Source organism: Cyclobacteriaceae bacterium (genome assembly GCA_030584025.1).
In the GTDB taxonomy this organism is placed as follows: Bacteria; Bacteroidota; Bacteroidia; order Cytophagales; family Cyclobacteriaceae; genus UBA2336.
The window spans coordinates 1,095,757-1,153,427 of sequence record CP129487.1 but is presented as its reverse complement, the minus strand read 5'-3'; the positions used below and the strand labels follow the sequence as shown (position 1 = coordinate 1,153,427).

47 protein-coding genes and 1 tRNA gene (1 of these 48 running past the window's edge) are annotated in these 57,671 nt (G+C 40.9%); 21 read left to right on the top strand and 27 right to left on the bottom strand.

The features are described 5' to 3' along the window. Positions 1 to 46 precede the first annotated feature (46 nt). Both QY309_05555 and QY309_05550 read left to right on the top strand, forming a co-directional pair. The gene (locus QY309_05555) at positions 47 to 958 is read left to right on the top strand and encodes an outer membrane beta-barrel protein (GenBank protein WKZ60947.1); all 912 of its coding nucleotides are present in this window, start codon (positions 47 to 49) and stop codon (positions 956 to 958) included. Then, on the top strand, positions 958 to 1,638 hold the full coding sequence (locus QY309_05550) for an SDR family NAD(P)-dependent oxidoreductase (GenBank protein ID WKZ60946.1): 681 nt from the start codon (positions 958 to 960) through the stop codon (positions 1,636 to 1,638). Before QY309_05555 ends, QY309_05550 begins: the two co-directional genes overlap by 1 nt. Positions 1,639 to 1,645: 7 nt before the next feature. On the opposite strand, the gene QY309_05545 is transcribed toward QY309_05550, so the two are convergent. From QY309_05545 to QY309_05480, 14 genes are all read right to left on the bottom strand, one after another. Further along, entirely contained in the window at positions 1,646 to 3,139 is a 1,494-nt protein-coding gene (locus tag QY309_05545; GenBank protein ID WKZ60945.1) for a PAS domain-containing sensor histidine kinase, read from the bottom strand. Positions 3,140 to 3,684: 545 nt separating this feature from the next. Continuing rightward, positions 3,685 to 4,488, bottom strand: a complete 804-nt coding sequence (locus QY309_05540) for a hypothetical protein (GenBank protein WKZ60944.1) — start codon at positions 4,486 to 4,488, stop codon at positions 3,685 to 3,687. Between the two features lie 72 nt (positions 4,489 to 4,560). Beyond that, on the bottom strand, positions 4,561 to 5,565 hold the full coding sequence (locus QY309_05535; protein WKZ60943.1) for a GRP family sugar transporter: 1,005 nt from the start codon (positions 5,563 to 5,565) through the stop codon (positions 4,561 to 4,563). A gap of 12 nt (positions 5,566 to 5,577) precedes the next feature. Next, positions 5,578 to 7,134: an alpha/beta hydrolase-fold protein gene (locus QY309_05530; GenBank protein ID WKZ60942.1), complete on the bottom strand. Its 1,557-nt coding sequence runs from the start codon at positions 7,132 to 7,134 to the stop codon at positions 5,578 to 5,580. A 14-nt stretch (positions 7,135 to 7,148) separates the two neighbouring features. Then, entirely contained in the window at positions 7,149 to 8,708 is a 1,560-nt protein-coding gene (locus tag QY309_05525; GenBank protein ID WKZ60941.1) for an alpha/beta hydrolase-fold protein, read from the bottom strand. 34 nt (positions 8,709 to 8,742) lie between these two features. Then, positions 8,743 to 10,311, bottom strand: coding sequence for an ADP-ribosylglycohydrolase family protein (locus tag QY309_05520; protein WKZ60940.1), 1,569 nt, complete (start codon positions 10,309 to 10,311; stop codon positions 8,743 to 8,745). 1 nt (position 10,312) lies between these two features. After that, positions 10,313 to 11,977, bottom strand: a complete 1,665-nt coding sequence (locus QY309_05515; protein ID WKZ60939.1) for an ADP-ribosylglycohydrolase family protein — start codon at positions 11,975 to 11,977, stop codon at positions 10,313 to 10,315. A gap of 9 nt (positions 11,978 to 11,986) precedes the next feature. After that, positions 11,987 to 13,987 carry an ADP-ribosylglycohydrolase family protein gene (locus QY309_05510; protein WKZ60938.1) on the bottom strand — a complete coding sequence of 667 codons (2,001 nt, stop codon included), beginning with the start codon at positions 13,985 to 13,987 and terminating at the stop codon, positions 11,987 to 11,989. Further along, entirely contained in the window at positions 13,987 to 15,498 is a 1,512-nt protein-coding gene (locus QY309_05505; protein WKZ60937.1) for a RagB/SusD family nutrient uptake outer membrane protein, read from the bottom strand. The genes QY309_05510 and QY309_05505 overlap by 1 nt, the downstream gene beginning before the upstream one ends. Before the next feature lie 18 nt (positions 15,499 to 15,516). Beyond that, a complete protein-coding gene (locus QY309_05500; protein WKZ60936.1) occupies positions 15,517 to 18,480 on the bottom strand; it encodes a SusC/RagA family TonB-linked outer membrane protein in 2,964 nt (987 codons plus the stop codon). Positions 18,481 to 18,492: 12 nt separating this feature from the next. Further along, positions 18,493 to 19,422, bottom strand: a complete 930-nt coding sequence (gene rbsK / locus QY309_05495) for a ribokinase (GenBank protein WKZ60935.1) — start codon at positions 19,420 to 19,422, stop codon at positions 18,493 to 18,495. Between the two features lie 297 nt (positions 19,423 to 19,719). Continuing rightward, positions 19,720 to 21,300, bottom strand: a complete 1,581-nt coding sequence (gene citF / locus QY309_05490) for a citrate lyase subunit alpha (GenBank protein WKZ60934.1) — start codon at positions 21,298 to 21,300, stop codon at positions 19,720 to 19,722. Then, a complete protein-coding gene (locus tag QY309_05485; GenBank protein ID WKZ60933.1) occupies positions 21,297 to 22,505 on the bottom strand; it encodes an aldolase/citrate lyase family protein in 1,209 nt (402 codons plus the stop codon). The genes citF and QY309_05485 overlap by 4 nt, the downstream gene beginning before the upstream one ends. Positions 22,506 to 22,529: 24 nt before the next feature. Continuing rightward, positions 22,530 to 24,116: an SLC13 family permease gene (locus QY309_05480; protein ID WKZ60932.1), complete on the bottom strand. Its 1,587-nt coding sequence runs from the start codon at positions 24,114 to 24,116 to the stop codon at positions 22,530 to 22,532. Positions 24,117 to 24,259: 143 nt separating this feature from the next. Between QY309_05480 and QY309_05475 the strand changes: the two genes are divergently transcribed. Further along, a complete protein-coding gene (locus tag QY309_05475) occupies positions 24,260 to 25,783 on the top strand; it encodes a hypothetical protein (GenBank protein WKZ60931.1) in 1,524 nt (507 codons plus the stop codon). A gap of 125 nt (positions 25,784 to 25,908) precedes the next feature. Here QY309_05475 and QY309_05470 read toward each other — a convergent pair whose 3' ends face one another. The 5 genes from QY309_05470 to QY309_05450 all read right to left on the bottom strand — a co-directional run bounded on the left by QY309_05470 (position 25,909) and on the right by QY309_05450 (position 29,451). Further along, the gene (locus tag QY309_05470; protein WKZ61682.1) at positions 25,909 to 26,022 is read right to left on the bottom strand and encodes a LuxR C-terminal-related transcriptional regulator; all 114 of its coding nucleotides are present in this window, start codon (positions 26,020 to 26,022) and stop codon (positions 25,909 to 25,911) included. Between the two features lie 35 nt (positions 26,023 to 26,057). After that, positions 26,058 to 26,870: a hypothetical protein gene (locus QY309_05465; protein ID WKZ60930.1), complete on the bottom strand. Its 813-nt coding sequence runs from the start codon at positions 26,868 to 26,870 to the stop codon at positions 26,058 to 26,060. Positions 26,871 to 26,919: 49 nt separating this feature from the next. After that, positions 26,920 to 27,897: a site-specific integrase gene (locus QY309_05460; protein WKZ60929.1), complete on the bottom strand. Its 978-nt coding sequence runs from the start codon at positions 27,895 to 27,897 to the stop codon at positions 26,920 to 26,922. 247 nt (positions 27,898 to 28,144) lie between these two features. Next, positions 28,145 to 28,216: transfer RNA gene (locus QY309_05455), tRNA-Glu, on the bottom strand. Between the two features lie 80 nt (positions 28,217 to 28,296). Then, positions 28,297 to 29,451: a dipeptidase gene (locus tag QY309_05450; GenBank protein ID WKZ60928.1), complete on the bottom strand. Its 1,155-nt coding sequence runs from the start codon at positions 29,449 to 29,451 to the stop codon at positions 28,297 to 28,299. A gap of 136 nt (positions 29,452 to 29,587) precedes the next feature. Between QY309_05450 and gap the strand changes: the two genes are divergently transcribed. The 6 genes from gap (at position 29,588) to QY309_05420 (ending at position 35,546) form a co-directional block, all read left to right on the top strand. Next, positions 29,588 to 30,589, top strand: a complete 1,002-nt coding sequence (gap, locus tag QY309_05445; protein ID WKZ60927.1) for a type I glyceraldehyde-3-phosphate dehydrogenase — start codon at positions 29,588 to 29,590, stop codon at positions 30,587 to 30,589. A 113-nt stretch (positions 30,590 to 30,702) separates the two neighbouring features. After that, on the top strand, positions 30,703 to 31,893 hold the full coding sequence (locus tag QY309_05440; GenBank protein ID WKZ60926.1) for a DnaJ domain-containing protein: 1,191 nt from the start codon (positions 30,703 to 30,705) through the stop codon (positions 31,891 to 31,893). An 11-nt stretch (positions 31,894 to 31,904) separates the two neighbouring features. Next, positions 31,905 to 32,345, top strand: a complete 441-nt coding sequence (locus tag QY309_05435) for a hypothetical protein (GenBank protein WKZ60925.1) — start codon at positions 31,905 to 31,907, stop codon at positions 32,343 to 32,345. 257 nt (positions 32,346 to 32,602) lie between these two features. Then, on the top strand, positions 32,603 to 32,923 hold the full coding sequence (locus QY309_05430; GenBank protein ID WKZ60924.1) for a hypothetical protein: 321 nt from the start codon (positions 32,603 to 32,605) through the stop codon (positions 32,921 to 32,923). A 366-nt stretch (positions 32,924 to 33,289) separates the two neighbouring features. Then, positions 33,290 to 34,492 (top strand): aspartate aminotransferase family protein, encoded by a 1,203-nt coding sequence (locus QY309_05425; GenBank protein WKZ60923.1) that lies wholly within the window; start codon positions 33,290 to 33,292, stop codon positions 34,490 to 34,492. Then, complete coding sequence (locus QY309_05420; GenBank protein WKZ60922.1) at positions 34,476 to 35,546, top strand: AI-2E family transporter; 1,071 nt, start codon at positions 34,476 to 34,478, stop codon at positions 35,544 to 35,546. The genes QY309_05425 and QY309_05420 overlap by 17 nt, the downstream gene beginning before the upstream one ends. Here QY309_05420 and hslV read toward each other — a convergent pair. The 4 genes from hslV to QY309_05400 all read right to left on the bottom strand — a co-directional run bounded on the left by hslV (position 35,541) and on the right by QY309_05400 (position 41,403). Next, the gene (gene hslV / locus QY309_05415; GenBank protein ID WKZ60921.1) at positions 35,541 to 36,077 is read right to left on the bottom strand and encodes an ATP-dependent protease subunit HslV; all 537 of its coding nucleotides are present in this window, start codon (positions 36,075 to 36,077) and stop codon (positions 35,541 to 35,543) included. The genes QY309_05420 and hslV overlap by 6 nt on opposite strands. A gap of 11 nt (positions 36,078 to 36,088) precedes the next feature. Next, positions 36,089 to 36,679, bottom strand: coding sequence for a Uma2 family endonuclease (locus QY309_05410; protein ID WKZ60920.1), 591 nt, complete (start codon positions 36,677 to 36,679; stop codon positions 36,089 to 36,091). Between the two features lie 13 nt (positions 36,680 to 36,692). Further along, positions 36,693 to 38,315 carry a pyruvate dehydrogenase complex dihydrolipoamide acetyltransferase gene (locus QY309_05405; GenBank protein WKZ60919.1) on the bottom strand — a complete coding sequence of 541 codons (1,623 nt, stop codon included), beginning with the start codon at positions 38,313 to 38,315 and terminating at the stop codon, positions 36,693 to 36,695. A gap of 85 nt (positions 38,316 to 38,400) precedes the next feature. After that, positions 38,401 to 41,403, bottom strand: coding sequence for a hypothetical protein (locus tag QY309_05400; protein ID WKZ60918.1), 3,003 nt, complete (start codon positions 41,401 to 41,403; stop codon positions 38,401 to 38,403). A gap of 90 nt (positions 41,404 to 41,493) precedes the next feature. On the opposite strand from QY309_05400, the gene QY309_05395 reads away from it, so the two are divergent. Then, on the top strand, positions 41,494 to 41,616 hold the full coding sequence (locus QY309_05395; GenBank protein WKZ60917.1) for a hypothetical protein: 123 nt from the start codon (positions 41,494 to 41,496) through the stop codon (positions 41,614 to 41,616). Here QY309_05395 and QY309_05390 read toward each other — a convergent pair whose 3' ends face one another. Continuing rightward, complete coding sequence (locus tag QY309_05390; protein ID WKZ60916.1) at positions 41,617 to 42,495, bottom strand: bestrophin family protein; 879 nt, start codon at positions 42,493 to 42,495, stop codon at positions 41,617 to 41,619. It abuts the gene before it with no gap. 128 nt (positions 42,496 to 42,623) lie between these two features. Between QY309_05390 and QY309_05385 the strand changes: the two genes are divergently transcribed. The 5 genes from QY309_05385 (at position 42,624) to QY309_05365 (ending at position 45,378) form a co-directional block, all read left to right on the top strand. Next, positions 42,624 to 43,475 carry an SPFH domain-containing protein gene (locus tag QY309_05385; protein WKZ60915.1) on the top strand — a complete coding sequence of 284 codons (852 nt, stop codon included), beginning with the start codon at positions 42,624 to 42,626 and terminating at the stop codon, positions 43,473 to 43,475. A 7-nt stretch (positions 43,476 to 43,482) separates the two neighbouring features. Beyond that, positions 43,483 to 43,971 carry a hypothetical protein gene (locus QY309_05380; GenBank protein WKZ60914.1) on the top strand — a complete coding sequence of 163 codons (489 nt, stop codon included), beginning with the start codon at positions 43,483 to 43,485 and terminating at the stop codon, positions 43,969 to 43,971. A 2-nt stretch (positions 43,972 to 43,973) separates the two neighbouring features. Continuing rightward, positions 43,974 to 44,129, top strand: a complete 156-nt coding sequence (locus QY309_05375) for an Arc family DNA binding domain-containing protein (protein WKZ60913.1) — start codon at positions 43,974 to 43,976, stop codon at positions 44,127 to 44,129. 69 nt (positions 44,130 to 44,198) lie between these two features. Further along, positions 44,199 to 44,987 carry a hypothetical protein gene (locus QY309_05370; GenBank protein ID WKZ60912.1) on the top strand — a complete coding sequence of 263 codons (789 nt, stop codon included), beginning with the start codon at positions 44,199 to 44,201 and terminating at the stop codon, positions 44,985 to 44,987. Continuing rightward, the gene (locus tag QY309_05365) at positions 44,977 to 45,378 is read left to right on the top strand and encodes a hypothetical protein (protein WKZ60911.1); all 402 of its coding nucleotides are present in this window, start codon (positions 44,977 to 44,979) and stop codon (positions 45,376 to 45,378) included. Before QY309_05370 ends, QY309_05365 begins: the two co-directional genes overlap by 11 nt. Here the strand turns inward: QY309_05365 and QY309_05360 are convergent. Then, positions 45,365 to 45,754 carry a DoxX family protein gene (locus QY309_05360; GenBank protein WKZ60910.1) on the bottom strand — a complete coding sequence of 130 codons (390 nt, stop codon included), beginning with the start codon at positions 45,752 to 45,754 and terminating at the stop codon, positions 45,365 to 45,367. The two genes, QY309_05365 and QY309_05360, sit on opposite strands and share 14 nt — an antisense overlap. Before the next feature lie 103 nt (positions 45,755 to 45,857). Between QY309_05360 and QY309_05355 the strand changes: the two genes are divergently transcribed. From QY309_05355 to QY309_05345, 3 genes are read left to right on the top strand one after another with little or no spacing between them, the layout of a single operon-like run. Continuing rightward, entirely contained in the window at positions 45,858 to 46,940 is a 1,083-nt protein-coding gene (locus tag QY309_05355) for an aromatic ring-hydroxylating dioxygenase subunit alpha (GenBank protein WKZ60909.1), read from the top strand. Positions 46,941 to 46,996: 56 nt separating this feature from the next. Further along, on the top strand, positions 46,997 to 47,767 hold the full coding sequence (locus QY309_05350) for a TIGR00730 family Rossman fold protein (GenBank protein WKZ60908.1): 771 nt from the start codon (positions 46,997 to 46,999) through the stop codon (positions 47,765 to 47,767). Positions 47,768 to 47,810: 43 nt separating this feature from the next. After that, positions 47,811 to 48,293 (top strand): hypothetical protein, encoded by a 483-nt coding sequence (locus QY309_05345; GenBank protein ID WKZ60907.1) that lies wholly within the window; start codon positions 47,811 to 47,813, stop codon positions 48,291 to 48,293. On the opposite strand, the gene QY309_05340 is transcribed toward QY309_05345, so the two are convergent. Then, positions 48,280 to 49,359 carry an o-succinylbenzoate synthase gene (locus QY309_05340; protein ID WKZ60906.1) on the bottom strand — a complete coding sequence of 360 codons (1,080 nt, stop codon included), beginning with the start codon at positions 49,357 to 49,359 and terminating at the stop codon, positions 48,280 to 48,282. The two genes, QY309_05345 and QY309_05340, sit on opposite strands and share 14 nt — an antisense overlap. 56 nt (positions 49,360 to 49,415) lie before the next feature. Between QY309_05340 and QY309_05335 the strand changes: the two genes are divergently transcribed. Then, on the top strand, positions 49,416 to 50,612 hold the full coding sequence (locus QY309_05335; GenBank protein ID WKZ60905.1) for an S-adenosylmethionine:tRNA ribosyltransferase-isomerase: 1,197 nt from the start codon (positions 49,416 to 49,418) through the stop codon (positions 50,610 to 50,612). 54 nt (positions 50,613 to 50,666) lie between these two features. Here the strand turns inward: QY309_05335 and QY309_05330 are convergent, their stop codons facing one another. Continuing rightward, positions 50,667 to 52,982, bottom strand: a complete 2,316-nt coding sequence (locus tag QY309_05330; protein ID WKZ60904.1) for an OmpA family protein — start codon at positions 52,980 to 52,982, stop codon at positions 50,667 to 50,669. Positions 52,983 to 53,326: 344 nt separating this feature from the next. On the opposite strand from QY309_05330, the gene QY309_05325 reads away from it, so the two are divergent. After that, positions 53,327 to 56,527 carry a HEAT repeat domain-containing protein gene (locus QY309_05325; GenBank protein ID WKZ60903.1) on the top strand — a complete coding sequence of 1,067 codons (3,201 nt, stop codon included), beginning with the start codon at positions 53,327 to 53,329 and terminating at the stop codon, positions 56,525 to 56,527. Between the two features lie 33 nt (positions 56,528 to 56,560). Continuing rightward, positions 56,561 to 57,671, top strand: partial view of a hypothetical protein gene (locus tag QY309_05320; GenBank protein ID WKZ60902.1) — the 5' portion only. The gene runs 329 nt beyond the window's last position; 1,111 of the gene's 1,440 nt are visible here — the first part of the coding sequence; it begins with the start codon at positions 56,561 to 56,563; its stop codon lies beyond the right edge, outside the window.

The following is a 57,671-nucleotide window of genomic DNA, read 5'->3' as shown; positions in this document are numbered from 1 at the left end:
ATTGCTATTTTGCCTTGATAATTGCGTTTATCAAATGACCCCTGCCATGCTTAAACCATACATCCTGCTCATCACGCTATTTGCAGGCTTCTATGGTGCTGATGCTCAGGAGGTTCACTCATTAGGTGTTTTCACAGGTTTCACCATTCCGTATACGTGGGATGAAGGCTTCAACAAAGATCCACGCTACCGGCTTAAGTACAATGTAAAATTCGCTCCAATTGGAGTTCACTATGGCGTTGACCGACCCGGTTTTGGTTTTACATTCGATCCAAGCATTTTTAAAGCAGGGCAACACTTTAACGTAATCAACATTGCCGGTGGTGATGTGGGGGAACGAAATATCAACCTCACCTACTTTCATGCACCAATTGGTTTTAAATTACACCTGATTGATATGTCCTTCTTCAAGGTAAGCTTTGTTGCTTCTGCCAGTGTGGCTTACCTGATTGGTGGAGAAGAAACTATAACCCATACCGATAGTAAACTGCGCTTCTCACCTGCTGTAATTCCAAATTTACCGGCTGAATACATTGTGGAATATGATGGTGTCATCGTACCAAACCTGAGTAATCAGGTTCTGTTGGAGAAAAAAGATTTTAACAGCCTTCAGTTTTATGGTGCCATTGGTTTTATGTCCGATTGGGATATTGGTGAAAACTACCGTGTTTCATTTGACCTGCGTGGATACTATGGAATATTTGATACCCGTAAACAGGATTATATCGATCAAATCAATAACAACACAGCCATTTACGATTTACCGGGTCAGCGTAGGGAAATGTTTGCATACCTCACCATAGGGTTTTCGCGAATCGTGGAGATCGACATCCGCGAAAGGCGAAAGAAAAATCAGAAAAATACCGGCTCACAAACGGGCCCCGTTCAATCCAAGTATCAACACCTGCATGGCGGAAAGTCGAAGAAAAAACACAGTCCGCCTAAAAAGAAAAATTGATGCCGCAGAAAAACGTGATCATTACCGGAGCAACCGGCAACCTGGGTAAGGTAGTTACACAAAAATTTCTTCATGCAGGTTATACGGTTATTGCAACCACATCTCACCGATCCACAATTCACGCGGAAACAAAAAATCTTACCTATTACAACATTGATCTTTCCAGCGAAGAAGAATCAAATTCATTTTTTAAGAAAGCAATCGCTGCACATGGACCAATTCATGCGGCCTTGCTTTTGGCCGGAGGGTTTGCGCCAGGAAAACTTCATAAAACATCGGGTGAGGATGTAACCAAGATGTTTACACTCAATTTTAAAACTGCCTTTCATATTGCGCAACCCGCCTGGGCACACATGAAGGAGCGGCAAGAAGGGCGCATTATCCTTATCGGGGCAAAACCTGTATTGAATGCCGGTGAAGCTAAAAACTCCGTTGCCTACTCGCTCTCTAAGTCGCTAATTTTTAAACTTGCTGAAATTTTAAATGCAGAAGGGAAAGATCACAACCTCACGGCAAGCGTACTTGTTCCCGGCACGATTGATACCCCTGATAATCGAAGGGCCATGCCCAATGCCGACTTCAGTAAGTGGATTTCACCGGATGCAATGGCCGATGTGATGTTGCGCATTTGTGCAGATGGTGAATACGCCAGCCAAAATCCGGTTATCAGCATGTTTTAAGCATCTGCTATTGTAATGCCTTTTGATTCGGAAGGGCTATTCGGAAAGTTGTGCCTACTCCCAACTGCGACTCAACTTGAATTGTTCCATGAAGTTTCTCAACTGCAGCTTTAACAATGTAAAGCCCCAGACCTGACCCTTTACTATCAGCTGATGCACGGAAAAACATTTTGAAAATTTTGTCGAGGTAGTGATCAGCAATTCCTATTCCATTATCGGTAAATTCCATTTGAGCCTCGTGCTCTCCAACATTAATTTTTATTTTGATGTATGAATCAGCCTTCCATGGATCGCGGTACCGTACCGCGTTGGACAGTAAGTTATTCATAATAATCTGTATCCGGCTTCTATCAGAATAGAAAGAAGAAGTTACCGTGATTTCCTTTATTGATTTCACCAGATTAGCATCGTCCATATAACGCAACGAGCTAAGCGATTCCTCCAGCAAAGCTTCAAACTCGATTGGCGCAGGTAACAACTCCATCCGGGAGTTTCGCGAATAGTGAATTATGTCGGTAATGAAATTGTCCAGTTTCAGAATGCTTCGATCTACCAGGTTCAGGTAATTGGTTGTTGGCTCCGATTGGTTTTCAAGTCTGATTAAATTGATAAGCCCTTTAATCGACATTAAAGGAGCCCGCAAATCATGTGAGGCACTATACACAAACCGGTCCAGCTCCGCATTAATCCTAGAAAGCTCTTCATTTTGTGCCGTCAACTTGTCTTCAGCTTGCTTAAAGGCAGTAATATCCCGCGAGTAAACGGTTAAACCGGAAACTACACTATCTTCAACAATCGGATAAGTTTTGATTTCAAACACGCGCCACTCTCCATCGATCAGGTAGGTGTCCACATTCCGGCCGGGCCGTCCGCGCAGGCCTTGCATGTATCGGTCTGTCCACGTTCTCCGAAGCTCAAGATTTTCTTCAGGAAGTAGTTCGATTATATTTTTTCCTTTTTCCAATCGAACTCCAAACGCCTTTTTGTATTGTTTGTAAAATTCTTTGTTAAAATCAATGAGTTCAAATTGGGTATTAATTAACCAAATGCTGTTGTCGACTGTATTGATGATAGATCGAAGATTGGCTTCGTTCTCCAGCAGCCTGCGCTGGTAAGCCTTACGCACGGTGATGTCGCGACTAAACACAGAAATGTAGACCTGATCGTGCAACGGAATGGCCTTGTAATACACCTCCCAATAAAAGGTTCGTCCATCGAGTTCAAACGTATCCTCCACACGAAAGGGAGTGCTTGTTTTTGCCAATGCACAACGTGATCGCCATTCTTCAGCCAGTGCTGAATTGACGGAGGTCATGGCATTGACGATGTTGCAACCCGGTTTTAAATCGAGCCCATAATTTTCCAGGAATATCCAGTAAAATCCATTGTTGATGGAAACTACTTCAAGCTGATTATTTACAATTAAAACATTGGCATCAGCATCCTCAATTATACTATTGAACATCTCCTGCAGGATGTTCGGCTCCAACTGCTCAATCATGTACGAAGGGAAATAAACCTGTGGCTTACTACGAAATGCACTTGGCTTAGTACGGGGTTTACCGTAAAAAGTTTAGGAACCGTCAGCGAAATGACAATTTTTTAAGGAAGGGCTTTGGTGCGGATGGGCAAGAAACAAAAAATGCAACCACCTTATTCATAAGCAGTTGCATTTTATTTCGTAGCCCGTACGGCTCCGGAACCGTTATTGTATTTCGCTCATTGTGAATATGTTACAGGATTCACATTTTTTGACAAACCGAAATGCCGGATTTTTAAATCCTGCCACCGATATCAAAACACAGCATGTTAATGAACTATTTTCTTAAATCAAATATAATTAAAATTCTTTAAATTCTATTCAACCGATTAAAATCTCCAGGTGAAAATCCCTACCCGCGAAGGGCTGCTAGAGTAGGGCCCTAAAAGTAACAACGATCATTAAAGCCAAGAATATAGACTTACAATAAAAAAAGCTAAAGAGGACGCGAGTCCTCAATAGCCTTTTACCAAACTAACCTGTTTCTTAATAAAATCTAGAAATTACTAGTCTTCATAATATGTATATGACCAAGACTCAGAAAAGGGACCCCCACTGCTTGTTCCATTTTTGGTTTGAGTTGCTACTCTATTTTTGGTATCAAAAGTATATTCGAAATCTGCACGATAATTAGATGTAGGATCAGCAGTAATATGGCGGACATAAGAATCAACAAGTTTTTTGCTTTGCTTACCGAAAGTACCACCAACATTTTTCCATTCGGAATCAATTTGATATATCTGGTGAATTCCGCTCACATTATCACCAATAGTATACGCAAACTCTCTGTCTTCGGTAACTGATACCCCGTCATCTCCGTAACGTATTCTGTTGGTAACATTGCCATTCAAAATGGTCAAATCATATTTTAAATGGCTAGTACCATCATAAAATTCGAACACTTTAATCATTTGTCCATCACTATTATACTGATATGATTCATACTCAGTTTGTTCTTCATTCCAGAATTCTTTAGTCACTCTGTTTTCTGAATCAATTTCATATACTGTTTCATTACCACTTTTTGTTATTGTAAGTTTACCAGCAACTGAATAGTCATATAGGATAACATCATCTAAATCTCCATTCCAAAAGTTGTTAATGCTCGTAACACGATCATTATCGTCATAGATAAATTCCCACATTTCAACTTCATCCCCGCTTCCTCCAGAGTAATCAATTGAAATTGACTTGATCAAGGAGGCTTCAACTTCCGGTGCACCACCACCTTCATCATCACTACATGCGCTTATCAATACCATGCTTAACGTAAGCACAGCCATACTTAAAAACATCAGATACTTTTTCATAGTTGACTTGTTTAGTTATTGTTTCGTTTTTTTTGATCAGATTAAAATTTATTCTTTATCCATAGTAAAAATTTAATTATTCCCAGCAGTGATGATTAAAATCAACCCTGAAATAAAAAGCAGGAACATTGCTATTAAAAGAAGATTAACCATTTTGCTACCACCTTTAAATTCTTTCCAAATAAATACTCCCCACAAAGCAGCTACTAGTGTTGCACCTTGACCTAAACCATACGAAATTGCTGCACCTGCCTTCCCAGCCGCCAGGAAACTCAAAATTGTTCCTAAGCCCCAAATCGCACCGCCGGTTATACCTACAAAATGAGTTGATATACTTCCATTAAAATATTGCCCGTATGTAACAGGTATTCCCACAAAAGGCTTCTTCATAATAATGGTGTTGAATAAGAAATTACTTAGGAATACGCCCAATGCAAAGAGGAAAAATGCAGTATACGGTGTTGCCATCCCAACTGTTGGTGATTCGAAATTATTAACATCCATGGCTGCAGCTACGAAACGGTAAAAGAAAGACATCAAAACCCCAGCGATTAACGCAAGCCTAATACCCTTTGATGAAGCGTTCTTTTCACCTTTGTTCATTTTTCCGGAGGCAATACCATTAAAAATAATCGCTACCATTACCAATGAAACTCCAAGAAACAGAATGATAGGATCACCTTTTGGTTCGCTGATATAGTTAACTACAACACCCAACACCAATGCAATTCCGACACCTAACGGAAATGCTACTGCCATACCCGCTATTGAAATAGACGCTGACAATAAAATATTTGACGCATTGAAAATAATACCACCGAGTATAGCACTTCCAATATTAGCTGCACTGATTTGTACTAAATCATCAACAAACCCTCTACCCTCCTCACCTGTAGACCCTAAAGTTAACCCGATAAGAACCGAAAGTAGTAGAATACCAATTACGTAGTCCCAATAGAATAATTCAAAGCGCCAAGTTTTGGCAGCCAATTTTTGCGTGTTTCCCCACGAACCCCAACATAACATGGTGATTACCGTGAATAAAATTGCCAGTGAGTAACTATTTACTATATACATATTTGTTTTTTGTTATCGGTGAATTTTTTTTTGGGTGAAATCGAGAAATTCAGAAAGGTTTTTCAACCAGTAACTTTTATCAATTACACTTTCTTGAACGCGATATTCATGATAGATATCTTTTTCCCTTAATAGGGTATGCGCCTTACCATTTGAAAAATAGTTAGGACTCTTATCAGTGGTGGTAAAGTATAACCAGGTACGTGAGAAAACATCTTTATTCTTTTCAATTGATATTTGAAGTGCATCAAAATTAATATCACTGTCAATCGCTACACATGAGGTGAATTTTTGAGGTACAGATGCTAATGCCAATGCATTCCTCCCGCCATCATGAAGTCCAATCAAAGAACGAAAGCGATATCCATCACGGATTCGATATTCTTTTTCCACTTTCAAAATTGAACTGTTTAACAAATCAACACTGTCGTCCTTCAAGAAAACTAAAATGGAGGTTGGAAATTTATCAGTATGGATAGCATTTTTTACATAGTTTGATATTTCATTTTGTGACTTTTCTTCTAAGATTCCGAGAAAATAAATAACAGGATATGAGCGATTTGTTTGTGCATACTCCTCTGGAAGCACAACAGTATATGCATCGTGTTTGACAAACTTTTTAGATCCGGTACTAGCGACTTCATTAAATTGATTTGTTATTATATCTCCTCTGTATAGTTTTCCTTCAAAGGCATCACTAATAAACCGAAATCCATTTGGCATTGCTGCTCTCCAATAAGAAAATTCATGACCGCCATTCCGTATTCTAAATTCATGCGGAAAGTTTCTATCACGTAACAGGATATGTAATTCTTCATTGCTTTTAGCAAGGGTATACTCATCATCACCATTATCAATATATAATTTGAGGTTTTTGTATTTCGAAAGATCACTTTGTCTGAAAATGTGAAATGGAGAATGTTGTTTGTAATATTCAGTGATTCGTTCTTCACCAGATTTCCCAACACCACCAAATAACCGACCCCACTGTTCATTCCACTTGTCACTACGCTCGGTTTCGTATTGATCATCTGTTCGAACAGAAATACTTAAGGGCACGCTAATCGTAAATACATCAGGATTTTTGAGTGGTAATACTAAAGCACCAAACCCACCCATTGAATATCCCATGGTTGCACGATGATCTTTATCAGGGATGGTTCTATACTGCTTATCAATAAATGGTATTAGTTCTTTGATGAACATATCTTCATACAGAAATTTTCCGGCGTAATCATTCACATAATATGTTCTAAAACCCTCTGGCATTACAAAAATCATCGGAACGATGTCACCATTCTTTATTGCACCATCTGTAAATTGATTCACCCGGCCATATTCCAGCCATGAAGACTCATTGTCACCCAAACCATGCAAAAGATAAACGACTGGATATTTACTTGTTTTAGAAGTATAATAGTCTTCGGGAAGAATAATAGAGTATTTAACTTCTTGACTCAGAATTTTACTCTCTATTGAAAGCCCTTCTATAATTCGTAACGGTACTTGTTGAGCATGAACAGTCATCTCAAAAAGCAGTAGTGCCGATATGATTATACTTCTCTTCATTTATTCTTTATACCTTATTCTTGCGTAAGTCGTACCTTTAAAATTGGAAGTGATTCATATAAACCATTCAAAAATGATTGATATGTTTCCGTACCTTGTCTTACTCTATATTCGTATCCAATTTCTTGTTCTCTTAGTTTCATGTACAAATTGTGATAACCTCTATATCCAATTGCATCATCTGTAGTATCCAGGTAATAGAAAAGCTCACCTGGATTCTGTGCTTCGTCAGCTAGTTGTGCTCCTATTAGGAAACATGAGCTAAATAACTCTGAATCTTCAGAAACTATTTCCGTAACAATTTTCCCACTCAATCCATTACCTATAATGGTTCGGCTTAAATGGCTGGGTTTTGCCCTATATTTTGACTCAACCCCTTCTATAATTTGAACCAGCTTATCATAATCCACTACCTCTGATACTTTGATTTCAACTACGATTGCATTGGGAATTTTAGATGCAGTCATTGCATTTCTGAATATGGAAAAAACATCGATCAGATTCGCTTGTGAATTTTCATCGTCATGAATAAAATAAATGGTTGGATACTCACTCAGGGTTGAAGCATACCCAACAGGTTCTAATATGCGAAGTGATTCGTCCGATATATCAATGGATTCAAAGTCGCTGCTGATAATGCGTGTACCAATCTCTACTGGAGTAGCTTCTGTTGGATGAGGTATTCCCTGAACACCATTGCTAATAAATCTCAACGCTTCGACAAGTGATTTTTTCCAGTAGTCGGTTGTATGTGCGCCATTTCTGACACGATATTCATGAGGAATCTTGCGATCGCGCATCAATACATGTAAATTATCATTTGTATTGGAAAGAGATTCCTCATCATCCCCACAATCCAAAAGAATTTTTAAATTACTAAATTGACTTTGTGCTGTTGGTGAATCAAAGAAATGAAAGGGACTGTGTTCTTTGAAATGATCAGTAAGTCGAGCTTCTCCACTAAGTCCTTTTCCTCCAAATATTGGAGCCCATTGATAATCGAATACACCTTGTGGTTCTTCTTGATATTGTTCGTCTGTTCGGAAGGACATGCTAAGCGGAACACTAATTGTAAAAACATCAGGATTCAAAGCTGGTAAGATTAGGGAACCATAACCACCCATTGAATACCCCATGACTGCACGCGCTGATTGATTCGCCTTTGTTCTGAATAACTGGTCGACAGTGGGTACTAACTCCGTTGTGATCATATCCATATAGGGATAATTTCCCGTGTAACGATTTGCCCAATAGGTGTTATAACCGATGGGCATAACATAAATCATCGGAGTAATCTCACCTTCAAATAAATCAACATAGTACTGAATATTTAGACTTGAGTACCAAGCTTTTTCATTGTCACCAAATCCATGAAGGAGGTATACTACCGGATACTCCTCAGTTGAGTCATCATATCCTTTCGGTAACAAAACTGCGTAGTTTATATCCACCTTAAATATTTGACTTCTCATTTTCTGATTCTCTAACAAACGAACAAATGGCTCCTCTACGGGAGAAATATTCTCCTCACATCCTGATAGTATACAAAGCATAATAACAGCGCTAAACAGCATTATTCGTCGATATCGTCTTTCTTGTCTCAAACTGCTATTGTATTAATGCAAGCGATTTTCCGGGGGCATCACTATAGATCACTATAGACTTCATGTATATACTGAAGTCAGGATTTCTATTCACCCACTTAATCTCCACATGATGCTTTCCCTGTTCCAATAAATACTTGTGAAAGATGTCGTATTTTCTTACGATATAATCATATGGCATTTTAACTTGCTCTACTTTTTCACCATCGATGTAAACATCCAATATCGCTACGTAATCACTCGTTGGAACTGAACAAATACTATTTACATTTCCTAAAACAACAATCCCATTTCCATCGAAATCAATATTGATATTCTTATCCGTATAATGTTGACGCAAATAACGTTCTTCAGTTGGAAACATCCCTTCAAAAGACTGTTCCAAGCGTACTGCTTTAGGTTGTTGTACTTTTATGGTTACACTATCTTCCCCTATTTGACCACCATTTTGTTCAATCAATTGAAGTGCATGCTTAAATGTCAAATCATACACTTCGTTTAAGGTGATCTCCATATATGGAAATTTTAATCCTTCTGATTCTTCAAGTGCAGGTTTCCAAAATGAAGGAATGTTTTCATAGCCAAGCATTACACCCAATATACCTGCAGCTGTTGCTGGATTACAATCTGAGTCTTGTCCACTACGTGTTGAGATATCCATTGTTTTATAAAAATCCTTTTCACCATACAATAACCCAATCACAACATAAGCGGCGTTGAGCCGCGCATCGATATTAAAGGAATTGAAAACTCCTTCCGGGCATCCTTTTTCAGAAGTATGTTTCTTTTCTATTTCAAACCAAGTTTCCTTCCAATCATTTGGGTATTGCTTGTGCCATCCAATTACATCAGCAATTGTTTGATAAAACAAACTCTCCTTCGGTATTGTCTTGAGTGCTTCTTCCACAACAAACTGAATATCATCTGAAGTGTATGCCAGGGTATACATGGCGGACATATAAACTCCACCATACCAGCCATCACCATAATTCATGATATGGCCGATCCGATCACAGAATTCAGATGCCGTATTAACCATTCCCGGAGCCATCATTCCGGCAAAGTCTGCTTCTATTTGAAAGTCAATATCGTCAGCATGTGGATTGTTCATCCAATGCCCAGATGCAGGAGGCATAATTCCATTTAAGATATTATACCGAGCAGCCTGGTTTGCATGCCAAAGTTTGTAATCTTCATTTGCAAATTCAATTGCAAAAGAATCGGCAGGAGCATTGAGCCCAACCTTCTCTAAAATGTTCACAAATGTTAGGTCGAGGTATACATCATCATAAAGTCCCGGATCCAATTCAAAAGTTTCCTTTATATAATGATCATGCCAAACCATATTTTGATAATCCTGAATCATGGTTCCTTTAAATCGAAATTCTGTTGGCCCACCAAATGTTACCCCAATGGTTTGACCCGCCCATCCACCACGGATTTTATCTTTTAACGTTGCTTTTGAAATTCGCAATTCACTGGAATATTTCCGGGGATTTAATTTTTGCTCATCGCAGCCGATGCTTACGATTAATAAAATTACCAAGACACATTTCGATCTATATATTTTCATATTATTTACCTTCTTGCGGAATATTACTTTTTGGTTCGTTTTCAGAAAAAACAATCAAATCGTTAATTCTATATTCATACTTAGGTTCATGGTTTATCCATTTAAGCTTCAGTGTATGTCTACCTTCAGTTAGTTGATACTTCCAAGCCGGCTCTAGCCTGCGCGATGAATTCATCATAGGAAGTCTTACAGTCTCATCAAGTTCACCATCAAGGTATACCTCCATAATTGCAACGTATGGATCATCGGATTCAGCTAAGCCGAATGATTCTGAACCGTAGGTTCTTTTTGAAACACGATCCACATACGCTACATCAATTTTTGATCGCTTTACCATATTACCATACAAGAGATAGCCGTTCCCCGTAAACTCGAAATTGATTTCATCAGTGAAGGATTCGTCAATTTTGTTCCGTTCAATTGGATACGTGTTTTCAAAATTTTGTTCGAACGCCACAGGTGTAGGTTGCGCTAATGGAATAGTGATATCATTTCCATTGGTTGATCCACCAGCTTTTTCTATCATCCCCAGTGCATGTTTCATACTCCAGCCATAGGCTTTAGAAAGGGAAACTGTGGTGTTTTCAAAATCATCATTCTCAATTTCTTGCAATGGTTTTAGCCAAAATTCAGGGATATTATTGTATCCAAGCATTACTCCTAGTACACCACCAACAGTCGCAGGATTACAATCTGCATCTTGCCCACAGCGTGCAGCAATGTCAACTGATTTAGAAAAGTCTCCATCACCATATAAAATCCCTATGGCTACGTAAGCGGAGTTAATTTTCGCTTCAATGTTAAAGCCCAGAAAAACACCTTTAGGACAACCCGTATCATGGTTCCATTTCTTTTGAACTTCAAACCATGTTTGCTTCCAGTCATTTGGAAATTGTTTCTTCCACTTAATAACATCGGAAATACAATCATAAAAGTCTGTTCCTTCAGGGATTGTTTTAATAGCCTGCTCTACAATGTACGCTGGATCATCTGATGTAAACGCCAGGGAATATAATGCCGACACAAAAACCCCACCATACCAACCATCGCCACTATTCATCACATGCCCAACTCGATCTGCAATTTTAGTTGCCTCGTTCACCATACCGGGTGCCATTAGACCAATAAAATCTGCTTCAATTTGAAAGTCAATATCATCTGCATGAGGATTATTTTTCCAGAAGCCGGATGCTGGCGGCATAATGCCGTTAAGAATGTTATACCGTGAAGCCTGATTCGCATGCGCCAGATGGTATGCTGTGCTGGACCAATGCTTTGCGATAGAATCAGATGAAACATCCAAACCATACATTTCAAATGCTTGTACAAAATTTAAATCAGTATAGATATCATCAAACAATCCTGGCTTTTTATCCCACCAATACTTCACATAATGTTCGTCCCATGGAATATTCTGAGCATCATGAATCATGGATCCGTTGTATTTGAATTCCACCGGAGCACCGTACACAACACCAATGGTCTGGCCAGCCCAACCACCTTTAATCTTATTTTGTAACGCTTCACGTGATATTCGCATGGAACTTTCGGCGAGACCATCTTTTTTGTTTACATCTGTTGTTTCCGTACTGTTGTTGCAACTGAAAAGGATCAATAGAATTATCAGTAAAAAACTCTTACTCATTATATTTAGATTCTGATTCATGTTCTATTTTCAGTTTGATTTATAAACTCCCAACTCAGCAATCGAGGTGAAGCCTGATACGTTTTTTGTGTATTTATTCCAATGATCCTGGATCATAGCATCACCAATGATGCGAATGGCTTTTGTTTTTACTGGTTTGAACCTAATGATGTACTCTGCAAAATGCGGTTGAAAGAAAACGATATCGGTTTCTGGTAAGGATGGATGGATACTCGCACTCGCCGCAGCTACCCATTTACCTTCCTCATTTTTATATTGAACATTCAAAGAGGTAAACCAGCCCCCAAATTCTTCCATACCACCCGTATTGAAAACAAGCATATCAATTTCTTGATCATCACTCCATTCATAACCGTAGTAATCAACTTTCGGAATCTTTGATTTGGCAGCAAGGCTATAGAAAACTGAACCTTTACCGTTTACTACACCATCCCGAATGATTTCAGGAGTATCAGCATACATCGAATTTCCGAAGGTTGTCCAGCACGAATCGAGTACTGCTCTATTCAATGTGTTTACATTTGATAATACCGTTTTTGCTCCCTTTGACAAATTTTGATTGCGTACCAGTAACTCGAAGTCCTTTTTCAAAATCTTCTTTCCATTATCGAGTTGAATAGTAATCTTGTATATACCTGGAACTTCTGGGGTACCTGTAAGCTTACCTGCCTGAAACAGTGTACCTTTTGGAAGTTCTCCACCCACGAGTGTCCATGAATAATTTTTATTGGCATCGCTGTAGAAGTCAAAGTCAACTTTCTTATTTACTTCCATGACTGGTGCGGGGCCGATATAAAATTCTATCGGAACATTAAAAGTTGCCTCAGTATTGATGCTTATTTTCTCTGCTCCTGCTTTACCCGAAACCTTACCGCCCTTTCCTTCAATCAATTTGATAGTCATCTCAACCGTTCTATCAATAATATCTTGAATACTCGCATTGGGCAATTCATGTCGTGTTATATTTATATAGGTATCATTAAAAGGCTTACTCCAACCTTCAATGGGTAAATACAAATCTTTAGGTAATGCTTCAAACCCATACATCACACCAAGAATACCAGCAACAGTTGCAGCTTGATTATCGGCATCAAAACCCATAGCACAAGAGAGATCAAGTGTACGCTGAAAATCACCTTCACCATATAGCATCGCTAAAATTCCACAAGCGCCATTTAAGTTTGCATTCCATATGGTTTTGGTAAGATCCGGTTCATTTACATAATATTTATCCGCCATTTCTTTCCATGCGTCTTGCCACTTGTTTGGATATTTTTTATGAAGCGCAATCATATCCTTTATGGTTTGTGCGTATCTCCCATCGGCTGGCAGTTCTTTTAACCCAATGTCAATGAGCTTGCGAATATCTTTTTCAAAAAAAGCTGCGGCATACATTGCACCGTAGTGGACAGTAGGTTCAGCCCCCCAGCTATCACTGGTAATACGTGCAGCCCAATCCGATTTTTCAGCAGCATATTGAACCATGCCGGGAGCAGTGTATGCCCAGATTTCATTTATTAATTGAGGATCAATTTGAAACCAATGCGGATTGATCTCTTTGCTTCCTGTAAAAGGAGGTGTGTATCCGAAATGCATTAATCCCAAGGCAGCACGGTTTGCAAGCCATACACGATCACGAATATGATACATCCATGCTTCCCGCATATTTTCGTATGTAGGTTCATAACCATACTTTTCCATGTTTAAGAGATACATATATTCTACATCGGTATCATCATCTGAAAAAGCACCATTGTATTTTTTAAGTTTGTCGATGTTTTTGGTATACCCGTATGGCCAGTTTTCAGGGCCCGGTGCATCTACATACTTGTTTTCATGTGGGAGACCATAAATATTTCCAATCATCTGACCGATCCATGCACCTGCAATCTTATCTTGCAAATCCTTTTTAGAAATTGTCTTAAATTTCTTTGGCGGATCGATTGGATGCATCGCTGCAAGAAGTAAAGCAACACAAACAAAAAATAGAATTAAAATTTTATACTTCATTAATCTGGATTTTGGATGAGATTAGGATTTGAATTAAGAGCACTTTGTGGAATAGGGAATAACTTTTTATTAGGACCAGAAACTGGCTTTGACCACCACGTATTACCCCAAACTCCAAATCTAATTTGATCTTGACGTCTGTGACCTTCCCAGGCAAATTCCCGTCCACGCTCATCAAGCAATTCAGCATCCGTTATTTCACCTAATGTATAAGGAGTAAGGCCAGCACGTACTCGAATTTTTTGAAGTGAAGGATCATCAATAAATTCATTGGCCCTTCCAAGGCGATGAAGCGCTTCCAATTTCATGTATAAAACATCCGCATATCGAAAAAGGACAAAATCATTCTCCATATCCACTACGTCATAACTTAGACCTTCTTGGTATTCGTATTTTGCACACCTTGCCCCTTCCCATTCGGCACGTGAGTTGTAGTCATCAATGGTTATTTTGTATTCAAATGGAATACCATCAATTATAATTGGATTTCCATCCTTATCGTATTGTGGTCCAAAAAGAAAGGAATTTCTTCTGATATCATTAACACTATACTTGTCAAAGAAATCTGGCTGCAATACAAACCCATCCCATGGTATACCCGTAACATCAAATGTTGCACGACTTGCTGAATTAAGTGTGAGCATTTCCCAATAAAAATGTTCATCCGTAAGTTGAGGATGATATGGGATCACGAAAATGTTTTCCCTTGAATTTTCATTGTGCACTTTGAAATTTTCAAAGTAATCATCTTCAATTTGGAATTCACCTAATGCAATTACATGATCACAAGCGAGAACAGCATCAGCAAATTTATTTTCACCCACCCATTCTTGTGCATTCAAATACATTTTTGCTAACAGTGTATAGGCCATTCCTTGTGTCACTCTCCCATAGTATTCAGGTGTTGGAGTAGCTTGTATTTTACCAATATTGTCATTGATTTCATCCACTATAAAATCATAGACGAATTTCCTATTCATTTGTGGTGGCGGTTCATTAGATTCAAAATCCAGTGAAAAGGGAATATTTCCCCAATAATCAAGTGCCCAGTAATAGTAAAATGCACGAAGAATTTTAATCTCAGCGAGGACACGTTCTTTGTTTTCAAATTCAATTGGAGATATAACGAATAAAATTTCATTACAGGCCGTTATCCCCTCAAATACCATATCCCATGCCTTTGTCAGAATTTTATTTCCGGCTGTAGAGCTATTTAAGGTATGTTTTTGCATTACTTCCCATCTTCCCTGCTCATACCATTCACCGTTATGTTTTTGTGGAATAACAAGTTCATCGGATGCATTTTCACCTAACGACCATAGACGTTGTTCTTCTGGATAAGGCTGTAATTTCACATAAGCACGGCCTGCATAGGCAATGATGTCCTTTTCTGTCTTGAAAAATTCATCAGCTGGTATCTTTGAGTATACAGTTTCCGAGAGGTCGAAACAGGAGTTTGTCAGCAGTACAAGTAGAATTATGGAGGTGGTGGCGATGATATGCTTTTTCATGATTCTAAACTTTAAAAATTAAAAAGATGCATTTAATCCAATTGAAATTGAAGTCGTTCTTGGATAGTAGGATAACCGATCAATACCAGGTTCAAGACCGCTAAGATTTACTTCAGGGTCGATTCCTTTGTATCCTGTGATCCAGAATACATTTTGTGCAGAACAAAAAGCGCTGAGATTTGAAATATATTCATTTCGAATATTGAAATTATAATTCAGTGTGACGTTATCCAGTTTTAAGAATGATGCATCTTCAAGATATTTTGAAGAATATGTTATGTTTCCGATAAATTCCGGATTCTCTAGCTGTGAATGAACAATATTGCGTAACCCTATACTGTTCCAAGATTCATAATATAACCTATACGAGTTTAGGACCTTGCCGCCAATACCTGCACGAAAGTTTACACTCAAATTCCAATTTTTATAAGAGAGTGAATTACTCCATCCTATGATTGCAAGTGGATTGGCCGTACCAATGTTTTCCCATTTACTTTTATCAACTTCACCTACTGGATTTTGATTTTTAAACGTATCGTATCCATCCTCACTCACTCCTAACCAAACTGGACCGTAAAAAGTACCTATCTCCTGCCCTTCCTGTATCCGTTGCGACCATACACCAATAGTACCTCCAATAAATGCAGTTTCATATGATGATTGGGTAAATTCACTATTGGATATCTTATCCAGGATATTCTTATTGTGACTTGCTGTTAAAGTAACGTTCCATTGAAAATCATTTCTTTTAATCAACGGGCTATTTAACGTTAGCTCAATACCCTGATTGCTCATCGTACCTACATTGGTGAATAAATAGGGGTATAAATAAGGGGGAACAGGTACCTGAAATTCCCACAATAGGTCTGTGGTTTTCCGTGAATAATATTCAAGACTTCCGCTAAGTTTGTTTTCAAAAAGAGAGAAGTCTGCACCTATATTAAGTTCTTTCTTCTTTTCCCACCGAAGATCAGGATTGGGATTCTGGCCTGGTCCATATGAATTGATCCATTGTTGATTGTAGTATAAACTACCAACACGTTCCAATAAGATTAGTGATTGATAAGGTCTGAAATCCTGGTTACCAGTTACCCCATAACCCACTCTAAACTTTAAATCATTTATCCAATTGACATCTTGAATAAAGGACTCTTCACTTAACCTCCAACCTACACTTACTGCTGGAAACCACCCCCACTTATTATTGTCGCCAAACTTTGAAGAACCTTCTCGTCTAAGGGAAGCTGACGCCAAATACTTGTCATTATAGTTGTACATGACGCGACCAAATAAGGCGATGAGCCTACTCGATTCTTTGTAAGATCCCATATCTGCTTTACCATCTCTTAAAAAAGTTCCGGCTGCAATATTATTATAAAGAAAAACATCGGTATCAAAATTGGAGTTACCTTCATACGAAGTATTCTGTTCAAATTCCTGAAACGAATATCCAGCTATTATTTGCAGGTTGTGAGCACCTATTAGCTTTTCATAATTGAACATACTCTCAAATTGTGAATTTGTATTTCTACCATTGGCGATCTCCGCCTCACCGGCTATTCCCGGTGTTGTACCTGTGCCTATTAAAGTTGGATAGAATTGAGTCTTATACGAATTCTCTTCCCAATCAGATTGTTGTGTCGAGATAAAATTATCCCACGAAAGTGAGTTTGTAATTTCTAATGTTGCTCTAAGACTTAAAAGCAAATCATTAGTTTTTCCTTCCCGTGTACGTTCATTTAACATGGCTACAGGATTGTAATACTCAAGTCCTTGCTTAAATGAATAGCCTCCAGTTCTAGGGTCAGAATCATCATAGATTGGCTGTGTTGGATTTTGGATAAACGCCTGGCGGAATAGCTCGTAGTTCGCTGGGCTATAATTTCTTGTGTTGCTGGTTAGGTTGAAATTTAAAAGCAATCGGTCCGCTAGTACATTCTGTTTTATATTTGTTTTAAAAAGCAGGCTTTTGGCTTCGTTGTCTGAAAGCAACCCTTGACTAATGCTATGTGTAAGGGAAGTGCGATGTGAAAAATTTTCAGTTCCACCAGTAAGGGCTAGATTTTGTTGATAGCTAACAGGCATATCACGCGTGATGGCATCGAACCAATCAGTATCACTCCCAAAAAGACTTTCTACTTTTGAGGGTTGATACGTATTAATAGCATACTCAAACTCTTTTGCGGAAAGGTTCTCAACTCCACGTGGAGCAACTTGCGTAGAGACTTGAGCACTGTATTCAAAAGTTCCCTTTCCTTGTTTAGCAGATTTTGTCGTAATAATTATTACTCCATTGGTTCCCCGGGTTCCATAAATCGCGGCTGCAGAACCATCCTTCAGTACATCAAATGATTCAACATCCTGAAAATTTATATTTTTCAGGTCAGCTCCAATCATACCATCAATGATAATCAAAGGACTTTGTCCGGAAGTCAATGTGTTGGTTCCCCTTAAAAGGATCTGGTATCCTGCCATGGGATCAGCTCCATTTGGTTTGGTGATGGATAAACCTGCGACTTTCCCTTGTATCAGGCCCATAGGGCTGTTAAAAATTCCTTTATTAAAATCCTCTGATTTTAAAGTCGTCACCGCTCCTGTAATTTCTTTCTTCGTGGTTGTTCCGTATCCAATCACCACGATTTCATCCAGTGCTTTAAGGGATTCCGACAACTTTATATTTATTGTACTCTTGTTTCCTACTGTAACTTCTATGGTTTCATAACCGATAAAGGAAAAAACTAAAGTTGCATTGGGGACTACATCAATAGCGAAATTACCACTAGCATCAGTCATCGTTCCTGTTTGTGTTCCCTTTACAGAAACATTTACGCCAGGTAGAGAATTATCTACCTCATCTGTTACTTTGCCACTTACTGAAATCTTATCAGGCGTTTGAGCAAAACTGCCAAATGGGATTACGAACGTTAATACGAATAGCATTAAGTAATTCACTTTTAAACTACGCGAATAAAATGTTCTCATAGCTTCTCTTTTTCAATTAGACAATTCATTTTCTACGAGTAATAATTCATTCCGATAGGGAATTGAAGATTGTGCCCCCATTCGTGTTACGGTGAGTGCCGATGCTTTTGCTGCAGTTTTCACAGCTTCCAGGATTGATTTTCCCTCCGAAAGACTAACACATAAAGTTCCACTAAAGCAATCACCAGCTGCAGTTGTATCAACGGCAGTGACCTTATTTGCAGCTACTGAAAAGTATTGATCATTTTCCTTTATAAATGCACCCATTGACCCCATCGTGATCACCACATTCTTCACCCCTTTTGCACTAATGATATCGGCTGCTTGTTTGGCTTTTTCAAAATCAGTGACTTTAATCCCCGATAAAATTTCAGCCTCACTTTCGTTAGGAGTAACTAAGTAGAGGCACTTCAATAACTTATCAGAAAGTGTTTTTGCTGGTGCTGGATTTAAAATGACGGGAACTCCTTTCTCAGCAGCTAATGTTGCAGCATGTTCGACCGTTTCAATTGGAATTTCCAATTGCATTAAAACAAATGAGGCATTGTCCAACTCGCCTTTTGCCTTATCAATATCCGAAGGTGTAAGGCTACCGTTAGCACCTGATGCTACCACTATACAATTCTCACCATGCGAGTCCACCATAATTAAAGCAACGCCCGATGGTAGCTTCGGATCAGAAAATATATAATCAGTATTGATTCCTTCAGAATTATATAATTCTACAGACTGCTTACCAAAAACATCGTTTCCTGTTTTGGAAATAAATGTAACATGACCCCCTTGGCGCGCTGCTGCTACTGCTTGATTGGCCCCTTTACCACCTGGGTTCATCAAAAAAGTACCACCAATAACTGTTTCACCGGGAATTGGAAGTCGATCAGATTTTATAACCATATCGGTATTGCAACTTCCAATTACGAGTATTCTTTTGTTGTTCATAAGCCTTCGTTAAACCTGAAATAAATGTACTATTTCAATCGATTGCTAAAAATCAAATAAGCCATGTATTTGATATTTATAAATCATAAACAATATTTGTATATGATTGAATATCAATTATTTAATTTATATATTTAAAATATATAATCTATTTTCAAATGTACTTAAACTAACGGCTTCAACGTCCTTAATTTGATAGACGGTAAAGAACATATTTGGGATAAAATTGTATAAGAAGGGAAAAGATGACTCCCCTTTTGTGGGCTTCAAAGAAGATTTGATGAGATACAAAGGTATTTAAAACTTTACCTTTCTAATGGAGTCTATAATTGTACCGTCTACCCACTTGACAACCGCTACAATTTCATCCTCAAAAATTACCTGCGCGGGAGTTCCGCAAATTTTTTCTGCTTCGTGCTTTAACTCATGAATGGTTTTTATCGGCAGACCACTATCTTTTACAAGCTCTATTAGATCCGTGCGCAGTGGATTTATTGCAATACCTCTTTCAGTAACGATGACATCAATTAATTCACCTGGCCCACAGATAGTGGTTACCTCATCACGGATTACCGGAATCCGATCACGAAAAAGTGGTATGGGTAAAATTGTACACTTCGCAAATAAACAGTTTTGCCACCCGCCTATTCCGTGCAATAAAACACCATCTGAATGGGTAACAACATTTGCATTGAAATTTATATCCACTTCAGTAGCACCAAGAATAACAACATCCAATAATGAAGCAAAATTTCCTTTGCCGTGATAATTGTAGCTTGTGAAAGGACTTGTGCTAACATGTCTTGGGTTTTCCCGCATTGACTTTACCCCATCAAGATCAAAGGTTTGTCCATCCAGAATATATTCTACCAACTCTTCATTCAACATATTTACCAGGTACTTGTTACTACCACCCCTGGCAAAACGCGCCTTCATCCCTTTTGCCTTTAGCATCTCAGCAAAATATATACCTATTGATAGTGATGTGCCACCAGCACCGGCTTGAAAAGAAAAACCATCCCGAATAATTCCAACTTGCTCACAAAACTTTGCTGTTAGTTCAGCAAGGAATAAGCGGTCAGGACTTTTTGTGATTTCTGTTGTACCCGAAACTATTTTTTCAGGGATACCTATTTTATCCACCTGAACAACGAAGTCTACATAGTTGCCTTGAATTTGCCAGGGCAAGCAAGGAAATGGAACCAAGTTATCAGTAACAACTATTACTTTGTTTGCATATTGAGAGTCACCTAATGCAAAACCCAATGATCCACAAGCCGTAGAACCGTTCACACCATTTGCATTCCCAAATGAATCAGCGGTAGGAGCCGCAATTACTGCAATATCAATTACAATTTCGCCATCTTGAATAGCTTGATACCTTCCCCCGTGTGATCTGAGCACTCCAACACCCTTCATTTTTCCTTGAGAAGTGAAGCGACCCAATTGCCCATTCATACTTCCTTCAATGTGATGAATAGTTCCATCCTCTAAATATTTGATAAGTGGACTGTGACACTCAAACGAAGCAGATGGAAACCAAACTAAATTTTTAATACCCAGTTCAGCAGCGATGTCAAAAATTTGCACAGCAATAATATCTCCATTTCTAAAATGATGGTGGGTGGAAATCACCATACCATCTTTCAAACCAGCTTGCAGTAATGATTCTTTTAAAGAAGGAAGTAATTTATTTCCATCGCTTGGAAAATCTGCACAAGAAGAAATAGGAGGAGAGAATCTTTTACCAGAAGGACGGTGCTTTCCAACTCCCTTAAAGGGTATTGCTTCGTTTCCATTGACCATCGTTGGAACAACTCTTCCGATCACATTTGTAGTAAGTCTATCACTAACCATTTTCATCTTAATACTTCTCAATTATTGCTCCACTTTGCATCTAAAACTCCATTCGAAACTGCTAAATCAATAACGCGTTGCGCCCTTTTAACGACTGGGGCATCAACCATTTTAGTGCCGATTGACACGACACCTAATCCATTTCTTTTTGCCTCCATAAATGCAGTAACGATGATTTTTGCCTTTTCTATTTCTTCGTGACTAGGAAGAAAATTGTCATTTATAATTTTTACTTGACGTGGGTGAATACATCCCATACCATCAAAGCCTAGTGCTTTTGAGGCCTCAACATTTCTTTTTAATCCCTCCAAATCACCAACATCAGAGAAGACAGAGTCTATTGCTTGAATTCCTGCTGCTTTACACACATTTACAAGTTGCATTCTGGCAAATAGTGATTCCTTTCCTTCGGCAGTCCGGTGCACACCAATATCTGCTGTGTAATCTTCCAGACCAATTGCTATGGCTACTACATTCGTTGCTGACTTTGCAATCTCAAATGCATTCATGACCCCCAATGCGCTTTCGATAATTGGCATTAACCAAATTCTATCATCAGGTTGTGCCCTTTTCATTTTTTCAATGCTTTCATTTACTTGATGAATCTGTGAAGCGTGTTCACACTTGGGCACCAGGATCAGATTCACATTGTGCGGAACAATAAAATAGAGATCCTCTAAACCCATTGGCAACTGATTGATCCTCACCATACGCTCGGATCCTAAAAAATCCAAGCTACGTAAGGCATTACGCACTAAACATCTTGCCTCATTCTTTTTCTCCTCCGCTACTGCATCTTCTAAATCCAAAATAATTCCATTGGATTTATGAATGCCTGAATTGATCATTAAACTTGGAGTATTTCCAGGAAGATAAAGCCGCGAAAAGCGGGGTCTGTCAAAAGCAGTCGTATAAAGATTTTCGTTCAACATCGTCGGCAGAAACTCTTTATCTGTCTTAACTACTTGCTTGATCGCAGCTTCTAATCGCGCACAGATAACAAAGTCTAAAGCTCCTTTATCCTCTATAATCAATTTGGCATGCTCAATTAAAAAAAACTTTAACACTTCCTTCGAAATACGAATAATAGTATCACCATACAATGATTTTACTTTGCTTACTAATTCAATTTGAATTCCACCTGAGGCTGTTATTTCTAATGCAACGCGGCAATCAGACCTATCTTTCTCCCCATTATTTCCAGCGTAAACAATTCTTTTATCCATAAATATTATTGATCACAAACTGCGTTAAAGAGCCCAAGCCGGTAAATCCATCTCTAAATTCAACCATGGGATTATTACAAAATAAAGTAGTATTGTAAGTAAAGCTACCGCGATAATATTCAGCCAAAACCCACATTTAACCATTTCCGCAACAGACACACGTTCACTTGCCAACACTACTGTATTTGGACCTGTAGCAGCAGGCATCATAAATGCACATGAACAGGCAATTGTTGCAGGTATCATAATTAAGAGTGGATTAACACTGGCTGCGATTGCGGTACTTGCTAAGACTGGCAAAAGTATGTTTGCACTGGCAGTATTGGAGTTAAATTCTGTAAAAAACAGGACAAAACCGACAACACTTATTAGTATAATTATAAATGGAAAATTTCCTATAAAATTGAGTTGCAGGCCAAGCCAGTCCGCTAAACCAGTCTCAACAAATCCTTCTGCAACAGCGTACCCTCCTCCAACAATCATTACTACCCCCCACGGAACTTGACTCGCTTCCTTCCAGGTAATTAAGCGCTTTCCATCGCCAGCAGGCAGTGCGAATAAAATTAAAGCGGAGGCCATTGCAATTGTGCTGTCATGCATGTATCCGTCCAGATCAAATAAATTAGTCCACCCAGGAACAACAAACTCACCAAACACGAGATCAGCTTTAAACACCCAGCAAACCACCGTTAAAATTCCCAAGGCCAAAACACGTTTCTCACCCGTTTTCATGGTGCCCAATGCTTTGAGTTCATTTTCTATTATTGTTAAGTTATCACTTAAACGGCCACTGATTTTATAAAACCACGTAATAAAAAACCAGAATGCAGGAATAAAAACAAGCAATATTGGTATACCGATCTTTAACCATGTAAAGAATGAAAGGGGTGGTGCAGCTGGGAATAATTTTTCAAAAATACCGACAAAGATCATATTGGTTGGTGATCCAATTAAAGTAGCAAGCCCGCCAATGGATGCGGAGTATGCAATCGATAACATTAATGCAGTAGCAAACGAATTCCCTTTTCCTTCAATTTCTTCATCTTTCGCTACAATTGCCAATGCAATTGGCAACATCATTAACGCTGTGGTTACATTTGCAATCCACATTGATACCAGGGACGTTGCTACCATCATACTAAAGATTATTTTTTTTCGGCTAGTGCCGAACAAATTAATGATGGACAATGCAATTCGTTTATGAAGTTTTTGTGTTTCAATTGCTTTTGCGAGAAAGAAAACAGCCAGAAACATTAGCGCATAATTGTGCCCATAATTGGCAGCTGTTTGTGCAGGTTCCATTATTTTCAAAGCAGGATATAAAACAAGTGGTAAAAAAGCTGTCACATAAACAGGGATAGCTTCAGATACCCACCAAATACTCATCAAAACAACTACGGCGGCAGTGGCTTTTGCATCTGCTGACATACCCTCCGGTACAGGAAGAAATAAAATGATTAAAAAGCTTACGATCCCAATCCAAAGCCCCCAGCATTTTTTTACCCCCATAGGTATTGTTTTGTTATCTAATGTGGTTTCTTCTCTCTTAAGAATATTTAAGATGTACTTCAAACCTAATAATTCAATCGATTGAAAAAGATCAAATAACATCCAATATTGTTTTTCTATAACCAGTATACAAACTCATAAAAGATTGATTATTAACTATTTAAAAGTCCATAAAGTGAACAAATAAATATTGTCAAATTATTATTAGCTTGCCATCAACTTCATTGGTAAGAGTAGTATCCAATATGAATAAGACCGAAGCATTACTATTTCTTGTTAATTCATTGAGTAAGGCTGAAAAAAAAGCCTTCAAATTAACTTCCCAAAATTCCGGAACATCAAACTATGTTAAGTTGTATAACCTGATCATTAAGGATAAAAAAATAGTTGCAGACACATTGCGCAAAAAATATGTTAAATCAATTAAAGGCTCATCATTTGAGACTTCTGTAAACCATCTTTATAAGGTTCTTTTAAATGCAATGCTTGAACTTAGGAAGGATCAAGACAGTCATTACTCACTTTTTGATAAAATTTTAAAAGCAAGAATCCTATTTGAAAAATCAATGTACAATGAGTGCTTTGATCTGTTACACAAGGTGAAAAGTGCGGCGAATGAACAGGAAAATTTTTATGCTTTGCTATTGGCTTCACGGCTTGAGCTTGAGTATCTGCTTACGCTTAATTTTCCTGAACTGAATGAAAAAGAACTACTGCACAAACATTTTAAAGTAAATGAAGCATTACGCATTACCCAGAAAATTCAACAACAATCTGCGCTTTATGAACTACTAAGGCACCGCATGATCTATAAAGGAAATGTAAGATCTGAACAACAAAAGAACGAATTGAATGATCTGGTAGTAAGTGAAATGAGTATAGTGGCCTCATCAAATTTTGACAATTTTGAGATTGATAAACTACATCAACTATTTCAGGCTAACTACCTTATAAGTGTTGGTGACTATAAGTCTGCACTCCACTCATTCTACGAACTAATCAGTCTATTGGAGTCGAACAAAAAATTATGGGCCGATCCTCCAATATTTTATGTTTTAACCCTTGAAGGCATTCTTGATAGCCTAAGAAGTTTAAGGATGTATGATGGAATGAATAAATTTATAGACCAATTAATGAAAATTAATTCCCCATCGCAGAGTTTTAATATCGATGTTACCTGTCTCATTTTTTTATATGAACTCTTTCCAATGTTGGACAAAGGTGATTTCCATGCTTGTCAAGAACTTATGAAAAAGTATAACGAAAATCTCTTAATGAAAACACAACTTCTAAGTCTTGCACGTAACGCCGAATTAAGTTTATACCTGGCCTTAATAAATTTCGGTCATCGAGACTTTAGAAAAGCACAAAAACTTCTAAATAGAATAATTTTCACAAGTAAAAGCTACGCGTACTTACCACTTTACAGAACCATAAGGTTAGTTAATCTAATGGTACTTTACGAACTAAAAGATTTCGATCTTATACAACATGAAACCCGCTCAATCAAACGTGATATGAAAAATGATGGAAAGGGTTATAAAATTGAAAAACGAATTTTGAATTTTGTAAACAAACAAAGTCTTCCGATTTCAACAATGAAAAGAAATCTGCTATGGGCAAAAATAAAGGAAGAGTTTACTATCATCCATCACGATGTTTATGAACTGCAGACCCTTAAGCTATTTGATTTTTCTGCCTGGATTGAGAGTAAGATCAGGAGGGTACCATTGACCACAATACTTTCAACACGAGAATTTGACACATAAACAAGACCAACACTTGGCTTTATGGAGATTCCGGTGAAATTGACCTGCTGCCCGAAAATTTTTTGTTCATCTATTAACTAAGATAACTTTTCCTATTTCAGTAAAATCACAGAATCAAAATAGGATTAAATCGAAACCAAACCATTTTTAATCGCATATTTAACAAGTTCGGCCGTATTCCTCAAGCCTAGTTTTTCCAGGATGTTGGTCTTGTGTGTTTCAACCGTGCGGATGCTAATAAAAAGTTGCTCCGTTTTTTTATCGAAATGGATACTTAACCCAATCTTTTAATAAATGTATGGATAATGTATTGAAGCAATGACTCAAAAATAATACCTCCTATTCCAACAACCAGAAAAAGCGATATAATTGCCAACCACTTAAAAATATTTATATCTTCCCGAATTAAACTCACACTAATCATTACTAACTCAGATGTTATAAAACCAATAACCAGGATATAGGCATAACTTTTTCGCACCTTAAGGATCTTGCACTCATTATACCATGCTATGAGGAAAAAAGAAATTATTCCAATCAATACTAAGTGGAGATAGGCTATAACATAAAACCGGATTTCATAGGATAATGCAGCAACATAAGGAAATGCAGAAATTAATTGCAACACTAACTTAATACCAAATGAGATAAATGCTGATCCTAATAAAATTCCGGAGGATTTAGAAAACGATAAGTTATCTACTTTTCTTTTAATATCAATCGACTTTAGAAAATAGTAAAACGCAGCAATCTGGCCAACCGCTGCAACAAATCCAATTCCATTAATAATTAGGGGAGGATTTGTCCATAGAGTTGATAAGGCATAGGCCGGGAAACAAGAAATGAACAATAGACTTCCAAATTTTCTGGCTTGATTCAACTGAAACGGTATTGCTTTTGTTTTGAGCAAATGAAAAAAGAGCGCCAATACACCAAATGTAAAGACTCCATTATATTGAAAATGCAGATAATAGTATACTGCTAATTGGTACCAATTGGATTGCTTCAGCCCATTCGCCGCCAGTATTCCAACAATAAACGGCCCAATGGCGGATATAATAAAAAAAAGCAAGGATGCTCTGGCCATCTGGATTTCTATGGATCGCCTGAATGAATGGGTATCGCGAAAAAAATATCTACAAAAAATAATAACAACTATTGTATGTAGCGTTGAAACAATAATTGAGTAGAGACCATACCCTTGCAGTGGGAAGGTAACCAGCATCCCTAAAATTAGAGCGATTATCCGTCTTCATTCGGCTTGTAAATATCCATTTCTCTCCATCCATACCGATACCTATATGCTTATGTGTTAAAGCCTGTACATCCGCATATGCATAGCCGGTAAAACAGCTGAAAAGAAAAATATCCCTGACCTGTTCCAGTCTGGCCGAATGAAATTTTTTGGATTTTAATTTTTCAAGATCAGAATCATTTAATACTTGCCTTTCCCTTGCCTCGATCTTGCATACAAAAGATGCAAACGGGTTCTTTGGTATCCACTCATTATTAACTGAAATCTTCACAATCTTTTTTAAAATTTTAATATAACCCATGGTGGAGTTGTTAGACAGGTTATGCTCCGTTCTTAGGTAGTATTCGAAATCAGTAATAAACTTATATTTCAAATCGGATAGCAATATGTCCGTCCTGTTATAGGTATGCGTCAAGAACCGTTTAAGCTTTCCGATGGTGACCATACACTTTTTGTAGGTGGTAAGGGAGTAGTTCTTTCCAACTAACCCTTTCATTTGATCATTGTGATATTGAAATGCCTCCAACAGGGATTTACCTCCACTTTCTTCCAGTCCCAGGTATTTCAATTTTATAGCCTCCGCAGTTATGGGCTTATTATCACTTCGCAGTTGATAAAAGCATTGCCGAAGCTCCCCGCGTTCGATATCCAGGAACTCATTGATCTCGGTGGCTTCGTTACAGTCCGGTTTTACGATCGAATTTTTATCATCCCAGGAGGAAACGTTGATCCTTCTGCTCAGCGAGATTTCTGCGCGAATGCCACTGACAGTGACACGTGCATAGAGTGTACCGATTTTATCTGTGGTTTTTCTGCGATACACCCAGATTAAAATTGAGAATGTTTGTTTGTGTTTCATGATGCAAACCGAATTAGAATTCAAAACCCATTTTTTTTGATCAGTTTTGCTGTGTTTTGACGTTTGTAACAAATTGATTATCAATTCATTATACGTAATTCGGTTTGCACTTGGCTAACAAAAAGATGCTAACCGAATTGCCTGCATTTTTCCTGTGAATGTTTGTGATTTTATGATTGCACTAAAAACAAAAAACCGCTCAAACATATCGTCTGAGCGGTTTTGATTTCAAATATAACGTAGGTTGTAGTCCGTACGGGAATCGAACCCGTGTTACCAGAATGAAAATCTGGTGTCCTAACCCCTAGACGAACGGACCGTCTTCAAAAAAGTGTCGCAAAGATAGCCCTGTGGTTTTTATTTACAAATCCGGATTAAAAAAATTCCGTTTTTTCGGCTCTATTCCGGCAAATTCCGAAGCATAAAATCGCGAATGTTTCCACCCATTATCTGATTGATCTCAGTTTGATTGAACCCCTGCTTTTGCAACGCAGTAACCAGCAACGGTAAACCGGTAACATCAAAATGGGCCTTAATGGCGCCATCGAAATCGGAACCCAATGCCACCTTATCTACACCAATTTTATCGGCCACATATTTTATGCTTCGGGCTGTGGCTTCCGCATCTGTTCCGCATACGGCTGTCTCCCAAAGTCCGATGCCCACCAATCCGTTTCGTTTCCCGATTTCTGTCAAGTGCTTATCGGAAAGATTTCGCTGATTGTCGCAAGCCCCTTTTACGCCCGTGTGCGAAACAATCACCGGTTTTGTGGTAATGGAAAAGACATCATCAATCACACGCGTAGAAGCATGCGCCAGGTCAATGATCATATTCATCTCGTCCATCGCTTTAACAAGTTTCTTTCCATCTTCCGTAAGACCTTCTTTTGTAACCCCATGTGCAGAACCACCCCATTCATTATCAAAAAAATGTGTGAGGCCGATATAGCGAACCCCTGCATCGTAGAATACGCGTAGGTTTTCAACTTCGCCTTCCAGGCAGTGGGCGCCTTCCAAACCCAGCATACCAGCTGTGAGTTTTGGGTTCGATTTTCTTGCCTCAATAAACTCACTCAATTCAGTTCTATTGGTCACAACCCGAAAGGCTCCATCCGATTCTTCCGCAAATTCATATAGCTGATTGCATTGATGCAGCGCACGCGATTTTAAACTGAACCAGGTTGATGGCGGACGCATCTGCGCAAAGGAAAGCAAGGCAATCTGATCAGTTTTATCATCGTTGCGATTGATGTTCATTCCCTTAGGGGTTTTGCTTACAATGGTGAACACCTGTAGCGCCATATTGGCCTGTTGCATACGCGGCAAATCAACATGCCCATGCTTATGAAGGCCGAAGAAATTTCTATTCCACAACAACATGTCGCAATGCAAGTCGGCTACAAAAGGAACCGCCTCATAGGAAGGAACCGGAGTCAAGCTGACCTTTGCCACTACCGAGTTCATTTTTTTATCGAAATAGTCCGCGACAAAACCGAAAAAGATAACAGCGGCAATAATCACCAGACTTAATAGGCCAATCAGAAGTTTTTTCATGCAGTTACATCGTTTGCGAAAGGTAAGTTTTCCGGCCCGATTCAAAAACCGGAATTTATAGGGGCAAAAATTGGTTTTAAACCTTCAACCCGTAATTTTGTCGGCTTCAAAAACGAACTTTTAACCTTTCAATACCATGACAAAAGTTGGAATAAACGGATTCGGACGAATCGGCCGGATGGCCTTCCGGGCAGCCATCAATCGCCCCGACATTGAGATTGTAGGAATTAATGACCTGCTGGAACCCAGCTACATGGCTTATATGCTCAAGTATGACTCCACACACGGCCGCTTTGATGGTACCGTGGAAGTACAGGATGGAAGCCTGGTGGTAAACGGCAAAAAAATCCGCGTTACCGCTGAAAAGGATCCAGCCAACCTGAAGTGGTCGGAAGTAGGCGCTGAAATTGTTGTGGAATCAACCGGTTTATTTCTCACCCAGGCCGATGGTCAAAAGCACATCCAGGCGGGTGCTAAAAAAGTGGTACTATCAGCACCTGCTAAGGATGATACCCCAACCTTTGTGATGGGTGTTAACCACAAGAAACTTACCGCGCAGCATACCATTGTTTCGAACGCATCATGTACAACAAACTGCATTGCTCCCGTAGCCAAAGTGTTGAACGATAAATTCGGAATAATCGAAGGTTTGATGAGTACCGTGCACGCGGTTACCGCCACTCAGAAGACTGTTGATGGTCCTTCTGCCAAAGACTGGCGTGGCGGTCGCGGGGCATACCAAAACATTATCCCCTCCTCTACCGGTGCCGCAAAAGCTGTTGCTCTGGTGATTCCTGAATTGAAAGGAAAACTTACCGGAATGTCGTTCCGCGTTCCGGTGGCTAACGTATCGGTTGTTGATTTTACCGTGCGCCTGGAGAAAGCCGCATCCTATGAAGACATCAAGAACGCGATGAAGGAAGCTGCCGCAGGTGAACTGAAAGGAATTTTAGGATACACAGAAGATGATGTGGTGTCGCAGGATTTTATTGGCGATGCACGTACTTCCATCTTTGACGCAAAAGCCGGTATTGCCCTGAACGATCACTTTGTAAAAGTGGTAACCTGGTACGATAACGAGTGGGGCTACTCCAACAAGTTGATCGACCTGGTGCAGGAAATTGCCAAAATAAAGTAATCTGTTTGATCAAAAACATGAAAGGCCTCTTAACAGAGGCCTTTTTCGTTTCCCTTTTGGGGACTAAATGGGCACATCTTACGTTTTAACTCAAAATGCGTTAACTTCATATTATGGCCGATTATTACCAGCTTCTTGGATTAGATCGCACCGCAGATTCTACCCAAATCCGGGCAGCCTATAAGAAACTGGCCTTTACTTATCACCCCGATCTGCACCCCGGTGATCCACAAGCCGAAGAAATGTTCAAAGCCATCAATGAGGCTTACCATACCCTTTCTGATCCGTTAAAAAAATCGCGTTATGATGCCCGCTTAAATTCCTTTCACTCATATGCCGATACCACCGATAGCTACTGGCGCGAAGTGCAACGACAGCGATACGCACGATGGAAGGCTACGCAAAAGCAATCCCGATACACGTTCGATAAAGAGTATTTTCGGGTTCAGGGCCTGGCGTTTCTCACCTTCCTGGTAATTGCAGGATTTTGCTTTGGCATTATTCACACCATCAACTATTTCCACGAGAAAAAACAGGCTGAACTGGATCAACAAAACAGTCTTAAGATTGTAGAAGTATTTTCGTTATTCAACAGCGGCAAAGCTGACCAGGCTTTTTCGCTGATTAACAAATTGCGCGAAGAACAACCGGTTGAATACCGCTTTTATGCAGCCCGCGATAGCCTCCTTAGTTTTATTCGCTTCCGCGCAGATGAAGAATTCCGTACCGACAATTATTCTGCCTCACTTCATTACCTGAAAATTCTGGAAAAACAGGAAATGCCTGTGCGTATGGAAACACTTCGCAAGCGTGCCATTTGTGAATATCGTGTTGGCGACTTCTCACAAGCACTTCAGGCATTGAAACATATTTACGGTCAACAACCCTGGAACCTTGAAGTACTTTTTGAAATCGCTACGATCAACCAGGAAAACCTGAAGGACGATCGGGAGGCACTGAAGTACTTTACCCTCGGCAAAGATCTGTTCAAAAAAAACCAAACCAGTATTTATGGACGTGCGTTCGAACTGGTGATGGATCCGAAAGATGCACCTGAAATTTATTATCACCTTTTTATCGGAAGAGCTAAAGCCAATTTAAGCCTGAACAATTTTGCCGAAGCGGAAACAGATTGTAACTGGGCCACGTTTTTACGTCCCATGCAGGGAGAAGGATTTAAACTGCGTGTGCTGGCTAAGGTCAACCAACGAAACTACCGGGGCGTATGTGCTGATCTGGCGAAAGCCATTGAATTAGGCGCTACTGATACAGCCGAACTCAAGAAAAAATACTGCTCAAACTAACCACTGACATTATGAGACCACAGTCAAACCTTACGAACGAGCAGCTTGAATCTGTTAAGCGAAGCTACTTCAATGTATTGGGGTTATTTCTGCAACACGAACAGGTTGAAAGCCGGTATTTGCGTTGCCTGATCAAATGGGGAATACAACTTCAACTGAGCACCTCTGATCTGACCAACATCAACCTTGACCTCGACAAACTGGCCTTTCAGGAACCTCGTGAAAAAATCGAATCGCTTTACCACCTCGTATACATGATTCAATTGGATAACGTGGTGGAAGACGTTGAACTGGAAGTAGCTACTTTGTATGCCGAGCGGTTGGGTTATGTACCGGAAGTGGTTGCCGAACTATTTAAATCCATTGCCACTGTACCGTTCGACCAGGAAAACCCCCGTGATCTCAAGAAGGAAATCGAGGATTTTATGAAAATTCAGAAAAGCTTTGAATAGCAACATGTAAGTATTGCCTTGTATTTAAATCAATAGCCCGGTATTACGCATGACTAATTTTCCTACTAAACCCATGTAAAGCAAAATCAGCCTAAAATCCTCAAAATTCGCACGATTTTACTGACTTTGATCAGATAAATAGTCTCCAGGGCATTCATCCTTTCAAAAAAACGGGTGTATGGTTTTACCGGTTCTTCACATCAGCCCTGATCCGTCATAGGCCATCTTTGTATCGTAGTCCTAATGTAAATGCGGCCATGATGAAAGAGATGGATTTTAAGGATATCGCGAACGTAAAAATTTCTTCGCGCATCAAGCAGGTTGTCGTGCTGGTGTTAATCATATTGATAGGCATACTCATTTCAAATGCGGTTCAAGCCCAACAACCCAGGCATAAGGTGTATAAAGACAAGGCTGTGTGTAATATTTTACATAAAAAGCGCAATAAAACGGAGAACCGGAAGGTGATTGTGGCCGCTCAAAAGAAGAAATACAAGCCAATGGCTGAAATGGAAGCACCGGTTTCTGCGCGCTCAAATTCACGGAAAGAGCGAGAAAACAAGGGGTTAAATCGCTGATTATTCAGATAAGCGGATATGCTGCCCATTATGCAGCATGCAAAAGCCTGCAATCTGAGCCTAAAGCTCTACAGATGTATGATTTCGATTAAAGCGTAGCCGGTGTCCATAGTCAAATTCCCGACTTTTATATTGTAACCCAAAGCAAAGTGTTATGACAACGGTAAAAGAAATTGGAGTAGAATCAAGAATACTTCATCGCATCAGAAGGGTGTTTTTCCTGATCACAGCAATTACGGTTAGTGTGTTATATGCGATTATGATAAATCCTTAACCCTAATTCCAACCCCACAAAACGTTACAGAAAAGTCCGGGTAAAACTACCCGGACTTTTTTGTTTTTACGCTGATCCATAGCTTTAGGGCTATGAACTTTGATCAGAATATTTTTCTGAACAACCTGGCACAAACCACGGATAGTCCGTACCTGATTTCCATTGAGAAAGCAGAAGGCGTTTACCTGTATGCACCGGATGGCAAACGGTATATGGATATGATATCGGGTGTCGGAGTAAGCAACATCGGGCACCGTCATCCAAAAGTAATTGAGGCCATCAAGCAGCAACTTGATAAACACCTCCATGTGATGGTGTACGGTGAATTCATTCAACATACACCCAATGCACTTGCTCAAAAACTCGTTAGCCTTTTGCCCGAAACCTTAAACTGCTGCTATTTTGTTAACTCCGGAACGGAAGCCAATGAAGGAGCATTAAAACTCGCCAAACGCTATACGGGAAGAACTGAGATTATTTCTTTCAAAAAATCGTATCACGGAAGCACACACGGTTCATTGAGTGTTTCTGGAAACGAAATAAAGAAACGTGCATTTCGTCCGTTACTACCGGATGTACGATTTATAACATTTAATGATGCAGCTGAATTAAATACAATTACCACCCGATCTGCTTGTGTCATCATTGAAACCATTCAAGGCGATGCGGGTGTTCGTATTCCGGATAAAAGTTATATGAAAGCTTTACGCCAACGGTGCGATGAAACCGGTACGCTCTTAATTCTGGATGAGATTCAATGCGGCATGGGGCGCACCGGAACACGCTTTGCTTTTGAACAATACGGCATTGTGCCGGATATACTCACCATCGGAAAAGCTTTCGGTGGCGGTTTGCCGATAGGTGCATTCATCTCCAATAAAAAAATCATGCAATGCCTCACACATGATCCTCCACTTGGTCACATCACCACGTTTGGCGGAAATCCGGTTTGTTGCGCCTCGGCTTTAGCTACGCTAGAGGTCTTGGAGGAAGAAAATCTGTTTGCTGATGTTGAAGCAAAAGGAAAATTAATAGAGCAGCTGCTTCAGCATTCATCTATAAAAGAAATCAGGCGCATCGGACTCATGTTCGCTATCGATTTTGAATCGGCTGATCTAGTCAATCAAATTGTTGAGGAAGCCAAAAAGCTGGGTGTTATCTGCTATTGGTTTCTGTCGCATCCTTACAGTTTTCGCATTGCCCCACCCCTAACGATAACGGAACAAGAAATCCGAGAGGCGTGCCAACTTATTTTACAAGCAATCACCAACGTTACGCATGGAAAGAACATTTAATCGGTTGGATTATACATATAAGCTGATGGTTGTATCAGCGCTTTGTGTTGTAGCCGCAATACTTGCACATGACATCATCGTGCCTTTGCTGATTTCTGCATTTCTCTCCATTATTCTTTTACCCCTTGTTAACCGACTGGAGAAAAAAATGTCCCTCACCATTGCTGTAACCTTGGTGCTGATTGTAACCTTTGTTCTGTTTGTAGGAACCTTGTGGTTAATCGGTTCACAACTGGCCAGCCTCGCGAAAGATTTACCCGATCTGGAATCCCGATTTCTTTCATTCATTCAAAACATCAGCAGCGGATTGGATCGGCAATTTGGTTTCGGCATACAGGAACAAACCGATTTCCTAAAAAACGGACTTTCATCAGCCAGTCAATACCTCACCAATGTTTTGGTTTCCACAACCAGTACGCTTGCGCTATTGGTTCAGATTCCAATCTATATTTTCCTCTTCCTTATCTACAAGGACAAGTTCAGCGATTTCTTCCAGGTTGTTTTACCTAAAAATCTGGCAGCCGATTGGAAGAATGATATTGCCGGGGTAATGCAAGGCTATACAAGCGGGCTACTGCTCGTAACGCTAATCATTGCTGCCTTAAATACCATAGGCCTGCTGGCACTTGGTATTAAACACGCCATTTTTTTTGGTGTACTGTCGGGTATTTTAACCATCATTCCTTATATCGGAATTTTCATTGGCGCATTACTCCCCACGTTGATGGCTTTGCTTACCAAAGACAGCATCTGGTATGCCATTGGTGTGGTGATTATCTTTTCTGTAGTACAATTTCTGGAAGGTAATTTTATTACGCCACGCATCACCGGTTCAAAAGTGCGCATCAATGCACTGGCGGCAATTTTAGCTTTACTGATTGGAGGTAAAATTTTGGGCATTACCGGAATGATTCTGGCAATCCCCATTGTGGGCATTGTGAAGGGGCTCCTGCAATACAGTCAGCACATGAAGCCCTTTGTTATTCTATTGGAAGATGATTCGGTGAAGGCTATCCCTAAAAAGCGATCAAAGAAAAATGAGAAAGCATCATAACTTTTCGATGATGAGGTTGTGGTTGGTGTAAATGCAAATGTCTGCTGCAATCGTTAAACTTTCGCGAACAATTTCTTCAGCACTTAACTGAGGCGCATGCTTTTTCAACGCCAGTGCAGCAGCTTGCGCATACATAGCCCCGGAGCCAATGGCAGCCACTTCATTTTCGGGTTCCAGAACATCACCTGTTCCGGAGATAATCAGCACCTCTTCTTTATTAACCGCAATCATCATCGCTTCCAACCTGCGCAGGTAACGATCCATCCGCCAGTCTTTTGCCAATTCAATAGCCGCGCGTTTCAGGTTTCCACCATACGCATTAAGTTTTTCATCAAAACGATCCAGCAAGGTGAAGGCATCAGCGGTTGAACCAGCAAAACCAGTTACCACCTTTCCATCATGCAGTTTGCGTATTTTCTTTACGTTACCTTTGGCTACGTAGTTGTTCATGGTGGCCTGACCATCAGCACCAATTGAAACCTGGCCATTATGTTTAACGGCAATAACAGTTGTAGAATGAATTTTTGTCATGTGTAATTTTTTTAAGCCAGCAACTTTGTCCCGTCATAGATTTCGCGAAGAGGAACCAATAAATCTAAAGCCGGTATCGCCAGCTGCGCATCAGCCGAATTGTACTCTTCCAGCTCCCAGTGCTTGGTTGCATTAAGTCTGAATACTTCAATGGAAATGGATTCCGTATCAACTAAAATATACTCTTTTAATGAGGGAATGTCGCGATACAATTTAAACTTCTCACCCCGATCATAATTTTTGGTTGAAGGTGAAAGAATTTCAATAATCACAACCGGCTGAAGCGCATTGTCATCAAAAATCGTTTCAACCTCGCCACAATACACAGCAATATCAGGATAGGTAAATAAGGTATTCTGCGGAATATGAAGGCGCATGTCACTACCAAAGGGCCTGCATGGCTTTCCCTTTAATCTACTTACCAATTGGAAAATGAGGTTGGTAGAGATGATATTGTGCCTCCTGCTTGCACCGGACATCGCAAATACTTCTCCTTTATAGTACTCGTGCTTTTCCGTTGCTTCGCGTTCGAAGGCAAGATATTCTTCCACGCTCAGATGAACGTTCTTGTATTCAGCAATGGGTTCACGAACATCCATCATGGTGATGCGAACATTAAATCAAAATCCTTACGGGATCTTCCAGAAGTCCTTTCAAAGTTTTGAGGAAAGCCGAGCCAACGGCTCCATCCACTGCACGGTGATCGCATGACAAGGTTACCTTCATCACATTACCCGGTACCAACTGACCGTTTTTAACAATGGCCGTTTCTTTAATACCGCCAACTGCGAGGATACAAGCATCGGGCGGATTGATGATAGCGGTGAACTCTTCTATACCGAACATACCCAGGTTGGAAATGGTAAACGTACTTCCCTCCCACTCGCTGGGTTGTAATTTTTTATCGTGTGCTTTTTGCGCAAGCTCTTTCACTTCAGCAGCAATGTGCGAAAGTGATTTGTTATCTGCAAAACGAACCACTGGAACAACAAGACCATCTTTCACAGCCACCGCCACACCAATGTGTATATGATGGTTCTTCCTCATCTTATCACCCAACCACGATACATTCACATCCGGATGCTGACGCAACGCTGCGGCAACCGCCTTGATCACAATATCATTAAACGACACTTTAACCGGACTCAGTTCGTTGATGCTCTTGCGCGCTTCAATAGCCTTGTCCATGTTAATCTCCATGGTGAGGTAGAAGTGTGGCGCACTGAACTTGCTTTCAGAAAGTCTGCGGGCAATGGTTTTACGCATTTGCGATACAGCCACTTCTTCAAAACTTTCCTGACCAACAACATTCGGCAACACAACAGGCGAAGCTCCGGCTTTTGTCGATGATGCACCTGCACCGGGTTGATGACTTTCTACATCACGTTTGGTTATCCTTCCCTGATCGCCAGTGCCTTGAACATTACGCAAATCCAATCCCTTTTCTTTGGCCAGTTTCTTTGCCAACGGTGAAGCTTTTATTCTTCCGTTACCCGTTGATTGTGTTTGAGGTACGGAAACTGGAGCTGAAGATTTTGAGGAGGCTTGTATTGTCTCGCTTTTCTGTTCAGCAGTCGATTCACTTTTAGCACTACCCGACTGACTCTTATGCGCCTTCAAAAGGGTTTCCCAATCGGCCCCTTTTTCTCCGATTATGGCCAACACGCCATTGATCTCAACGGATTTACCAGCATCTGCACCAATGTATAGCAGCGTACCAGTGTTATACGATTCATATTCCATCGTTGCCTTATCCGTTTCGATTTCGGCCAACAATTCACCAGACTTAACTGCATCACCAACTTTCTTATGCCAGGCTGCGATAACTCCTTCAGTCATGGTATCACTCATTTTCGGCATTAACACAACCTCAGCCTTTATACCCGAGGTATCGATTTTCTTGGTTGAAGTTTCAGCCTCTTTTTTAGGTTCCTCTGCTTTGCTGTCACCATCTCCGGCAGCCTGACCAGCACCTTCAAGCAGGGCTTTGTAATCTTCACCTTTCTTACCAACTATAGCCAGTACATCGTTCACTTTCACCGCTTCGCCCTCTTTGGCTCCCACGTACAAGATGGTGCCATCATTAAACGATTCATAATCCATGGTAGCCTTGTCCGTTTCAATCTCGGCCATCAGCTCGCCCGACTTTACCGTATCGCCAACTTTCTTATGCCATTTCGAGATGACACCTTCCGTCATCGTATCGCTCATTTTCGGCATTCGTACAATTTCCGCCATGGTATGGTTATCAATTAAGGTTCAAAAATGCTGTTAAGAGGCCAAAAATAGGGCTAAAACACCCGATATTCAAATGCTAAAAACCTTAAAAATTGATGGTTCCTAGGAGGAATTCGAACCGGGTGGCAGAAGGCTGAATGCCATAGGAATACCGGAAACCAATGTTGAATTGATCCAACAACCGCATCACATTCAGGTCGACACGCACCTCCCCACCTACAGAAAGGTAGGATTGTGAAATGGGAGTGGTTCTCGAGGGAGAACTGCCAAACCCATAATCCACAAATGCATTAGCACGAATACGCTGAAAGTTTACCAGCGGCCCAATGGCGATGTCGGGGTACCAAACGGGGAAGGTATAATTACCCGACATGGAGTAAAAATCTTCAAACCGCGAAATAGGTAAACCCCGTGGTAGGGGAATTTGATTTCGGAATAGATAGTTATTCAAACCTTCACCGTTTTGTCCGAAAGACGGAATAGCTGTAGCCTGATAGGCCCAATAACCCCAAATGGAGTGATGCTTAAATAGTCCAGGAAAATAAAGTGTGGTATAAAATGAAAACTGATTTCCGCTAAAATCTCCTCCATAAGGGGTACTGTACCAATTTAAAAAAACAGATTGGCCCCATTTGCTATTGATGTCTCTCCGATTTTGCTTCAATAATCGATACGCTGAAAACTGAAAACGATTGGATATCAATGCACCATCATTGATATACTCTTGAAAAGGATAAAAGAGTTCAAAGGTTGGCTCCAATGGTGTGTCAGGGCCGCTTCGATAGACGTATGAAATGTATCGCTGATCATTGATGGAATTCCGAAAATCACTAACCTGTGTAACACCAACATAATTTGCAAATGATACATTACCGTGATATCGAGAATTAGTTGTTATTAAAGGAATACGAATTCCTGCTTCAAATGTCTTTTCAGTCCACTCAAATTTTAACGGCACAGAAAAATCAACCGAATCTAACTCTACATTTGGCGTAACACTAACCGTGTCAATCGCCAACAGAAAAATATTCCCTTCATCATTTGACCTTTTACCGTACATCACATCCAAGTCAATAATCGGAAACCAATTTTGATAACTTACCCCAGCTCGCCATGAACCCGTTCGCTCATTAATATCATACAAGTATCCGGCTTTAAGTGTAGTGGTACTTAGCACATCCTGCGATGAAATGCCAATATCCGCTTGTGTTAATCCGGTGTTGAAGTAAGCCCCCCAACTATACGGATTAAAAATACCCGACAGTTTTGAATACCTCTTTGTCGTGTATGGTTGTTGAGGAATACTGTCGAATAAATTAGGCCTGCCCTCTTGTTCAGTCATCACCTGAAAAAATGATTTCGGATCTTTCTTCACCACAAATTCGCGCCACGTTGATGGATCAACCGAGATTTTCACCACATCAAACCCATCGCGGGTTTGTTCATTGTAATAAAGGGTTTCACCATCAGCACTTAAGGCTGGATTATACGCGCCATATTTACTGGAGGTGACTTGAAAACGTTCACCGGTACTCACCACCAGTACATAAATATTATCGATGCCACTAACAGGAGAATTATAAAACAGGTAGTCGCCATGTAGCACGGGGTGACCGATGTTTTCGTTGGATGCAGCGATTAATTCCTTTTCAACACCTGAATCAAAATCAAAAACCACAACCGATCTTCCTGAAGCAGTAGTCTTTAACACAGCAATAGACTTACCATCAGCCGACCAACAAGGCATGGAGTAAAACGCTTGCTGCGGATTGGCAAATTGCTTGCGAACATTACCTGCAGTATCCAGAACGGTTAGTGTTGTGTTGTATGTTGTGTTTGTTTCAACCGTAACAATTTTTTGCTGATCGGGTGAAAGCGCTGCACTGGCATACCGGGATTTACGGGTTACAAACTTCAGTTTCTTTTCCCTTACATCGTACAACTTAATAACGGAATAGGTGCGCATGCGCCAACGCGGATCAAAACCATATTCATTCCACACCACCAGATCACCTACCGCTGAAAGCATTCCGGCATCGTTGAGTATGCCGGGGATGAAAGAATTCTTCTCGACTCCATTTTCCAAAATCACAAATTGAGCAATATCCCCGATGCCACTCTTCATGGCCAATATCCGGCTCCCATCAAGTACCTGGGGATAATAATAATTCGTGTATCCCTTTCGGGGATTATGTGGTACAGTTTCAAAGGTTGATAAGGAAAGCGCATTCACTTCTTCCCGCCATTCCTTCGCCAAGTCATTGGCCATTTCGTTGTACAGCTTCGTTACATACAACCCTGATTCTTTTTTAATCGCATTCGAGAAGGTGAATGGAATAAACGGCACGCTCCATGCACGCTTTGTCACTTTTTCCCAAATAAACGGATCACCTGTTCGCCTGCGCAGATAACTCACCATGTGGTATCCAAACACATAGTGATCGGGAATATTATGCTTATAGGAACGTAAGTATTGCTTGTGATAATTGAATTCGCGGCTCTCCAGCAAATTGGTACGAAACACCAAGCCGAAGTTTGGAATTTTACCACGTCCGCCAGAAGTAAACGCGGTTTCGGTTACTACGGCATCGCCTTCCCAAAACCATTGGGGTACGGCTGTGACCGACATAGCCGCCAACGTAGCAGGACCAAATGCATAGTATAACAGTTTGTTGAATCCACGGTTTGCTTTATCGAATTGAACTACATGTCGGTATTCGTGTGAAGCCAGCTGATCGAGCCACTCGGTTGTGCCGGTGAAGTTGTAATTCTGAGGCGGCATGGTATAGAACTCCGACCGTCTGGGTATTAAACTTACAAACCCGTTGGAGATGGCGTTCTGATTTTGGAGAATGACTGATATTCGTTTTGTACTTACCCCCAATGTGCGCGACTCCACCTGGCGGATGTGTTCAAGCCTATTGGCCATGCGTTGCGCCTGAAATTCAAAACCCTGTGGATATAAAATTCGAAAATTGGGTGTGTTGATTTTGTACCAGGATAATGCTGGCGGGTTGTTGTTTAAAACCTCCTGCGCTTTCGACTCAACCGTAAAAAAAAGCAAAACAAAAAGTAACCCGTTACGCATTCACCTTATTTGTATCTGGAAATATTCAACTCTGCACCCTCAAAAACAAGTGCCACAGGTAAAACAGTTCAAATTCTTTACTTTTGTAGCGTGTTTAAAAAGCTCCGAGAATTATACCATGAGTTTAAGCCCTACGTTCGGGTTGATCTGATCATGTATGGGGTAATGATCCTGCTGATCATTATTTACTTCCTGGTAAGCTTATTCTGGTAATCACCTCATTATTTCGCGAACATTATCCCTGATTTTTTCAGCCAGGTCATCCGTTGGTAAATCGTTTACATCCCGACCAAACGGATCTTCGATTTCTTCTGCAATCAACTCCACACTCAGCAAAACAAAAGAAATTAACAGAACAGTTGGTATGGTTACATAGCCGAAAGTAGTAACAAAACCAAAAGGCAAGGTAATGATGTAAATAAACACGAATTTCTTAATGTACATGCTGTAGGAATATGGAATGGGTGTATTCTTGATTCGCTCGCATGCACCCATAATGTCAATGAAATCCTTCATCTCTTTATCCAGTACAAAAAACTGTTCCCCAGTGAGTTTATTTTGCTTGTAAAGTTTGTTCACACGTGCATAAAGCATCGCGGAAATGGCATTGGGCTTATGCTTTTTGGATTTGAGCAAGTCGATAAACTGATCATCAGGAGGTTGCAACTCTGAAAGCTGCACGCCTTTGCGCAAGTGTTCTTTTGTAGTGTAAACAAAATTTGGAATCATTTTGGCAAACCATTCCCTGTTTTCATGATCATCCTGATCCAGGTAAGCATTTAATTTTAGTGCAAAATTGCGGGTACTGTTTACCAGCGCGCCCCACAACTTTCTCCCTTCCCACCAACGGTCGTAAGCGCTATTGATCCGGAACACCAAAAACAAACCCAATACAATACCCAACAACGAGTGCAAGGCTGTGGTGCTGGTAAACTCATCTTTATCCGGATGGATAATCTCCAGTATGAGATAGCAGACGGCCGAAGTAAACAGCACCATGAAAATGAGAGCCGGTAATAAGGTTTTCATTACAAAACGGCTGTAGGAATGAAAAACTAAAGAAAACCAGGCTTTCGGGTTGTATTGTACCATAGAAACATCAAAATCAGGCCGCTAATAAAGGGGAATAGAATTTTAATTCCAATCTGAAACCTGCCGAACGGATTTGCGTTAATCAATTTAAAACAATATCTTTATAATATCATTTTAATATCACTGCCATGAACCACGAAAAAGAGTACACCCCGCTATCCGGCTACATAATGCTGGTTATTGTTCTGATCCTGCTTATTGCAAGTACCTGGGCCTTAATCGTTATGCGAAACCCAGTATTTGTATGGCCCCTGGCCCTCGGTTTAATCCTTACGCCCGGGTTTTTCTACATCAACCCGAATGCTTCCATGGTTTTGGTGCTGTTCGGAGATTACAAGGGAACCGTGAAAAAAAATGGTTTCTACTGGGTAAACCCGTTGTTCAGCAAAAAATCCATTTCCTTACGTGCCCGTAACTTCGACAGTGAAAAAATCAAGGTGAACGATAAAGTCGGTAACCCGATTCAAATTGGTGTGATCCTGGTATGGCAGGTGCGCGATACGTTTAAGGCAGCCTTCGAAGTGGATAATTATGAAAACTTTGTGAAAATCCAGAGTGACTCGGCAGTACGCAAGTTAGCTGGCCTTTATCCATACGACAATTTTGATGATGATTCAGAAGTAACCTTGCGCTCCGGGCATGATGATGTAAACCACATGCTGGAAGAGAACCTGCGTAATCGACTGGAGATAGCTGGTATACATGTAATTGAAGCACGTATCGGTTATCTGGCTTACGCTCCTGAAATTGCAAGCGCCATGTTGCGCAGGCAGCAGGCAGCCGCAGTGGTTTCGGCTCGCTACAAAATTGTAGAAGGCGCAGTGAGCATGGTGCAGATGGCGCTTGATCACCTGGCTAAGGAACAAATCATTGAACTGGACGAGGAGCGCAAAGCCGCCATGGTCAGCAACCTGATGGTTGTACTGTGTGCCGACAAAGACGTAAGCCCAGTGGTTAATACCGGAACGTTACACAACTAAAATGAGAATGCATCAACATAGTGAAGTTCAGCGATTCAGTCAGGTGCGGTGGTTGTGGTTTTTAATGCTCGCCCTGCTGATTGCTGAACTTTTATTTCTTGCTCCGCAATTAATTCATGAGCAGCCTATGCTACTTGTTCTCTCACTAACGGCTTTTTTACTGCCCATGATTCTGATCCTCTTCGTGCTTCGGTTTGAATTTAAAATCGATGAAGCTGGGATTCATTACCGGTTTATACCCCGAGTTATCCGCTGGCAAACCATTGCATTTGGAAATGTTGTGGCCTATCAGGTACGCGATAAAGAATCGTGGTACGAGAAATTTCACATGGGGTATCATCGAAATCTGTTTACCAAAACAACTTCTATAAATATTGCCGGAAGCAAGTACCTGATAGTAACGCTAAAAGATGGCGCAACAATAAAATTAGGAACTGAGAACCCGGAGGCAGTTGAATTCGCACTTAAAAAATTGCTTTCCGAAACCAACGAATAATTATGCCTCAAAAGAAACCATTTGTATTAAGGCTTGATCCGGAATTATTAAAGGCTGTTGAGAAGTGGGCGAGTGATGAGTTCCGGAGTACAAACGGCCAATTGGAATGGATTATTGCGCGGGCGCTGAAAGATGCAGGTAGGTTAAAACAGAAATAAAATTTATTCAACCACACTTCCCGAAATTTAGCAATGAAGTTTATCTTTCGGACTAAATTCAGAAGTGCTATGAAAGATGTGCGTATGATTCAACTGATCGTAATCATTATTTGTGTGATGGGATATTCGCTCGTTCATGCACAAGCTGATTACCTGGTATTAACAAAGGGCGATACGCTATATGGCAAAGTGAAACATCTTTCCTACGGTACGGAAGAAGCAATTCAGATTGAGCAGAAAGACTCAAAACGGAAAGTGAATTATCCCATGCTTCAGGTAAAGGCCTTCCAAATCGACAATGAATCCTACCACCTGATCCGCACCACCACCAAATACACCTACATGAAACTGATAAGTGGTGGATACCTCAGTTTGTATGCATTTCGAATGGATGGACAAAACATCTGGAATGGTCGTTACCTGCATAAAATTGATGGAAGCGGCATGGAAGTACCCACCCTCGCGTTTAAAAAGAAAATGGCTGAGTACCTGACCGAATGTTCCGATCTGAAAGCCAGCATTGAATCTGGAGATCTGAACCGAAATGATCTAAATAGTATTATCGTTCAGTACAACGCATGCATCTCACGCAACACCAACGTAAAAAGTCAGGAAGTTGAAGTGGCTGTCAAAAATGCCGCATCTGTTAACGTATGGGAAGAGCTCGAATCGAAAATCAAAAACGTAAATCTGGAAGACAAGGAATCTGTTTTGGAAATGATTTCAGAAGCGAAATCAAAATCTTCACAGGGAGAAAAAATTCCCAACTTCCTCAAAGATGCATTGCGAAAATCATTGAAAGAAAATTCTGAGTTAGAAGAACTGCTGAGTAAAGCCTTGATGCAAGGTGATCAATAGAACCACCCCTAGCCCTCCTTTACAAGGAGAGGAATCACAGGAAAACGTCCCACCTCGTTTACAAACTCAAGTTCCGGAGGAGCAACATATTATTAGAAAGAATTCAAATTCAACATTGAGCTCCGTAGGAGCGGCATCTCATTTAAGAAAAAAAGAAATAATAAAAACCACCTCTGACACCTCCTTGTCAGGAGAGGAATCACAGGAAACGCCCCATCTCGTTTACAAATTCAAGCTCCGGAGGAGCGACATATTATTAGAAGAATTCAAATTCAACATTGAGCTCCGTAGGAGCGGCATCTCATTTAAAAAAAAGAAAATAATAAGAACCACCCCCGACCCCTCCTTATCAGGAGGGGAGTTTAGTTCTCCGGAATTTATAAGTTCTTAACCAAGTGCTTCACTTTATCGCGATTCCAGAATAATACATACAAAGAACTTACGGCTACAATAACAGCGTAAATAAAAAGTTGTCCGCCATCCTGCTGAACTTCAATGCCCAATACGAAAAGGTGACTACCGATAGCACCCAGCATCAATCCCAAAGCCAGCACCGCTCCTACCCAAGCCGTTGCCGGAAGCAAAATAAGAATTGAAGCCAGTAATTCAGCTACACCGGTACCAATCCTGCCCCACGGCTCAATCCCCATTTTGGTAAAAATATAAACCGATTCCTCTGCTCCGGTAAACTTAAAGTATAAGGTTTGAAGCATGATGATGGCCGCCACCAGGCGGGCTATCCAATAAAGTATCAGGGTAATTTTCATACAGCAAAGTAACGTAGCCAGCCGACAGGAAGTTTGTCGCTTACGTGACATCACCCCTACAGGCAGGCAATTTTAAGTGGAAAGAAAATAAGTATATTGAAGCATGAACCCGTTGCACCACGATCCGAATATCGCCTCTGCAAAAACCCTCACCAAGGATTTCTATACCGATCCGCGCTATTTTGAATTAAGTAAAGAAAGAATTTTCGCGAAAGCGTGGCATTATGTCGGGAACGTTAATGAATTACCAAAAGCTGGTACTTTAAAACCGGTTGTGGTTTTGGATGAGTTTATGAATGAGCAGTTGTTACTCTCAAAAGACAAAGACGGACAACTGCATTGCCTCTCCAATGTGTGCACGCACCGCGGAGCCCTGCTCATCAATGAACCATGTCAGGCAACTGATATTCGTTGTCCATACCACGGCAGGCGATTTAACCTCACTGGCAAATTTCTTTCGATGCCTGAGTTTAAAGAAGTGGAGAATTTTCCATCTCCTGCGGATGACCTCGCAGAACTTCCGATTTTCGAAATCGGTCCATTGCTCTTCTCTTCGCTTACCGATGCATTGCCCGCAAATTCTTTCTTTTCTGAGATGATGAGCCGAATCAGTTGGATGCCGCTTCAGCAGTTGGTATACAAACCTGAACTCTCCAAAAGCTATACGATTGAAGCGCATTGGGCTTTATACTGCGAGAACTACCTGGAGGGTTTTCACATCCCCTTTGTACATGCTTCATTAAACCAGGTCATTGATTTCGGAAGTTATTCTACCGAACTCTTCCAAAACGCCAGTCTTCAGCTTGGCATTGCAAAACAAGGACAGTTGGTTTTTGATTTACCGAAATCATCCCCTGATTTTGGTAAATCAGTTGGCGCTTATTACTTCTGGGTTTTCCCCAACCTGATGTTCAATTTTTATCCGTGGGGACTTTCCTTAAATGTGGTGAAACCCATTGCCCCACAACAAACAAAAGTAGAGTTTCATACTTTCATTTGGGATGAATCCCTGTTCAACAAGGGCGCAGGCTCCGACCTGAACCGTGTTGAAATGGAAGATGAGGCTGTTGTTGAAAGTGTTCAGCGCGGTATTCGCTCGCGGTTTTATTCGCACGGACGCTATTCTGTAAAACATGAAACAGGCACCCATCATTTGCATCAACTACTGAAACAGTTTCTTAGTTAATCTGAATTCATCGCCAACTAATTTGTTCTAAATTTGTTTTTCCTTAAAAGCAAATCATGAAATATTTTGTTGACGAATCACTTCAACCGATCCAACTAAAACCAAAAGCAGAAAGTAAATTCCTGGAGGGGCCACGATCTCGCTCCTATGAATTCTTTTTTGCTTTTCGGGTATTACTTGAGTTCATTAAGGGATTCAGAGTGTTGCACTTTATTGGACCTTGTATTACCGTTTTTGGTTCAGCACGTTTCAAGGAAGGACATCCCTACTACCAACACGCTTATGAAATCGGAAAACGAATAGGTCAAAGCGGCATTACACTCATGACGGGTGGCGGCCCCGGTATTATGGAAGCCGCTAATCGCGGAGCTTTTGAAAACGGTGGACTTTCTGTTGGCTGTAACATCGAGTTGCCATTTGAACAATCAGCTAACCCCTACATGCATAAGTGGGTTACCATTAAATATTTTTTCGTGCGTAAGGTGTTATTGGTAAAATACTCCATTGCTTTTATTGTTATGCCGGGCGGATTTGGAACCATGGATGAATTCTGGGAAACCCTGACCTTAATTCAGACTAAAATCATCAGCGATTTTCCGGTTGTACTATTTGGCAAAGAATACTTCAGGCCTTTGCAGGACATGCTGACTAAAATGGTGGAAGAAAAAACCATTTCTCCGGAAGACTTATGCCTTGTATTGATTACCGATGACGTAGAAGAAGTGGAAGCACACATTCAGAAATTCGTGCTTCAGAATTATCATGTACAGCGCGCACGACCATCTGCTTTGTTACTCGAAAATCTAAAGCGTAAAAAGAAATCATAGTAACTTTGGCGCAAATTATATTATGATTGTTTGCTGAATCGTTATGAAACGCATTAACACATTTCTCTTAATTATCCTGACCGTAGCATCGTGCAAGCAAAAAGAAACTACTCAATCTGAATCGATTGAAACACAAGAAAGTGTTGATTCCACAATGCCTGAACCAACGGATGCTGATGTATTTGCTCCGCAAAATGATTGGGACTACCAATCCCTTTACGGCATTTACCTGCATGAAAGCAACACGCAAGGCTTTACAGCCATACTCGAAATTCTTCCACAAGGCAATGACCTCACCTTTTCATTATCGGTAGAACAGAATAATTGCACCGGAAAAGCAGATGGAAGCATCGGCATGGCCATTCATACGGAAACCGAGTATGCCGGTTTTTTTGATAATCCGGATTGCCGAATGGAATTTCTGTTTAATCTCAAACAACAATCCATCCGCATACAAGAGGTTGGATTTTGCAGGCTCCACGAAAACGGATGTGATTTCAGCGGAGCCTATATTAAAAAGCGGTAGTGCCTTGGTCGGACTGAGCGGATTGATCGAGCACCCATAGTTTTTTCTGATCATAAAATATTTCGCCAGCATTAACGGTCAGGGGTGATTCAAAATTATCCTCGTAGAGTTGCCCTGTGCCTAGTCCGTGCGGAAGCGTAACCGGATAGTTGGCCGTAAACTGGCAAATGGCATTTAGTCCAACATTCGATTCAAGTGCAGAGGTCATCCACCAACCAATTTGCCTTTCTTCAGCGAGTGCAATCCATTCTTCACAGGCTTTTAAACCGCCATGAAGTGTAGGCTTTAATATAATATAAGCAGGCTTTATCCGATCCAACAATTTTTCCTTGTCTGCTGTTGCTTCTACACCAATCAGCTCTTCATCCAGGGCAATGGGTATGGGCGATTTGCGGCAAAGCTCGGGCAATATTTCCGATCCTGCCTTTACGGGTTGTTCAATAGAATGTATCGTAAACCGCGACAACTCGTTCAGCTTGTACAAGGCCTCTTCCGGTTTGAAAGCCCCATTCGCATCAAGCCTGATGGTAATATTTTCTCGATAATACTTACTGCGAATGTATTGCAGAATGTCACACTCCTTCTCAAAATTCAGCCCACCTACTTTAATCTTGATGCACCGAAAACCTTTTTCAATTTTCATGGATACCTGTTGTAACATAGAATCCATATCTCCCATCCACACCAAACCGTTTATCGGGATGGGTGTTCCTCTAAAAAAAGAATTATCAAAAATTAAACGCTTACCGCCATGCTTCAGATCAAGCAACGCAGTTTCAATACCAAATCGAATAGAAGGAAATTCGGGCGGTACGATCGAGTCAACCGATTGTGTTGAATCTGTCAATTTTTGCAGGCAACGCTTCAACACCTCTTCAAAATCGGGTCGGTCATCTATACTTAATCCGGGTAACGGGCCACACTCGCCAATGCCGAAGCACGAAGGCTCTTCACTATTTCGGATTTTCACAAACCACGACACTTTCTCTTTCATTCGTCCACGACTGGTGCGTGCATCAAAATTGAAGTGAAAAGTTTGTTTGAAATATTCCGTTTGAAGCTTCATGATATTTACCAGGCACGAATTTAGAAAAATATTTAAGCTTATCTTTGCCGGCCTGTATGAGACCCACGATATCCATCAAAGATTTTACGTACACGCTACCCGAAGAAAGGATCGCTCACTTTCCCCTGGAAAAGCGTGATGAATCAAAACTTCTCGTTTATCAGAGAGGCTCTATTTCACACACCCGATTCAAGTCGTTGGTTGACTTTCTTCCGAATAATTCGACACTCTTTTTTAACAACACGCGGGTTATACAGGCACGTTTACTATTTCAAAAAGAGACGGGAGCAAAAATCGAGATCTTTCTTTTACAACCCGAACATCCCTCAAAACTACTGGCTGAAATCATGACCGCAAAAGGGGCATGCCAATGGCAATGCGCCATTGGCAACCTGAAGCGATGGAAAAATGGAACACTGACCAAACAACTTGATGGTTTAGAATTGCAAGCCACACTCATTGATCGGGACCGGGGAATCGTTGAGTTCAGTTGGAGACCTGAACAAAAATCGTTTAGCGAAGTGATTGCACTGGCGGGCCTGACTCCCCTTCCGCCCTACATCAAACGCGATGTAGATAAGGACGATGAGGTGCGGTACCAAACCATTTACTCAAAGGCTGATGGTGCCGTGGCTGCACCAACGGCTGGTTTACACTTTACAGATGATGTATTAAAATCCTTAAAAGAGAAAGGAATTAAAACCGACTTTCTCACGCTTCACGTGAGTGCCGGTACGTTCCAACCTGTTACGACAGAAAACGCGCTGGAGCATGCGATGCACGAGGAGCAGGTTATCATCACCCGACAAAACATTGATTCGTTGCTGGACGAGAGCCGGAAGGTCATAGCCGTTGGTACAACATCCATGCGAACCCTGGAAAGTTTGTATTGGTTTGGTGTAAAACTTTTGAATGATCCAGAAGCCCCGTTTTCTATCACCCAGCATGATCCATACCAGCACACTCAATCCTTACCGGATAAAGGAACCGCTTTGCGTGCAGTAAAAAATTTACTTGACCAGCATTCAATAGACTCCATCACAGGCGCTACATCCATTTACATTTATCCGGGTTATACATTCAAAATTTGCAACGGATTGATTACAAATTTTCACTTGCCCGGTTCAACCTTAATGCTTTTGGTTGCAGCTTTTGTTGGCGATGACTGGAAAAAAATCTATGATGAAGCACTAAACAATCACTATCGCTTTCTCAGCTATGGCGATAGCTCATTGCTCTTGCCAGCTTTATAACAAAACAAAAGGGCGGTTTTAAACCGCCCCTATAATTATACACTAAACAAACGTTTACTGATTTGCTTGCGGATCGATAATCCGCACTTCCACTCTTCGTCCCTCCTCCTTGCTGGTTTCTGTTTTGGTAGCCCCGTAACCTTTCGCAATAATTCGTCTGCGTACAATGCCGCGGTGGTTCAGGTAATTCAATACTTCAATCGCGCGCTTGTTTGAAAGTTCACGATTCATCTCTTCGGAGCCTTCCTGTGATGCAAAACCTGAAATCTCAACGCTTAAGTCAGGGTTCTTTTTGAGCGCAGCAAGAATATCATCCAACTGCGTATGATACTGCTGTTTCAAATCACTTTTTGCTACATCGAAATACACTTTCACTAATTTATTCAAAACAGCTTTATCAAACGTGCCTTGCTTTTTAGCTGGTTGGTTCTTTTGATTTTTTGCTTCTTCGGAAACTTCAAAAGTCGGCAGGGATAAAATGGTCTTTCCCTCTACATTTTTCTTTTCAAATTTGCTCTCATCTGTTTCGTCATAGTAGTACACACGGGTAGCAATTTCGAGATTAGGATTACTCTCATCAAAATTCACCTGGTCCATGGTGTTGGTGAGGTGAATCAATTCCAATACATAATCAACGCCCTCATCATCACCGGCTGCCAACAAATCCATCATTAAGTCGTAGATGTCAACATTGCCGCTTTGAGCCAGTTTGGCTTCATGGGCTTTGCGCAAATCTGCTTTCGAATCCTGATTGGTGTTGTAGAATGCATTCTTTACCTGAACTTCCTGACCCACCACTTCATCGAACTGAACAATATTTTTCAAATTGATCTGCTGATACAGTTCATAGAAATAATCCTGGTTAGGCACATTGACGTTAATCGTGTACGGTAAAAATCCATCCGACTCAATGATCACATCGTAATTGCGTGCTGGAGGAAGAATGATCAGGTAGTTTCCGGTTTCCGGATCAGGATCGTAAACAAAGTCGAGCTTTTTGTTAGTCTGGTTATCAATCACATAAATCTTGGTGGGCATCGGCTTGCCTGTATCGGCATTTAAAATGCGACCCTTAATCATCGTCAGCGGAATGTTGCCCGTATCTTCCGGCATGTCGATGAAATAAATATCCTGCGCACCTTGACCGCCTTTACGATCGGATGAGAAGTAAGCACGCGTGCCATCCGCAATTAAGGTAAAGTAGTTATCGTTGGCAGTGGTGTTTATCGGGTAACCCATGTTCTCCGGCTTCGTCCAGGTATTGTTGATGAACTTGGTCATGAAAATATCCCTTCCGCCCATGGTGCTGTGACCATCGGAAGTAAAGAATAACGTTTTCTGATCAGGGTGAATAAACGGGGCATCTTCATTGTCTTTGGTATTCACCGTTGGACCAAGATTCACAGGCTGACTCCAGTTACCGTTTGCCTGAAGTTCAATTTTATAAATATCCATACCGCCCTGGCCACCCATGCGATCGCTGGCGAAGTAGATCGTCTTTCCATCCGGAGTAATGCTGGCTGTTGATTCCAGGTACTTGCTGTTTAAGGTCGAGGCAAGAATGGAAGGCTTCGACCATTCCGATCCAGTCTTATTAATGACAAAAAGATTTCCCGGGTCGGTGGCCCCGCCCATAAAGATCATCATCTTCTGACCATCGGCCGAGATACCTGCTGTACCCACGTTGTAATCGGAAGTTACCGGAACAACCTGTGGCTCAGACCAGTTACCTGATGTATTATATGAAATCAGAATCTCTTCAATGAATTTATCCCCCGAACGGGTTTTACCTGTGTTGGGGCGAAGGGCGGTAAAGGCCAGTATGCTTTCATCAGCCGAAACAACAGGATTATACTCGGTATATTTAGAATTAACCCCAAATCCGAAACTTTTGACGCTAACATTACGGGGTACCGACATCAGGGCAACGGCATTATGACAAGCTTCAATAGCTTTGTCTGCTGCCGCGATGGCTTTCCTATCGGTTGGCACTGCTTTTTTATAGGCCGTGAATGCATCGATAGCTTTTTGAATATCCTCGTTACGGAGGTACAAGTTCCCAAGATCAAAATAGGTTGAGGGAGGTAACTTGGCGCCTGCTTTCAGGGCGTACTCAAAATATCCAATGGCTTTCGACTGTTCATCCGTAGAAGTTGACTTTTGGTAGCAAACTCCCGCCTTGTAATGCACGTTGGGGTCTTTTTCACCCGCCTGAATAGCCTGAACAAATAAGGGAAGTGCCTCTTCATAGTTACGGATACCAAAATACTTTTCAGCTTCAGAAAGCGTCTTTGACGACTGAGCGTACCCGCGGTTTACAAACAAAATGAAGGAGATAAGCGCCAGAATGGCAACAAGAAGTCTTTTCATGATGACAAGAGATTCGTTTTTTATTGCAATGCTAACATTATCAACAGGTTAAAATCCTTCATTTTCGGTTACAACCTTACCTGTGCGAAGAATGTAGGGAAATTAGAGTCACACGAAATCTTAACTTGGGTTTAAAGCTTTACTTTAGGCAAGATATACTAACCAGCCGAAAACGAAAAAATTGAGTCACCTTAGGAAATGAATTGAATTATGCCGAATTTTAGGTAGGTTAGCCGGATTATTTGCACGCTAATGCCGGAAATTGAGATGAATGGTGAAGTGGTGATGCCGGTCTGCAAAAGGTTATAAGAAACAACATTGCTTCAACCAGACCCCAAATAATAGTGAAACGCGGATTTCTAAGCAGAATCCTTGATCTGCAGGAAGGTGAAGAAGGAAGGGTTTTCCTTCTGCTGATTATGAGCTTCTTTATGGGAGCCTTCCTGGCCACCTTTACCGTTGCCGCCCAAACCCTGTTTTTGAACAACTTTGACGAAAAAAATGACCTTCCCGGGGCCTTTGCCATTGCCGGTGCCTTTGGCATTGTGGCCACGGTAAGCTATAACTTCCTGCAACGCAAAATCCGTTTTCAGTACCTGGCCGTACTCAGCTTACTTGTGGTTACAGCCGTAACCGCTGCCATCGAATTTGGTGATCTTTACTTTCCCGACAAGCAAACCATTTACTATTACGGATTCACCCAGCTTATCCCCTTCACGCTGATTATTCTGCTTGTGTTCTGGGGGGCGTTTAACCGACTATTCAATGTTCGGCAATCCAAGCGCTTATTGGGAACCGTTGACCAGGGAGCATTGGTAGCCTCTTTGATCTCATTCTTTGCCATTCCGGTTGTATTGCCTTACCTGCCGGGTGAAGGAAGCGACAAAGCTGAATCGCTGTATACCATTAGTCTCGTTAGTGTTATTTTGTTTACCGTAATGTTTATCGTTCTATCCACCAAATTTGGAGGAGAACGTTGGTCGCTTACGCAGGAACGACTCAAGAACCAAAAAGTAAGGGTAGTCGATTTTCTCAAAAACAAATACCTGATCCTACTCTCTTTATTCATTATCATTTCTATCGTATCGCTGAACTTCGTTGAGTATTCCTTTCTGAGTGTTTCAACCCAACGCTTCAAACCGGAAGAACTGGCAAACTTCCTGGCGTTATTCGAAGCTACCATTGTAATCTTTAGCTTTTTGTTTCAGGCCTTTGCGGCCGACCGGATAATGGTAGATTACGGGTTAAAGGTTTCCATTCTGGTAAACCCAATCCTAATCGCACTCTTTACTATTGGCGCACTCATCATCGGTTTAACATTTGGTTATACCGAAGCGAGTCCATCGTTTACTATATTCTTTGTAATGATTGCGATGAGTAAACTCTTCATCTACTCCACAAAAGAATCACTGGATGAACCCGCTTTTAAACTCTACCAGTTACCGGTGGATCCCAACATTAAAATTGATGTGCAGACAAAAATTGAAGGTTTTGTAACAGCCTTCGCTACCATGCTTGCCGGTGGTTTGATTTACCTGATTAACCGTGTACATATTTTCGATTTACTCTACATCACCATCTTTACCCTTCCGCTAATCGGTTTGTGGTACCTGGTGGGAAATAACATGTACACGAATTACAGGAACACCTTGAGAAAAACATTGATCCGAAACAAGTCGAAAGTTGAACATAAAATAGAACAGGAACTGACCGTAGACCGGGTGCTCGAACGTGAAATCACGAGTTCAGCAGAAGATAAAGTTTTGTATGGCTTACGCCTGATGGAAAAAATTGAGCCCGCGCTTTTTGAAAATGCCATCATCACGTTAACCAATAGCAATCACCAACACGTAAAGGCATTTGCCAACGAAAAAGTACAACAACTTGGTTTAGACAGAGACCCTTCAAAAGATCAGGATATCCGAACCCTTGCATCACAGGCCGCGAGTGAAACAGAAGCAAGTGACTTGCTTTCCATTTCCCCGGATAATCTAATGAAGCTGAGTAAATCTGTAAAACCAGCCGACCGGATGCTGGCCGCAAAACTTTTACGCAAACTTATCAGCCAGCGAACTATTTTTATTTTGCTTGAATTGCTTCGCGATGTAGACTACAACGTGCGCCATGAAGCCTTGAAAACTGCGCGTAAAGTAAAGCGACCTGAAACCTGGCCCACACTGATTGAACTGCTCTCCTCTCCTTCGTATTGCCATCAGGCTACAGCCGCACTGATTGAAGCAGGTGAACCCGTATTACCGGTGTTGGATACTGCCTTTCATAAATCCGGACAAAGCGACATTACCATGCTGCGCATTGTGCAGATTATCGGGCGTATTGGTGGCGATGCTGCGCTTGATCTGTTGTGGAAAAAAGCAGACTACCCCGATAAACGAATCGTAAACCAGATTCTCTATTCGCTTCGTTATGTAAACTACCGCGCAAGCGGCCGACAGGCTAACCAGGTAATGGATTTGCTTGAAGCAGAAATTGGAAAAAACCTCTGGAACCAGGCCGCCCTTCACGAATTACCACAACTGGAAAACTTCCAGTTATTAAGAAGCGCGATACGCGAAGAGATCAGGATCAATAATGATCAAATTACCATGCTGCTTTCGATTCTGTATGATCCGGAAGCGGTTCAACTCGTTCGTGAGAATATCGACTCAGGCGATCCGAATGGCGTAGCCTATGCACTCGAATTAATGGACTTATTCGTAGATCAGGATCTGAAACCAAAACTTTTCCCGTTGTATGATGACATTCCCGTTCCGCGTAAGCTTGAATTGTTACAGATTTATTTCCCGCGTGAAAGCTACAACCCCGTACAGGTAATCAATTATATTTTGAATCGCGACTTCAACCTGAATAATCGCTGGACAAAAGTCTGTGCTGCCTATACTTCAGCCTACATACCCGAATTCAGGGTTAGCCGAGGCTTGATTGCCCAGATGTTCAATCGCGATAAACTTTTGCAGGAAACTGCCGCATGGGTTATTTATAATAAGGACAAAAGTATCTACAATACCATTTCAGAACGCTTACCCGATCGTGATAAACGTTACCTCGACTCAGCCATTGAAAACAATGAGTTGTTGGATGGCTTGAATGATGGCTTCTTCCTGGGCATAGAAATGATTCTATTCCTGAAGCAATTGCCGGAATTCAAAGGAATCAGCGGTGTACTATTGGCTGATCTGTTTGATAAAATTTTACCATACGATCTGGCTCGGGGAGAAAGGGTTGGATTGGGTTCTCACGAACAGAACAATCCAATCTTTATTGTCGCGCATGGCGAAATAATGCTGAAGGAAAAAGGCGAGACACGCTTTACCCTGAAGCCAGGCGATGTATTCGGAGATTTGTTTAGCAAAAACAGGAACGGATTAAACCTCGATACACTCGAAGCCGTTGAACGCTCCGTGGTATTTCGCATTGATTTGCTCGATTTTTATTTTGTAATAGCCAACCATCATGAGATGGTAGAGAAAATTATTCGTAACGCAACAGAAGAAACAGAAGATATAATTGAACAATCCAACCCTTAAACTTTACACTTCAGAATTTGAACCACCACTACGATGAACCTTGAAATAGATGTACTGATTATTTACTCGGATAAGGACAACGAAACCGCTGGCGGACAATCCGGTTGGGTAACCCAGTTCAAAAAATTCCTCGACCTGATGCTCACGCAAGTGTTGGGATCAAAACCAAACATCTTACTCAAGAGCGAGTATGACAACATGGTTTCGCCCAAACTTGACAATGCAGCAACATTGGTGAGTATACTCTCTCCAGACTTTATTCAATCCGGTCAATGCCTGGATAACCTCGAGGCATTCTATCAGGCGGCAGAAGCCAGTGGCAAAAACCACAACCGTGTGTTTAAAGTTTTCAAAAATCCATTAAGTGTTCAGGAACAACCGCCACGCCTGCGCGAACTCATCGGCTATGAAATGTACCAACTTGATTCAGAGACGGGTGAAGTACGTGAGTACACCGATTACTTCAGCTCGGAAGCTGAACGCCAATATTGGATGAAGATGGTGGATCTTGCCTACGACATCTATGACACCCTGCTTCAATTAAAAGGTACAGAAGCAAAAGGTGAAGTGAAAAACATTTACAAACGCAAAACCATTTACCTGGCTGAAACCGGGCACGACCTTTCTGTACAACGCAACATCATCAAACGTGAACTGCAGCGGCATGGATACATTGTAACGCCAACCCAAACCCTGCCGGGCAATATTCACGACATAGAAAAGATGGTGAAGCGCGACCTGGAAGAAGCCAGCCTCTCCATTCACCTGATCGGAGCTGCCTATGGTGAAATACCTGACGGCTCCGATCGGTCTATTGTTGATTTGCAAAACCGTTTTGCCGCAGAAAAAAGTCAGCGTGTAGGTAAGGAACATTTCACACGCCTGATCTGGATTTCACCCGTGCTTATCAACGCCAGCGAACGTCAGCGATCATTTATTGATAACCTGAAACGCGATACCGATGCGCAGGAAGGAGCTGAAATTCTACAAACTCCGCTTGAAGATTTCAAAAACATCATGCGTGAAGAATTGCTGGAAGCCGATGAGAAAAAAGCGCTGGAGGAAACCGGTGGTAAATCCGTTTACCTCGTTCACGATCGGGTTGATCATCAGGAAGTAAAACCCATTATTGAAGCCATCGAAA

Coding starts and splice junctions, on each gene's coding strand:
- QY309_05555 (WKZ60947.1), top strand. CDS start 47: ATGCTTAAACCATACATCCTGCTCATCACGCTATTTGCAGGCTTCTAT.
- QY309_05550 (WKZ60946.1), top strand. CDS start 958: ATGCCGCAGAAAAACGTGATCATTACCGGAGCAACCGGCAACCTGGGT.
- QY309_05545 (WKZ60945.1), bottom strand. CDS start 3,139: ATGATTGAGCAGTTGGAGCCGAACATCCTGCAGGAGATGTTCAATAGT.
- QY309_05540 (WKZ60944.1), bottom strand. CDS start 4,488: ATGAAAAAGTATCTGATGTTTTTAAGTATGGCTGTGCTTACGTTAAGC.
- QY309_05535 (WKZ60943.1), bottom strand. CDS start 5,565: ATGTATATAGTAAATAGTTACTCACTGGCAATTTTATTCACGGTAATC.
- QY309_05530 (WKZ60942.1), bottom strand. CDS start 7,134: ATGAAGAGAAGTATAATCATATCGGCACTACTGCTTTTTGAGATGACT.
- QY309_05525 (WKZ60941.1), bottom strand. CDS start 8,708: ATGCTGTTTAGCGCTGTTATTATGCTTTGTATACTATCAGGATGTGAG.
- QY309_05520 (WKZ60940.1), bottom strand. CDS start 10,311: ATGAAAATATATAGATCGAAATGTGTCTTGGTAATTTTATTAATCGTA.
- QY309_05515 (WKZ60939.1), bottom strand. CDS start 11,977: ATGAATCAGAATCTAAATATAATGAGTAAGAGTTTTTTACTGATAATT.
- QY309_05510 (WKZ60938.1), bottom strand. CDS start 13,987: ATGAAGTATAAAATTTTAATTCTATTTTTTGTTTGTGTTGCTTTACTT.
- QY309_05505 (WKZ60937.1), bottom strand. CDS start 15,498: ATGAAAAAGCATATCATCGCCACCACCTCCATAATTCTACTTGTACTG.
- QY309_05500 (WKZ60936.1), bottom strand. CDS start 18,480: ATGAGAACATTTTATTCGCGTAGTTTAAAAGTGAATTACTTAATGCTA.
- rbsK (WKZ60935.1), bottom strand. CDS start 19,422: ATGAACAACAAAAGAATACTCGTAATTGGAAGTTGCAATACCGATATG.
- QY309_05485 (WKZ60933.1), bottom strand. CDS start 22,505: ATGGATAAAAGAATTGTTTACGCTGGAAATAATGGGGAGAAAGATAGG.
- QY309_05480 (WKZ60932.1), bottom strand. CDS start 24,116: ATGTTATTTGATCTTTTTCAATCGATTGAATTATTAGGTTTGAAGTAC.
- QY309_05475 (WKZ60931.1), top strand. CDS start 24,260: ATGAATAAGACCGAAGCATTACTATTTCTTGTTAATTCATTGAGTAAG.
- QY309_05465 (WKZ60930.1), bottom strand. CDS start 26,870: ATGGCCAGAGCATCCTTGCTTTTTTTTATTATATCCGCCATTGGGCCG.
- QY309_05460 (WKZ60929.1), bottom strand. CDS start 27,897: ATGAAACACAAACAAACATTCTCAATTTTAATCTGGGTGTATCGCAGA.
- QY309_05450 (WKZ60928.1), bottom strand. CDS start 29,451: ATGAAAAAACTTCTGATTGGCCTATTAAGTCTGGTGATTATTGCCGCT.
- gap (WKZ60927.1), top strand. CDS start 29,588: ATGACAAAAGTTGGAATAAACGGATTCGGACGAATCGGCCGGATGGCC.
- QY309_05440 (WKZ60926.1), top strand. CDS start 30,703: ATGGCCGATTATTACCAGCTTCTTGGATTAGATCGCACCGCAGATTCT.
- QY309_05435 (WKZ60925.1), top strand. CDS start 31,905: ATGAGACCACAGTCAAACCTTACGAACGAGCAGCTTGAATCTGTTAAG.
- QY309_05430 (WKZ60924.1), top strand. CDS start 32,603: ATGATGAAAGAGATGGATTTTAAGGATATCGCGAACGTAAAAATTTCT.
- QY309_05425 (WKZ60923.1), top strand. CDS start 33,290: ATGAACTTTGATCAGAATATTTTTCTGAACAACCTGGCACAAACCACG.
- QY309_05420 (WKZ60922.1), top strand. CDS start 34,476: ATGGAAAGAACATTTAATCGGTTGGATTATACATATAAGCTGATGGTT.
- hslV (WKZ60921.1), bottom strand. CDS start 36,077: ATGACAAAAATTCATTCTACAACTGTTATTGCCGTTAAACATAATGGC.
- QY309_05410 (WKZ60920.1), bottom strand. CDS start 36,679: ATGATGGATGTTCGTGAACCCATTGCTGAATACAAGAACGTTCATCTG.
- QY309_05405 (WKZ60919.1), bottom strand. CDS start 38,315: ATGGCGGAAATTGTACGAATGCCGAAAATGAGCGATACGATGACGGAA.
- QY309_05400 (WKZ60918.1), bottom strand. CDS start 41,403: ATGCGTAACGGGTTACTTTTTGTTTTGCTTTTTTTTACGGTTGAGTCG.
- QY309_05390 (WKZ60916.1), bottom strand. CDS start 42,495: ATGGTACAATACAACCCGAAAGCCTGGTTTTCTTTAGTTTTTCATTCC.
- QY309_05385 (WKZ60915.1), top strand. CDS start 42,624: ATGAACCACGAAAAAGAGTACACCCCGCTATCCGGCTACATAATGCTG.
- QY309_05380 (WKZ60914.1), top strand. CDS start 43,483: ATGCATCAACATAGTGAAGTTCAGCGATTCAGTCAGGTGCGGTGGTTG.
- QY309_05375 (WKZ60913.1), top strand. CDS start 43,974: ATGCCTCAAAAGAAACCATTTGTATTAAGGCTTGATCCGGAATTATTA.
- QY309_05370 (WKZ60912.1), top strand. CDS start 44,199: ATGAAAGATGTGCGTATGATTCAACTGATCGTAATCATTATTTGTGTG.
- QY309_05360 (WKZ60910.1), bottom strand. CDS start 45,754: ATGAAAATTACCCTGATACTTTATTGGATAGCCCGCCTGGTGGCGGCC.
- QY309_05355 (WKZ60909.1), top strand. CDS start 45,858: ATGAACCCGTTGCACCACGATCCGAATATCGCCTCTGCAAAAACCCTC.
- QY309_05350 (WKZ60908.1), top strand. CDS start 46,997: ATGAAATATTTTGTTGACGAATCACTTCAACCGATCCAACTAAAACCA.
- QY309_05345 (WKZ60907.1), top strand. CDS start 47,811: ATGAAACGCATTAACACATTTCTCTTAATTATCCTGACCGTAGCATCG.
- QY309_05340 (WKZ60906.1), bottom strand. CDS start 49,359: ATGAAGCTTCAAACGGAATATTTCAAACAAACTTTTCACTTCAATTTT.
- QY309_05335 (WKZ60905.1), top strand. CDS start 49,416: ATGAGACCCACGATATCCATCAAAGATTTTACGTACACGCTACCCGAA.
- QY309_05330 (WKZ60904.1), bottom strand. CDS start 52,982: ATGAAAAGACTTCTTGTTGCCATTCTGGCGCTTATCTCCTTCATTTTG.